54 protein-coding genes, 3 tRNA genes and 1 pseudogene (2 of these 58 cut by a window edge) are annotated in these 56,638 nt (G+C 74.3%); 29 read left to right on the top strand and 29 right to left on the bottom strand.

Annotation, left to right across the window (positions count from 1 at the left end; genetic code table 11):
- Both MTO91_RS03145 and MTO91_RS03140 read left to right on the top strand, forming a co-directional pair.
- Positions 1-134 carry the 3' portion of a hypothetical protein gene (locus tag MTO91_RS03145; RefSeq protein WP_405419728.1) on the top strand. The gene continues 115 nt to the left of window position 1, outside the view, so the window shows 134 of its 249 coding nt (coding positions 116-249); its start codon lies beyond the left edge, outside the window; it ends in the stop codon at positions 132-134.
- A gap of 76 nt (positions 135-210) precedes the next feature.
- The gene (locus tag MTO91_RS03140; RefSeq protein ID WP_405419729.1) at positions 211-1,311 is read left to right on the top strand and encodes a gamma-glutamylcyclotransferase family protein; all 1,101 of its coding nucleotides are present in this window, start codon (positions 211-213) and stop codon (positions 1,309-1,311) included.
- A gap of 58 nt (positions 1,312-1,369) precedes the next feature.
- On the opposite strand, the gene MTO91_RS03135 is transcribed toward MTO91_RS03140, so the two are convergent.
- Entirely contained in the window at positions 1,370-2,695 is a 1,326-nt protein-coding gene (locus MTO91_RS03135) for an MFS transporter (protein WP_476653717.1), read from the bottom strand.
- Positions 2,696-2,920: 225 nt separating this feature from the next.
- On the opposite strand from MTO91_RS03135, the gene MTO91_RS03130 reads away from it, so the two are divergent.
- Together MTO91_RS03130 and MTO91_RS03125 are read left to right on the top strand one after the other, a co-directional pair.
- Positions 2,921-3,832, top strand: a complete 912-nt coding sequence (locus MTO91_RS03130) for an ABC transporter ATP-binding protein (RefSeq protein WP_307799714.1) — start codon at positions 2,921-2,923, stop codon at positions 3,830-3,832.
- Positions 3,829-5,001, top strand: coding sequence for an ABC transporter permease (locus tag MTO91_RS03125; protein WP_476653716.1), 1,173 nt, complete (start codon positions 3,829-3,831; stop codon positions 4,999-5,001). The genes MTO91_RS03130 and MTO91_RS03125 overlap by 4 nt, the downstream gene beginning before the upstream one ends.
- Here the strand turns inward: MTO91_RS03125 and MTO91_RS03120 are convergent.
- From MTO91_RS03120 to pdxH, 4 genes are all read right to left on the bottom strand, one after another.
- Entirely contained in the window at positions 4,982-6,373 is a 1,392-nt protein-coding gene (locus MTO91_RS03120; protein WP_405419736.1) for a cryptochrome/photolyase family protein, read from the bottom strand. The two genes, MTO91_RS03125 and MTO91_RS03120, sit on opposite strands and share 20 nt — an antisense overlap.
- Positions 6,374-6,574: 201 nt before the next feature.
- Entirely contained in the window at positions 6,575-7,885 is a 1,311-nt protein-coding gene (locus MTO91_RS03115) for a citrate synthase (RefSeq protein ID WP_062399893.1), read from the bottom strand.
- Between the two features lie 89 nt (positions 7,886-7,974).
- Positions 7,975-9,369 (bottom strand): MFS transporter, encoded by a 1,395-nt coding sequence (locus MTO91_RS03110; protein ID WP_405419739.1) that lies wholly within the window; start codon positions 9,367-9,369, stop codon positions 7,975-7,977.
- A gap of 49 nt (positions 9,370-9,418) precedes the next feature.
- Positions 9,419-10,072 (bottom strand): pyridoxamine 5'-phosphate oxidase, encoded by a 654-nt coding sequence (pdxH, locus tag MTO91_RS03105; RefSeq protein ID WP_405419741.1) that lies wholly within the window; start codon positions 10,070-10,072, stop codon positions 9,419-9,421.
- Positions 10,073-10,272: 200 nt separating this feature from the next.
- On the opposite strand from pdxH, the gene MTO91_RS03100 reads away from it, so the two are divergent.
- Positions 10,273-11,412: a citrate synthase 2 gene (locus MTO91_RS03100; protein WP_251787219.1), complete on the top strand. Its 1,140-nt coding sequence runs from the start codon at positions 10,273-10,275 to the stop codon at positions 11,410-11,412.
- Between the two features lie 128 nt (positions 11,413-11,540).
- Here MTO91_RS03100 and MTO91_RS03095 read toward each other — a convergent pair whose 3' ends face one another.
- Together MTO91_RS03095 and MTO91_RS03090 are read right to left on the bottom strand one after the other, a co-directional pair.
- Positions 11,541-11,924 (bottom strand): hypothetical protein, encoded by a 384-nt coding sequence (locus MTO91_RS03095; protein ID WP_476653713.1) that lies wholly within the window; start codon positions 11,922-11,924, stop codon positions 11,541-11,543.
- A gap of 88 nt (positions 11,925-12,012) precedes the next feature.
- The gene (locus MTO91_RS03090) at positions 12,013-13,299 is read right to left on the bottom strand and encodes an MFS transporter (protein ID WP_476653711.1); all 1,287 of its coding nucleotides are present in this window, start codon (positions 13,297-13,299) and stop codon (positions 12,013-12,015) included.
- 70 nt (positions 13,300-13,369) lie between these two features.
- Here MTO91_RS03090 and MTO91_RS03085 point away from each other — a divergent pair, with 70 nt between their 5' ends.
- The 3 genes from MTO91_RS03085 (at position 13,370) to sepH (ending at position 18,252) form a co-directional block, all read left to right on the top strand.
- A complete protein-coding gene (locus MTO91_RS03085) occupies positions 13,370-14,335 on the top strand; it encodes a GlxA family transcriptional regulator (protein ID WP_476653709.1) in 966 nt (321 codons plus the stop codon).
- 63 nt (positions 14,336-14,398) lie between these two features.
- Positions 14,399-15,532 carry a phosphoserine transaminase gene (gene serC, locus MTO91_RS03080; protein WP_405419751.1) on the top strand — a complete coding sequence of 378 codons (1,134 nt, stop codon included), beginning with the start codon at positions 14,399-14,401 and terminating at the stop codon, positions 15,530-15,532.
- Between the two features lie 932 nt (positions 15,533-16,464).
- Positions 16,465-18,252: a septation protein SepH gene (sepH, locus tag MTO91_RS03075; protein WP_476653707.1), complete on the top strand. Its 1,788-nt coding sequence runs from the start codon at positions 16,465-16,467 to the stop codon at positions 18,250-18,252.
- Positions 18,253-18,339: 87 nt separating this feature from the next.
- Here sepH and MTO91_RS03070 read toward each other — a convergent pair whose 3' ends face one another.
- Entirely contained in the window at positions 18,340-19,149 is an 810-nt protein-coding gene (locus tag MTO91_RS03070; RefSeq protein ID WP_208827030.1) for a TrmH family RNA methyltransferase, read from the bottom strand.
- 167 nt (positions 19,150-19,316) lie between these two features.
- Between MTO91_RS03070 and MTO91_RS03065 the strand changes: the two genes are divergently transcribed.
- From MTO91_RS03065 to MTO91_RS03035, 7 genes are all read left to right on the top strand, one after another.
- Positions 19,317-20,804 (top strand): glutamate-cysteine ligase family protein, encoded by a 1,488-nt coding sequence (locus tag MTO91_RS03065; RefSeq protein WP_476653704.1) that lies wholly within the window; start codon positions 19,317-19,319, stop codon positions 20,802-20,804.
- A gap of 144 nt (positions 20,805-20,948) precedes the next feature.
- Positions 20,949-22,148, top strand: a complete 1,200-nt coding sequence (locus MTO91_RS03060; RefSeq protein WP_476653703.1) for a hypothetical protein — start codon at positions 20,949-20,951, stop codon at positions 22,146-22,148.
- Positions 22,145-22,660: a hypothetical protein gene (locus tag MTO91_RS03055; protein ID WP_476653701.1), complete on the top strand. Its 516-nt coding sequence runs from the start codon at positions 22,145-22,147 to the stop codon at positions 22,658-22,660. Before MTO91_RS03060 ends, MTO91_RS03055 begins: the two co-directional genes overlap by 4 nt.
- Before the next feature lie 3 nt (positions 22,661-22,663).
- Positions 22,664-23,803, top strand: coding sequence for a VldE C-terminal domain-containing protein (locus MTO91_RS03050; protein ID WP_405419763.1), 1,140 nt, complete (start codon positions 22,664-22,666; stop codon positions 23,801-23,803).
- Positions 23,804-23,807: 4 nt separating this feature from the next.
- Positions 23,808-24,374, top strand: a complete 567-nt coding sequence (locus MTO91_RS03045) for a hypothetical protein (protein ID WP_476653699.1) — start codon at positions 23,808-23,810, stop codon at positions 24,372-24,374.
- A gap of 24 nt (positions 24,375-24,398) precedes the next feature.
- On the top strand, positions 24,399-25,991 hold the full coding sequence (locus tag MTO91_RS03040) for a glycoside hydrolase family 16 protein (protein WP_476653697.1): 1,593 nt from the start codon (positions 24,399-24,401) through the stop codon (positions 25,989-25,991).
- A 184-nt stretch (positions 25,992-26,175) separates the two neighbouring features.
- Positions 26,176-27,090 carry a glycoside hydrolase family 16 protein gene (locus MTO91_RS03035; protein WP_476653696.1) on the top strand — a complete coding sequence of 305 codons (915 nt, stop codon included), beginning with the start codon at positions 26,176-26,178 and terminating at the stop codon, positions 27,088-27,090.
- Positions 27,091-27,250: 160 nt separating this feature from the next.
- On the opposite strand, the gene MTO91_RS03030 is transcribed toward MTO91_RS03035, so the two are convergent.
- Positions 27,251-28,684 carry an NCS2 family permease gene (locus tag MTO91_RS03030; RefSeq protein WP_251787206.1) on the bottom strand — a complete coding sequence of 478 codons (1,434 nt, stop codon included), beginning with the start codon at positions 28,682-28,684 and terminating at the stop codon, positions 27,251-27,253.
- Positions 28,685-28,749: 65 nt separating this feature from the next.
- Here MTO91_RS03030 and MTO91_RS03025 point away from each other — a divergent pair, with 65 nt between their 5' ends.
- A complete protein-coding gene (locus MTO91_RS03025) occupies positions 28,750-29,058 on the top strand; it encodes a DUF2530 domain-containing protein (RefSeq protein ID WP_100879442.1) in 309 nt (102 codons plus the stop codon).
- Between the two features lie 17 nt (positions 29,059-29,075).
- The gene (locus MTO91_RS03020; protein ID WP_251787205.1) at positions 29,076-29,813 is read left to right on the top strand and encodes an SDR family NAD(P)-dependent oxidoreductase; all 738 of its coding nucleotides are present in this window, start codon (positions 29,076-29,078) and stop codon (positions 29,811-29,813) included.
- On the opposite strand, the gene MTO91_RS03015 is transcribed toward MTO91_RS03020, so the two are convergent.
- The 3 genes from MTO91_RS03015 to MTO91_RS03005 all read right to left on the bottom strand — a co-directional run bounded on the left by MTO91_RS03015 (position 29,810) and on the right by MTO91_RS03005 (position 32,360).
- Positions 29,810-29,989 (bottom strand): hypothetical protein, encoded by a 180-nt coding sequence (locus MTO91_RS03015; RefSeq protein ID WP_208827061.1) that lies wholly within the window; start codon positions 29,987-29,989, stop codon positions 29,810-29,812. The genes MTO91_RS03020 and MTO91_RS03015 overlap by 4 nt on opposite strands.
- Positions 29,990-30,005: 16 nt before the next feature.
- The gene (locus tag MTO91_RS03010; protein ID WP_476653694.1) at positions 30,006-31,178 is read right to left on the bottom strand and encodes a L,D-transpeptidase; all 1,173 of its coding nucleotides are present in this window, start codon (positions 31,176-31,178) and stop codon (positions 30,006-30,008) included.
- Positions 31,179-31,310: 132 nt separating this feature from the next.
- Positions 31,311-32,360 carry a UDP-N-acetylmuramate dehydrogenase gene (locus MTO91_RS03005; RefSeq protein WP_476653692.1) on the bottom strand — a complete coding sequence of 350 codons (1,050 nt, stop codon included), beginning with the start codon at positions 32,358-32,360 and terminating at the stop codon, positions 31,311-31,313.
- Positions 32,361-32,383: 23 nt separating this feature from the next.
- On the opposite strand from MTO91_RS03005, the gene MTO91_RS03000 reads away from it, so the two are divergent.
- The 3 genes from MTO91_RS03000 to MTO91_RS02990 all read left to right on the top strand — a co-directional run bounded on the left by MTO91_RS03000 (position 32,384) and on the right by MTO91_RS02990 (position 34,859).
- A complete protein-coding gene (locus MTO91_RS03000; protein WP_062399848.1) occupies positions 32,384-32,881 on the top strand; it encodes a DUF2505 domain-containing protein in 498 nt (165 codons plus the stop codon).
- Entirely contained in the window at positions 32,881-33,753 is an 873-nt protein-coding gene (gene purU / locus MTO91_RS02995) for a formyltetrahydrofolate deformylase (protein ID WP_476653691.1), read from the top strand. Before MTO91_RS03000 ends, purU begins: the two co-directional genes overlap by 1 nt.
- Positions 33,754-33,941: 188 nt before the next feature.
- On the top strand, positions 33,942-34,859 hold the full coding sequence (locus MTO91_RS02990; RefSeq protein WP_476653689.1) for a DUF559 domain-containing protein: 918 nt from the start codon (positions 33,942-33,944) through the stop codon (positions 34,857-34,859).
- A 106-nt stretch (positions 34,860-34,965) separates the two neighbouring features.
- On the opposite strand, the gene lon is transcribed toward MTO91_RS02990, so the two are convergent.
- From lon to MTO91_RS02955, 7 genes and pseudogenes are all read right to left on the bottom strand, one after another.
- The gene (gene lon / locus MTO91_RS02985; RefSeq protein ID WP_476653687.1) at positions 34,966-37,308 is read right to left on the bottom strand and encodes an endopeptidase La; all 2,343 of its coding nucleotides are present in this window, start codon (positions 37,306-37,308) and stop codon (positions 34,966-34,968) included.
- A gap of 245 nt (positions 37,309-37,553) precedes the next feature.
- Positions 37,554-38,092, bottom strand: a pseudogene (locus tag MTO91_RS02980) (YbaK/EbsC family protein).
- On the bottom strand, positions 38,089-38,400 hold the full coding sequence (locus MTO91_RS02975) for a DUF2516 family protein (protein ID WP_373324065.1): 312 nt from the start codon (positions 38,398-38,400) through the stop codon (positions 38,089-38,091). The pseudogene MTO91_RS02980 and the gene MTO91_RS02975 overlap by 4 nt, the downstream one beginning before the upstream one ends.
- Positions 38,401-38,550: 150 nt before the next feature.
- Entirely contained in the window at positions 38,551-39,279 is a 729-nt protein-coding gene (locus MTO91_RS02970) for a hypothetical protein (protein ID WP_476653686.1), read from the bottom strand.
- Between the two features lie 5 nt (positions 39,280-39,284).
- Entirely contained in the window at positions 39,285-39,749 is a 465-nt protein-coding gene (locus tag MTO91_RS02965) for a helix-turn-helix domain-containing protein (RefSeq protein WP_062399838.1), read from the bottom strand.
- A 159-nt stretch (positions 39,750-39,908) separates the two neighbouring features.
- The gene (locus MTO91_RS02960; protein WP_476653683.1) at positions 39,909-41,252 is read right to left on the bottom strand and encodes a DUF445 domain-containing protein; all 1,344 of its coding nucleotides are present in this window, start codon (positions 41,250-41,252) and stop codon (positions 39,909-39,911) included.
- Positions 41,253-41,534: 282 nt separating this feature from the next.
- Positions 41,535-42,227: a bifunctional DNA primase/polymerase gene (locus tag MTO91_RS02955; RefSeq protein ID WP_476653681.1), complete on the bottom strand. Its 693-nt coding sequence runs from the start codon at positions 42,225-42,227 to the stop codon at positions 41,535-41,537.
- A gap of 153 nt (positions 42,228-42,380) precedes the next feature.
- Here MTO91_RS02955 and MTO91_RS02950 point away from each other — a divergent pair, with 153 nt between their 5' ends.
- On the top strand, positions 42,381-43,181 hold the full coding sequence (locus MTO91_RS02950; RefSeq protein ID WP_476653679.1) for a tryptophan-rich sensory protein: 801 nt from the start codon (positions 42,381-42,383) through the stop codon (positions 43,179-43,181).
- A gap of 77 nt (positions 43,182-43,258) precedes the next feature.
- On the opposite strand, the gene MTO91_RS02945 is transcribed toward MTO91_RS02950, so the two are convergent.
- Positions 43,259-43,462, bottom strand: coding sequence for a cold-shock protein (locus MTO91_RS02945; RefSeq protein WP_020627638.1), 204 nt, complete (start codon positions 43,460-43,462; stop codon positions 43,259-43,261).
- A 644-nt stretch (positions 43,463-44,106) separates the two neighbouring features.
- Between MTO91_RS02945 and MTO91_RS02940 the strand changes: the two genes are divergently transcribed.
- Positions 44,107-45,069, top strand: coding sequence for a hypothetical protein (locus MTO91_RS02940; RefSeq protein ID WP_476653677.1), 963 nt, complete (start codon positions 44,107-44,109; stop codon positions 45,067-45,069).
- 61 nt (positions 45,070-45,130) lie between these two features.
- Here the strand turns inward: MTO91_RS02940 and mftR are convergent, their stop codons facing one another.
- On the bottom strand, positions 45,131-45,769 hold the full coding sequence (gene mftR, locus MTO91_RS02935; RefSeq protein WP_208824584.1) for a mycofactocin system transcriptional regulator: 639 nt from the start codon (positions 45,767-45,769) through the stop codon (positions 45,131-45,133).
- 235 nt (positions 45,770-46,004) lie between these two features.
- On the opposite strand from mftR, the gene MTO91_RS02930 reads away from it, so the two are divergent.
- Together MTO91_RS02930 and MTO91_RS02925 are read left to right on the top strand one after the other, a co-directional pair.
- A complete protein-coding gene (locus MTO91_RS02930) occupies positions 46,005-47,045 on the top strand; it encodes a sigma-70 family RNA polymerase sigma factor (protein ID WP_476653675.1) in 1,041 nt (346 codons plus the stop codon).
- Positions 47,024-47,755 (top strand): aminoglycoside phosphotransferase/kinase family protein, encoded by a 732-nt coding sequence (locus MTO91_RS02925; RefSeq protein ID WP_357439184.1) that lies wholly within the window; start codon positions 47,024-47,026, stop codon positions 47,753-47,755. Before MTO91_RS02930 ends, MTO91_RS02925 begins: the two co-directional genes overlap by 22 nt.
- Before the next feature lie 7 nt (positions 47,756-47,762).
- Here the strand turns inward: MTO91_RS02925 and MTO91_RS02920 are convergent, their stop codons facing one another.
- Positions 47,763-48,413: an FMN-dependent NADH-azoreductase gene (locus tag MTO91_RS02920; RefSeq protein WP_346105864.1), complete on the bottom strand. Its 651-nt coding sequence runs from the start codon at positions 48,411-48,413 to the stop codon at positions 47,763-47,765.
- 91 nt (positions 48,414-48,504) lie between these two features.
- Here MTO91_RS02920 and MTO91_RS02915 point away from each other — a divergent pair, with 91 nt between their 5' ends.
- From MTO91_RS02915 to MTO91_RS02905, 3 genes are all read left to right on the top strand, one after another.
- Positions 48,505-48,987 (top strand): MarR family winged helix-turn-helix transcriptional regulator, encoded by a 483-nt coding sequence (locus MTO91_RS02915; protein ID WP_251787193.1) that lies wholly within the window; start codon positions 48,505-48,507, stop codon positions 48,985-48,987.
- 62 nt (positions 48,988-49,049) lie between these two features.
- Positions 49,050-49,604, top strand: a complete 555-nt coding sequence (locus MTO91_RS02910; RefSeq protein WP_357439189.1) for an ATP-dependent Clp protease proteolytic subunit — start codon at positions 49,050-49,052, stop codon at positions 49,602-49,604.
- Positions 49,605-49,614: 10 nt separating this feature from the next.
- Positions 49,615-50,241 carry a MerR family transcriptional regulator gene (locus MTO91_RS02905; RefSeq protein WP_405419809.1) on the top strand — a complete coding sequence of 209 codons (627 nt, stop codon included), beginning with the start codon at positions 49,615-49,617 and terminating at the stop codon, positions 50,239-50,241.
- Here MTO91_RS02905 and MTO91_RS02900 read toward each other — a convergent pair.
- Positions 50,223-51,128 (bottom strand): endonuclease/exonuclease/phosphatase family protein, encoded by a 906-nt coding sequence (locus MTO91_RS02900; RefSeq protein WP_476653673.1) that lies wholly within the window; start codon positions 51,126-51,128, stop codon positions 50,223-50,225. The two genes, MTO91_RS02905 and MTO91_RS02900, sit on opposite strands and share 19 nt — an antisense overlap.
- Before the next feature lie 124 nt (positions 51,129-51,252).
- Here MTO91_RS02900 and MTO91_RS02895 point away from each other — a divergent pair, with 124 nt between their 5' ends.
- Positions 51,253-52,191 (top strand): hypothetical protein, encoded by a 939-nt coding sequence (locus tag MTO91_RS02895; protein WP_476653671.1) that lies wholly within the window; start codon positions 51,253-51,255, stop codon positions 52,189-52,191.
- On the opposite strand, the gene MTO91_RS02890 is transcribed toward MTO91_RS02895, so the two are convergent.
- The 6 genes from MTO91_RS02890 to MTO91_RS02865 all read right to left on the bottom strand — a co-directional run bounded on the left by MTO91_RS02890 (position 52,175) and on the right by MTO91_RS02865 (position 55,385).
- Complete coding sequence (locus MTO91_RS02890; RefSeq protein ID WP_476653669.1) at positions 52,175-53,119, bottom strand: MBL fold metallo-hydrolase; 945 nt, start codon at positions 53,117-53,119, stop codon at positions 52,175-52,177. The two genes, MTO91_RS02895 and MTO91_RS02890, sit on opposite strands and share 17 nt — an antisense overlap.
- Before the next feature lie 83 nt (positions 53,120-53,202).
- A tRNA-Phe gene (locus tag MTO91_RS02885) sits at positions 53,203-53,276 on the bottom strand.
- Between the two features lie 36 nt (positions 53,277-53,312).
- Positions 53,313-53,386: transfer RNA gene (locus MTO91_RS02880), tRNA-Asp, on the bottom strand.
- A 40-nt stretch (positions 53,387-53,426) separates the two neighbouring features.
- Positions 53,427-53,499: transfer RNA gene (locus tag MTO91_RS02875), tRNA-Glu, on the bottom strand.
- A gap of 120 nt (positions 53,500-53,619) precedes the next feature.
- Positions 53,620-53,838, bottom strand: a complete 219-nt coding sequence (locus MTO91_RS02870) for a hypothetical protein (RefSeq protein ID WP_062399816.1) — start codon at positions 53,836-53,838, stop codon at positions 53,620-53,622.
- A gap of 185 nt (positions 53,839-54,023) precedes the next feature.
- The gene (locus MTO91_RS02865; protein ID WP_476653668.1) at positions 54,024-55,385 is read right to left on the bottom strand and encodes a GDSL-type esterase/lipase family protein; all 1,362 of its coding nucleotides are present in this window, start codon (positions 55,383-55,385) and stop codon (positions 54,024-54,026) included.
- A gap of 190 nt (positions 55,386-55,575) precedes the next feature.
- Between MTO91_RS02865 and MTO91_RS02860 the strand changes: the two genes are divergently transcribed.
- Positions 55,576-56,638, top strand: partial view of a propionyl-CoA synthetase gene (locus MTO91_RS02860; protein WP_476653666.1) — the 5' portion only. The gene runs 827 nt beyond the window's last position; the window shows 1,063 of its 1,890 coding nt (coding positions 1-1,063); the start codon lies at positions 55,576-55,578; the stop codon falls past the right edge of the window.

Below are 56,638 nucleotides of genomic sequence, written 5' to 3'. Positions count from 1 at the left end.
TGCTGCTGCCGGACACGGCGTCGACGTGGCTGCGGGTGGTGCTGTCCGCACTCGCGGTGCTGGGCCTGATGCTGCTGACCGCGGCGCTGCTGCGCCGGGCGGCGGCGCAGGGCGGACGTCGGCGGACGGGCTGAGGTCCGCCCGGGGCTGCGTCGGCGCCACCCGGGCGCGTACCGCCGGCCCCGGGTCGTTGATCTACGGTCCGTGCCCATGACGGGATCGGACATCGCCGCCTCGTGGCCGGACTCGGCGTTCCCTGCCGACCCCTACCCGGGTGCCCGGCCGCCGTGCTCGTTCCTGCACGTCGGCGGCCGCACCCGTCCGCTGGCGGCCGCCCCGTCGGCCACCTCCGGCTGGCGCGCTGCGGACCGCTGCCTCGACGACGTGCTCGCCGACCTCGGCGCACCGCCGCTGGCCGCGCGCGTCCCGCTGCTGGCCTACGGCTCGAACGCCTGCCCGTCGAAGGTCTCCTGGATGCGCGGGGAGCGCGGGCTGACCGGTCCGGTCGTCGTGCTGCGGGTCCGGACCGAGGGCCTGGCCGCGGTGTGGTCGGCCGGGCGCCGGGTGGTCGACGACCAGCGCCCCGCGACGCTCGCGGCCGTGCCCGGTGTGACCGAGGAGCACGCGGTCTGGCTGGCGGCTCCGGACCAGTTCGCGGCACTCGACACCGTCGAGGGCCGCGACACCGAACCGCCGCGTTACCGCCTGGCCCGGGTCGCGACCGGACGGGTCACGCTCGTCGACGCCGCCGGGGAGCTCGACCGGCCGTGGGCCTACCTCGCCCCGGAGGTCCCCACCGGCGACCCACGGACGGACCGGCGCCCGCTGCACGTCGACGGGGCACCGGTCCGCTGCGCCGACCTCGACCAGGCCGGAGCCGTCGCGCTCACCGGTACCCCCGGCCCGGACGGTCTGGACGCACGGACCGTCGACGGTGTGCCGGTGCCGGAGCAGTGGCCGTCGCGGGTGTTCGTCTACGGCACCCTCATGCCCGGCCGGCGGGCCTTCGGGATGCTGCGTGAGCACGCCTCGGGGGTGCTGCCGCAGCCGGTGCTGCTGCCGACGGGCGGGGTCGCCGACACCGGTCTCGGGTATCCCGCGCTGACCCTCGACACCGGCGACGGGGTACCCGGCTGGGTCGTCGAGCTGGCCGACCCGGAGACCGCGCTCGCCGCGCTCGACGCCTACGAGGGCCCCGAGTACGCGCGGTCCCGGGTGGTCCTCGGCGACGGCACCGTGTGCTGGGCCTGGGTGTGGACGGCCGCGCGGGACGGGCACGTGCCGCTGCCCCGCGGCTGGCCGGCCCCCTGAGACGCCGACCGGGCCCGCCCCCGACGGGGACGGGCCCGGTGCGGACCGGTGGTGCGGCTCAGGAGCCGGTCTTCGCGGCCTGCCGCGCGCGGTGCTCGGCGAGCCCCGGGACGTCCCGGCCGGCGATCGACACACCCTTCGTCTCGATGACGAAGTAGAGCGCGATCATGCCGACCACGCAGGCGCCCATCATGTAGTAGGCCGGGAACAGGACGTCGCCCGTGCCTTCGATGGCCGCCTCGTTGATCAGCGGCGCGGTGCCGCCGAACGCCGCCGTCGCCACGTTGTAGGAGATCGCCATGCCGGCGAACCGGACGTGGGTCGGGAACATCGCCGGGAACGTCGCGGAGATCGTCCCGAGCTGCAGCAGGTAGATCAGGCCGAGCACGGTGAACCCGAGGATCGCCAGCGGCAGGCTCTGCGCCATCAGCATGTACATCGGGATCGCCAGCACGAAGATGCCGACCAGTGAGATCCACCAGCACGGTTTGCGGCCGATGCGGTCCGACAGCGCACCGGCGAACGGGATCAGCAGCATCATCACGACCTGGCCGATCACGGCGACGGTGTCGGCACTCGCCGAGTCCATCGACAGCGTCGTCTGCAGGTAGGTCGGCATGTAGGTCAGCAGGGTGTAGTTGATGACGTTCAGCGCGATGACCAGTCCGAACAGCGCCAGGATCGGCTGCCAGTAGCGTACGAGGAGGTCCTTGAGCGCTCCGGTCGCGGCGGACTCGGACTCGCCGGCGGCCTCCAGGTCCCGGAACACCGGGGTGTCCTCGAGCTTGGTCCGGATGTAGAGACCGATCATGGCCAGCGGCAGGGCGATCATGAACGGGATGCGCCAGCCGTAGTCGAGCATGGCCTGCTCGCCGATCGCGGTCTCCAGGCCGAAGACGACCAGCACCGCGAGCGTGAAGCCGGCCAGGGTGCCGAACTCCAGGAAGCTGCCCCAGAAGCCGCGCTTGCGGTCCGGCGCGTACTCCGCCATGAACGTGGCGGCGCCGCCGTACTCACCGCCGGTGGAGAAGCCCTGGATGATCCGCAGCAGGAACAGGAGTGCCGGGGCGGCCCAGCCGATCGTCTCGTACGACGGGATGACGCCGATCAGGAACGTCGCGACACCCATCAGGATGATCGTCATCGACAGGACCTTCTGCCTGCCGATGCGGTCACCGAGCGGGCCCCACACGAAGCCGCCGAGCGGCCGCAGGACGAACGAGATCGCGAACCCGAGCAGCGTGCCGAGATAGCCCAGCTCACCCGGGAAGAACGCCTGCGTCAGCTCGACCGTCAGATAGGCGTAGATGCCGTAGTCGAACCATTCCGTCGCATTCCCGATCGCCGACGCTGCGACCGCCCTCCGTAGTACGGAGGGCTCCACGTCGTTCTCGCCACTCTGTTGACCAGCACCTGCCGGAACCGATGACATTCGAGGACCCCCACTCGCGCAATGCGTAAACCGCTACCGGAAGCGCATTTCGTTACACGATCGACATATCCAGCACCATTGCGGTGTGCGGAGCCTACAGAGCCGAAAGAGGGGCTGCCACCCACGCGCGGTGATCGATACCGGTGCGCGACACCCACCCCGTGTAGCGTCGCCGGGGTGCTGGCGATCGACGGCCTCGCCAAGCGGTTCGGCTCCGCGACCGCCCTCGACGGGGTGAGCTTCACGGTCGGCGCGGGCGAGGTGTTCGGCTTCGTCGGCGGCAACGGGGCGGGCAAGACGACGACGATGCGGATCGTGCTCGGCGTCCTCGACGCCGATGCCGGCGCGGTCACCTGGAAGGGCGGCCCGCTCGGTCCCGCGCAACGGCGCCGGATCGGCTACCTGCCCGAGGAACGCGGTCTGTACCCACGGATGCGGGTCGCCGAGCAGCTCGTCTACCTGGCCCGGCTGCACGGGCTGTCCCGGTCGGCCGCGCTCGCCGCCACCGAGACCTGGACCGACCGGGTCGGGCTCGCCGACCGCCGCGGCGACGAGGTGCAGAAGCTGTCGCTGGGGAACCAGCAGCGGGTGCAGCTGTGCGCCGCGCTGGTGCACGACCCCGACCTGCTGGTCCTCGACGAACCGTTCTCCGGGCTGGACCCGGCGGCCGTCGACACCCTGGGGGCGGTGCTGCGCGAACGCGCCGCGGCCGGGGTGCCCGTGGTGTTCTCCTCCCACCAGTTGGAGCTGGTGGAGCGGCTGTGCGACCGGGTCGGGATCATCTCGGCGGGCCGGATGGCCGCGGTCGGGACGGTCGACGGACTGCGGGCCGGGGCCGCCGACCGCTACGACGTGACGGGCCCGCCGCCCGGCTGGGCCGACACCGTCGCCGGGGTGCGGGTCGTCGGCACCGAGGGCGACCGCACCCGCGTCGAGCTGGCGCCGGGCACCGACGACCAGGCGCTGCTCGCCGCGGCACTGGCCGCCGGACCGGTGCACGCGTTCGGTCCGTACCGGCCGCCGCTGACCGAGCTGTACCGCGACGCCGTGCGCGACCGCGCCGTCCCGGCGACCGACGGTGCCCGATGAGGACGGTGCTGCTCGTCGCGCGGCGGGAGATCACCACCCAGCTGCGGTCGCGGACGTTCGTCGTCGGGATCCTGCTGATGCTGCTGGTGTTCGGCGGCTACGGCGCGGTGATCGTGTTCGCCGGGTCGCAGAGCTCGTCGTCGTCGCTGGTGCTCGACGGGCCGGCCCGCGAGCTGCGCGGCGAGCTGCAGGGCACCGCGGACCGGCTGGGCACCGCGCTGCGGCTGACCGAGGCCGGGAACCGGGCCACCGCCGAGTCGATGGTCCGCACCGGCGAGGCCGACGCGATGCTCACCGGGGCGCCGGGGACCTACCAGCTCGTGGGCCTCGACGACGTCGCCCCGGGGCTGCGGTCGCTGGTCGCCGACGTCGTCGAGCAGCAGGCCGTGCGCGAGTCGCTGCTCGCCGCCGGCGCCGACCCGGAGCGGGTGAGCACGCTGTCCGGGGTGGGCGTGCGCACCCTCGAACCGGTCGACACCGAGCTGGGCCAGCGGGTGGGGACCGCGTTCGTCGTGACGTTCCTGCTGTTCTTCTCGGTCACCGCCTACGGCGCGGCGGTCGCGCAGGGGGTGGTCGAGGAGAAGTCCGGACGCGTGGTGGAGCTGCTGCTCGCGACGATCCCGGCCCGGCAGCTGCTCGCCGGGAAGGTGCTCGGCCTCGGTCTGGTCGGGCTGCTGCAGCTGCTGATCCTCGGCGCGGTGGGCGCGGCCGTCGCGGTGGGCACGGGCGCGCTGGCCGTCCCGGCGCTGCTGCTGCCGACGCTGGTGTCGGCGCTGGCCTGGTACCTGGTCGGGTTCTTCCTGTTCGCGACGCTCTACGCGGCGGCGGGGGCGCTCGTGTCCCGCCAGGAGGAGCTCCAGTCGGTGACCGCGCCGATCGCCGTCGTGCTGCTCGTGCCGTTCCTGCTCGCCGTCGCCGTGCTGCCCGTGGACCCGCGCAACCCCGTCACCACGGTGCTGTCGTTCGTGCCCTACCTGTCGCAGACGCTCATGCCGGCCCGCACCGCGCTGGGGGTCACCGCGTGGTGGGAGCCGGTCGTCGCGTTCGTGGTGGCGCTGCTCGCGCTGGCCGGGATGGTGGTGCTGTCGGCCCGCGTCTACCGCAATTCGGTGCTGCGCACCGGGGCGCGGGTCCGCTGGCGGGACGCCCTCAGGACCGGGCGGCCTTGACCTGGTCGTAGCGGGCGAGCGCGTCCTCCCGCTCGGCCTTGTGGTCGACCATCGGCTCCGGGTACCCGTCCGGGATGCCGCCCTTCAGCTTCCACGGCTGGTGCACGGCCTTCCCCTCGACGTCGGCGAGCTCGGGCACCCAGCGGCGCACGTAGTCGCCGTCGGGGTCGAACCTCTCGCCCTGGGTGATCGGGTTGAAGACCCGGAAGTACGGCGACGCGTCCGTCCCCGACCCGGCCGTCCACTGCCAGCCGTGCTGGTTCGAGGCCAGGTCGCCGTCGACGAGCAGTGCCATGAAGTGCCGGGCGCCACGCCACCACGGGATGTGCAGGTCCTTGACCAGGAACGACGCGACGATCATCCGCACCCGGTTGTGCATCCAGGCCTCGCCGCGCAGCTGGCGCATCCCGGCGTCGACGATCGGGAAGCCCGTCCGGCCCTCGCACCAGCGCTCGAAGTCGGCGTCGGCGGCCTTCCCGGTGCGCAGCGGCAGGTGGTCGAAGGCCGTGTCGTAGTTCCCCCGCGCGGAGTCCGGGCGCCGGTACAGCACGTCGGCGTAGAAGTCCCGCCAGGCGATCTCGGTGCGGTAGGTCTTCACCGAGTCACCCTTCCGCTTCGCCAGGTCCGCGAGCAGCGTGCGCGGGTGGACGCAGCCGTACTTCAGGTACGGCGACATGCCCGAGGTGCCGCGCTCGGCCGGCAGGTCGCGGGCGGACCCGTAGTCCTCGACGCCCTCGTCGAGGAAGTCCTTCCAGCGGGCCAGTGCCGCGGACTCCCCCGCCTCGGGCAGCTCGGCCTCGACCGGCTCGTCGTCGGGGACCTTCACCGCGCGGGGCCCGCCGTCCTTGTCCGACGGATCCATCCAGGTGCACGTCGACGCGTCGGTGTCGGCCGGGGCGCGCCAGCCGTGGTCGGCCCAGGCGCGGCTGAACGGGGTGAACACCTTGAACGGCCCGCCGGTGCCCTTCTCCACCCGGCCGGGGGCGACGGCGTAGGGCGAGCCGGTGCGGACGAGTTCGACGTCGTCCTCGGCGAGCGCCTTCTCGACCTGCTCGTCGCGCTCGCGGCCGTAGGGGCCGTAGTCCGCCGCGACGTGCACGGTCTGCGCGCCGACGGCCTTCGCGATCCGCGGGACGACGTCGGCCGGGTCGCCCTTCACGACGAGCAGCTTCCCGCCGAGTGCCTCGTCGAGCTCGCGCAGACACCCGAAGAGGAAGTTCGCGCGGGCCGCACCGGAGGGGGTCAGCAGGGCCGGGTCCAGCACGAACAGCGCGAGCGCGCGGTCGGCGGCGTCGGCCGCGGCGAGGAACGTGGGCTGGTCGGCGACCCGGAGGTCGCGCCGGAACCAGACGACGGCAGTGCTGGGCGCCATGCCGGTCGACGCTAGCGGCGCCACCGCCGCGCCGCCCGCCGAGCCGTCGCACCCCTCCGGTGTGCCCCCAGGGGAACTCTCGTGGCTTAGAGCGCTACGAGGGTTCCCCTGGGAGCGCCGGGGCGGCGGCTCCCCGGAACGAGCGAGCGGGCCGGTCGTGGGACCGGCCCGCTCGGGGGGTGAGGCGGTGGGGCTACGCGGTCAGCGCTGCCCGACGGGCACGTACAGCCGCTCCGCGGAACCGGTGTAGAGCTGGCGCGGGCGCCCGATCTTGTTCTGCGGGTCGTTCATCATCTCGCGCCAGTGCGCGATCCAGCCCGGGAGCCGGCCGAGTGCGAAGAGCACGGTGAACATCTTCACCGGGAAGCCCATCGCCCGGTAGATGACACCGGTGTAGAAGTCGACGTTCGGGTAGAGCTTGCGCTCGACGAAGTAGTCGTCGGCCAGCGCCTTCTCCTCGAGCGTCATGGCGATGTCGAGCAGCGGGTCGTTGACGCCGAGCTTCTTGAGGATCGTCTCGGCCTGCTCCTTGACGATCTTCGCGCGAGGGTCGTAGTTCTTGTAGACCCGGTGCCCGAAGCCCATCAGCTTCGCGCCCTGCTCCTTGTTCTTGACCCGGTTCACGAAGTCGTCGACGTTGCCGCCCTCGACGTCCTTGATGCGGGTCAGCATCTCCAGGACCGCCTGGTTGGCGCCGCCGTGCAGCGGGCCGAACAGCGCGTTGATGCCGGCGGAGATGGAGGCGAACAGGTTCGCCTGGCTGGAGCCGACCAGCCGCACCGTCGAGGTGGAGCAGTTCTGCTCGTGGTCGGCGTGCAGGATCAGCAGGGTGTCGAGAGCGCGGACCATGTCCGGGTCCAGCTCGTAGGGCTCGGCGGGGAACCCGAAGGTCATCCGCAGGAAGTTCTCGACGAGGCCGAGGGAGTTGTCCGGGTACAGGAACGGCTGCCCGACGGACTTCTTGTACGCGTAGGCGGCGATCGTGAAGACCTTCGCCATGAGCCGTACGGTGGAGAGCTCGACGGCCTCCTCGTCGTGCGGGTCCAGCGAGTCCTGGTAGAAGGTCGACAGCGCGCTGACCGCCGACGACAGCACCGGCATCGGGTGCGCGTCCCGCGGGAAGCCCTCGAAGAAGCGCTTCAGGTCCTCGTGCAGCAGGGTGTGCCGGCTGATCCGGTTGGTGAAGGCGTCGAGCTGCTGCTGGCTCGGCAGCTCGCCGTAGATCAGCAGGTAGCTGACCTCGAGGAACGTGGAGTTCCCGGCCAGCTGGTCGATCGGGTAGCCGCGGTAGCGGAGGATGCCGGCGTCACCGTCGATGTAGGTGATCGCGGACGAGCAGGCAGCGGTGCTGGTGAAGCCCGGGTCGAAGGTGACCAGGCCGGTCTTGCCGAGCAGCTTGCTGACGTCGACGGCCTGCGACCCCTCCGTCGGGGTGTGCACCGCGGTCTCGAACTCGCCGCCCGAGTACCGGAGTACGGCGGTGTCGGACTTGGCGGCGGTCTCGTCGGACATGTGGAGGTTCCCTCTCACAGCGGGGATCAATCGGGTCTCGGGCACACGCTAGCCCGCCGGGGCGATTCCGCAGAACGCGGCGACGATTCTCACCCTCCGTCGCGGGGTGCCCGATATCGGAGGAACTCCGGGAAGCGCCACACGCACAGCAGCACGCCGACGATCACGGCGAGGCCGCCGAGCGCCGCGGTGGGGCCGGGCCCGACGAGCGAGGCCACCGACCCGTGCCACATGTCGGCGAGCCGGGGCCCGCCCGCGACGACGACGATGAACACGCCCTGCATCCGGCCGCGCATCTCGTCGGTGGCGACGGTCTGCAGCATCGACGACCGGTAGACCGAGCTGACCAGGTCCCCGGCACCGGCGACGGCGAGCGCGAGCACCGCGAGGAACAGCGACCCGGTGAGCCCGAACACGAGCACCCCGCCGCCCCACACGCACACCGCGACGACGACCGCGACGCCCTGGCGCTGCACCTTCTGCAGCCAGCCCGACAGCACCCCGCCCGCGACCATCCCGATCGGGATCGCGGCGTACAGCAGGCCCTGCTGGACACCACCGTCGACCGTCCCGCCGAAGGTGTCCACCGCCATCTGCGGGAACAGGACCCGGGGCATGCCCAGACCCATCGCGATCACGTCGACCAGGAACGAGACGAGCAGGATGCGCTGCGTCCCGACGTAGCGGAAGCCGTCGACGACCGAGCGCAGCCCCACCTTCGGGCGGGCGCCGTCCACCCGTTGCGCGGAGCTGGGCAGCGCGGGCAGCCGCCAGGTCGCCCACAGCGTCGCCAGCAGGAAGATCGCGTCGATCAGGTAGAGCGTCGAGAGCCCGATGAACGGGATCAGCACCCCGGCCAGCAGCGGCCCGAGCACCGCGCCGACCTGCACGACGGTCATGTTCAGCGCGTTCGCCGCGGGCAGCTGCTCGGCGGGCAGCAGCCGCGGGATGACCGCGCTGCGGGTGGGCTGGTTCATCGCGAGCATCGCCGACTGGAACGCGAACAGCACCAGCACGACCCACACGTTCCCGGCGCCGCTGGCCGACACCACCCACAGCGCCAGCGAGCTCAGCGCGATCCCGGAGCCGGTGAACAGCAGCATGACCCGGCGGTCGACGGCGTCGGCGATCGCGCCGCCCCACAGCCCGAACACCACCAGCGGGACCAGGCCGAACAGCCCCGTGAGTCCGACGTAGGCCGAGGAGCCGGTCAGCTGGAAGATCTGGATCGGCACGGCGACGACAGACAGCTGCGCGCCGATCACCGTCACGATCCCGGCCACCCACAGCCGCCGGTAGGCGGGTGTGCGCAGCGGGGTGGTGTCGGCGAAGGTCGACCGCAGCAGCCCGGTGATCCGCGACGCGCGGGTGCGGACGGTCGGGCCCTGGTCCGCGGCGGCGGGGACCGGGCGGGTCGGGGTGTCCCGTTCCGCACCGGGCACGGGCTGCGTCGGCCCCTCGCCGGGATCGTTGCGCGTGCTCACGACGTCAAGGTGTACACGGACGCCCCGACGACGCGCCTCCGGGATCTCCCTAGGGGGCGAGCCGCCGCACGGACCAGGAGTCGTCGCGGCCGACCTCGAACCGCAGCCGGTCGTGCATCCGGTCGGCGCGGCCCTGCCAGAACTCGACCTGCCACGGCACGATCCGCCAGCCGCCCCAGTGCGGGGGCCGCGGGATCTCCTCCACGCCGTCGAAGCGGCGGGTGACCCCGGCGAGCGCCTGGTCGAGGACGGTGCGCCCCGCGACGATCGTCGACTGCGCCGACGCCCAGGCACCCAGCTGCGACCCGCGCGGGCGCAGCGCCCAGTAGGCGTCGGACTGGGCGTCCGAGCAGCGCTCCACCCGGCCGGAGAGCTGGACCTGCCGCTGGAGGTCGTACCAGGGGAAGGTCACCGAGGCGACGCGCGTGCGGTTCAGGTCGTGGCTCTTGGCCGAGGTGTAGTTGGTGTAGAAGACGATCCCGCCGGCGTCGAGGCCCTTGCACAGGACGGTGCGCGACGACGGCAGCCCGTCCGGGTCCGACGTCGCCAGCACCATCGCGTTCGGCTCGGTCAGCCCGGCCTCACGGGCCTGCTCCAGCCACGCGGTGAGCTGTTCGTGCCAGGTCGGAGCCAGGTCGTCGACGTCGAGCGGGCGGCTCGAGTAGTCCGTCCGCATCCTCTCGAGGGCGGGCGCGTCGGTCATCGGTTCCCCTTCCGGACAGGTGCGTGCGTCTCGCACGGTAAGCGCGCCGGAGCCGCGTGTGCACCCGCCGATCGGAGTGGTCGCGACCGGCGTTCACGGACGGGAATCCGGTTCGTGATCGACACCACCGGCCGGTCGCGTTGCTCCGCTGACCCGTTCGGAGCAGGGTGACGGCGACGATCCGAGCCGAAGGAGACCCGGTGACCGAGACGACCGCGTACGAGGTGCCCCCGCCGCCGCCCGGCTTCACGTCCGGGCTGGAGGGCCACGTCGCGTTCCGGACCGAGATCGCCGAGCCCGACAAGGACGGCGGGTCGCTGCGCTATCGCGGCGTCGACCTGGAGGACCTCGCCGGCACCGTGACCTTCGGCGACGTCTGGGCCCTGCTGGTCGACGGCCGGTTCGGCCAGAGCCTGCCGCCCGCCGAGCCGTTCCCGATCCCGGTGCACACCGGTGACGTCCGGGTCGACGTGCAGGCGGCGCTGGCCATGCTCGCCCCGTACTGGGGCTACCGCCCGCTGCTCGACATCGACGACACCGAGGCCCGCGACAACCTGGCCCGCGCCTCGGTGATGGCGCTGTCCTACGTCGCCCAGTCCGCCCGTGGCATCGGTGTGCCCGCGGTGCCGCAGTCGCGCATCGACGAGTGCTCCACCATCACCGAGCGCTTCATGACCCGCTGGCGTGGCGAGCCCGACCCGCGCCACGTCGCCGCCGTCGACGCCTACTGGGTGTCCGCCGCCGAGCACGGCATGAACGCCTCGACCTTCACCGCCCGGGTGATCGCCTCCACCGGCGCCGACGCCGCCGCGTCGCTGTCCGGCGCGATCGGCGCCATGTCCGGCCCGCTGCACGGTGGCGCCCCGGCCCGGGTGCTCCCGATGATCGACGAGGTGGAGCGCACCGGTGACGCAGGGGCGCTGGTGACGGGCCTGCTGGACCGCAAGGAGAAGCTCATGGGCTTCGGGCACCGGGTCTACCGGGCCGAGGACCCGCGGGCCCGCGTGCTGCGCCGCACCTGTCAGGAGCTGAACGCCCCGCGCTACGAGGTGGCCGCCGAGCTGGAGCGCACGGCGCTGGCGATCCTGCGCGAGCGGCGCCCGGACCGTCCGATCGAGACCAACGTCGAGTTCTGGGCGGCGGTGATCCTCGACTTCGCCGAGGTCCCGCCGCACATGATGCCCGCGATGTTCACCTCGGCCCGGACCGCGGGCTGGTCGGCGCACGTGATGGAGCAGAAGCGCGAGGGCAAGCTCGTGCGTCCGAGCGCGCAGTACATCGGCCCGGGCCCGCGCCGTCCGCAGGAGGTCGAGGGCTGGGACTCGGTCGTCGCCCGCTGACCGGGACCCGCGGCCCGTGCGACGTACGGGGCCCGCTCAGGAGAGGGGGCCGGTGATCCGGGCGACGGCCTCCCCGCCGTCGCGGCGGAGCCACCCGTCCTGGTGCACCAGCCCGTACACGCCGTAGCTCAGGGCCGTACCGGGTACGACGACCGCAGCGTGGGCCGCTGCCCGAGCACCGCGAGGTGCAGGCCCGCCAGCAGCAGCACCGCGAACGGCGGAGTCACCAGGGCCCCCAGCAGTGCGACCAGCAGGCCGCTGCCCAGGGACCCCGCGAACGCCTCCACCAGGTCGGGGGTCGGGGGCGGCGTGGGCTCGACGAGCGTCAGCAGGCCCTCGGCCCCGAGCACGACCACCATCAGCACGAGGGCCGGCACCAGCGTGAGGACGGGGCCGCGGCGCACATGGCGCCACGCCCCACCCACGATCTCTCCGGCGTCGAGCGGTCGTAGCGGCACGATGCCGGGCTGCGGCGGCCCAGGCTCCCCCGGGCCGGGGTGGTCCTCCGTCACGGTCGCCCCCTCTGCTCGCCCGGTTCGTGTCCTACCGGACATCGGGGACGCCCGGGCGGGATCTCCGGCGATCGTGAGCCGATGGTGATCAGCCGGTGGGCAGCGGCGCGGGGACCCGCCGGCGCCGGATCGCCAGCGACAGCCCGGCCGCGACGACGCAGAGGACGGCGCCGCCGTACCAGGCCGCGTCGTAGCTGCCCAGCGCGTCGCGGACCAGCCCCGCGACGAGTGCGGCGAACGCCGCCCCGATCTGGTGCGAGGCGAAGATCCAGCCGAACACCACCGCCGAGCGGGCGCCGAACGCCTCGCGGGCCAGCGCCATCGTCGGTGGGACGGTCGCGACCCAGTCCAGGCCGTAGAACACGACGAACGCGAGCATGCTCGCGTTCAGATCGGTCCCGAACAGCGGCGGGAGCAGGAACAGGGACAGCCCGCGCAGCGCGTAGTAGGCGCCCAGCAGGAGCCGCGGGTCGACGCGGTCGGTCAGCCAGCCGGAGAAGATCGTCCCGAGCAGGTCGAAGATGCCGACCAGGGCGAGCAGGGAGGCCGCCGTCGTCGCGGGCATGCCGTGGTCGTGCGCGGCCGGGACGAAGTGGGACTGGACCAGCCCGGCCGTCGTCGCGCCGCAGATGAAGAACCCGCCGACGAGCAGCCAGAACGTGCCGGTGCGCGAGGCGTCGGCCAGGGCCCGCAGCGCCAGCCGCGCGGCACCCGCGCGCTGCGGCGGGACGACGTCGGCCTCGGTGCCGCCGTAGGGCAGGACCCCGGCGTCGGCGGGGCGGTCCTTCAGGAACAGCAGCACGACCGGCACCACGGCCAGGGCCGCGCCCGCGGTGATCAGCGCCGCGGGCCGCCACCCGCCCGACTCGACGACGGCCGCGACGAGCGGCAGGAACACCAGCTGCCCGGTGGCGGTGGCGGCGGTGAGGACGCCGGAGACGAGGCCGCGACGGGCGACGAACCAGCGGTTCACCACGGTCGCGACCAGCGCCATCGCCATCGACCCGGTACCCAGCCCGACGACGACGCCCCACAGCAGCACCAGCTGCCAGACCGCCGTCATGAACACGGTCGTGCCCGCGCCGACCGCCACCATGACCAGCGCGGTCGCGACCACGCGGCGCACGCCGAAGCGCTCCATCAGCGCCGCCGCGAACGGCGCGGTCACCCCGAACAGGGCGAGGTTCACCGCGAGCGCGAAGGAGATGGACCCGATGCCCCAGCCGAACTCGGCGTGCAGCGGCTCCACCAGCACGCCCGGCGTGGAGCGGAACCCGGCCGCGCCGAGCAGGGCGAGGAACGTCGCCCCGGCCGCCCACCAGGCCGGGTGCACCCGGCGCCGCTGCGTGTCCGCCGTCGCGGGCGCTGTCGTCATGGCTCCATCGTGCGGTGGCGCTGCGATGCGCAACAGTGGCCGCTCGGACGACATGTGCAAGAATTCGGCCATGCACCGGGTCGGAGTGCTCACCGTCGACGGGGTGATCGCCTTCGAGCTGGGCATCCCCGAGCGGATCCTCGGCACCACGACCACGGCGGACGGCACCCCCCTCTACGACGTGCGGGTCGCCACCGTCGACGGCGGCCCGGTCCGCACCAGTGCCGGGTACCGGGTGCTGCCCGAACACGGGATCGAGGCGCTGGAGCGCGCGGACACCCTGGTCGTGCCGGCCGTGCGCGGCCCGAACACCGGCGACCCGGGCCCGGCCGTCCTCGGCCTGGTGCGCCGGGCCGTGGACCGCGGCGCGCGGGTGGTCGCGATCTGCACCGGCGCGTTCACCCTCGCCGCCGCCGGGGTGCTCGACGGCCGCCGCGCCACCACCCACTGGGCGCACGTGGACGACTTCCGCGCGCTGTACCCGCACGTCGAGCTCGACCCCGACGTGCTGTTCGTCGACGACGGCGACGTCCTCACCTCGGCGGGCGTCGCCGCGGGCATCGACCTCTGCCTGCACCTGGTGCGCCGCGACCACGGCGCCGGGACCGCCGCGGCGACGGCCCGGCGCAACGTCGTCGCGCCGTGGCGGGAGGGCGGGCAGGCGCAGTTCGTGGAGTCCCACGTCCCCGACCCCGGCGGCGGCCCCGACACCCGCGCCGTGCGCGAGTGGGCGTTGCAGCACCTCGACCGGCCGCTCGCCGTCGAGGAGCTGGCGGAACGGGCGTCCATGAGCGTGCGGACCTTCACCCGCCGCTTCCGCGCCGAGACCGGCACCAGCCCGGGGCGCTGGCTGTCCGCGCGCCGCCTCGACCTCGTGCGACGCCTGCTGGAGACCACCGACCTCCCCGTCGAGCAGGTCGCGGCCCGCTCCGGCTTCGGCACCACCGCCGCGCTGCGCCAGCGGCTGCACGCCGACATCGGGATGGCCCCGCTCGCCTACCGGCGCTCGCACCGCGCCCCTGCCGTCACCCGGTGACGCCGGCGGGTGGCGCGCAGCACTCGTCGCACGGCACGCCGGTCCGGCTGCGACACTGGTGGGGTGACCTCCCCTGCCGATCTGAAGATCCCCGGCGATCTCCTTCCGCAGGACGGCCGCTTCGGATGCGGTCCGTCCAAGGTGCGCCCCGAACAGCTGTCCGCCCTCGCCGCGACCGGTGACTCCCTGATGGGCACCTCGCACCGGCAGAAGCCGGTGAAGGAGCTCGTCGGACGGGTGCGGTCCGGGCTGGCCGAGCTGTTCTCACTGCCCGACGGCTACGAGGTCGTCCTCGGCAACGGCGGCTCCACCGCCTTCTGGGACGCGGCCGCGTTCGGCCTGGTCCGTGAGCGCTCGCTGCACCTGACCTACGGCGAGTTCTCCCAGAAGTTCGCCGACACCACCACCGGCGCGCCGTTCCTGGCCGACCCGGTGATCGTCAAGGCCGACCCGGGCAGCGCGCCGGAGCCGGTGAGCGACCCGTCGGTCGACGTCATCGCGTGGGCGCACAACGAGACCTCGACCGGCGTCGCGGTGCCCGTCAACCGGCCCGCGGGCACCACCGACGACCAGCTCGTGCTGATCGACGCCACCTCGGGCGCCGGCGGGCTGCCGGTCGACATCACCCAGTCCGACGTCTACTACTTCGCCCCGCAGAAGGGCTTCGCCTCCGACGGCGGCCTGTTCCTCGCGATCATGAGCCCGAAGGCCCTGGAGCGGGTCGCCGAGCTGGCCGCGTCGGACCGCTGGATCCCGCCGTTCCTGTCGCTGGCCACCGCCGTCGACAACTCCGGTAAGGACCAGACCTACAACACGCCGTCGCTGGCGACCCTGTTCCTGCTCGAGGACCAGGTCCGCTGGATGAACGCGCTGGGCGGGCTCGACGGTTGCGTCGCACGCACCCGCGACTCCTCCGACCGGCTCTACACCTGGGCCGACAAGAGCAGCTTCGCGTCGCCGTTCGTCACCGACCCGGCGCACCGCAGCCTGGTGGTCGGCACGATCGACTTCGACGACGCCGTCGACGCCGCCGCGGTGGCGAAGGCGCTGCGCGCGAACGGGATCGTGGACACCGAGCCGTACCGGAAGCTGGGCCGCAACCAGCTGCGGATCGGGATGTTCCCGGCCGTGGAGCCGTCGGACGTCTCGGCCCTGACCGCGTGCATCGACTGGGTCGTGGAGCGGCTGGGTTCCTGACCCCACCTCTTCCCGGGTGGACGAGGACCGTCCGCCGAGGTGGGTCGACCGGCTACGGTCGGCCCACCCGGCGGCGGCCCTCGTCGTGGCGGTGGTGTCCGCCGGCACCCCGACCGTCGTCACCGGGGCGCCGCTCCCCGGCCGCCCGCGGCCGCTCTCCTGCTCGTCGCCGTCGCGCGCTCGGAGTCCGCGCGCTCCCGGCCTGCGGGCGATGTCGTCCCGCGACGCCGCCGACGCCGTGCCGGTGTCGCGAACCCGGCCTCGGGCGGATCCGGCCGGGGTCGGGGCGGGCGGGGATCGCCCACGCCGGCGGCGAACGACCGCGCCGCCCGGGGCGACGCGCGGCGGACAGCGGGCGCCGGCGTGCGCGTCGGCCGGTGATCCACATGGCGCGCGCAGTTCCGTCGTGTGCGCGCGTCCGGACGCGCGCGGGCCGCGGATCACCGCGCGGACCGCGGATCGCCGCGCGGACCGTGGATCGCCGCGCGAACCGTGGATCACCGCGCGGGCGGGGGATCGCCGGGCGGGTCCGGTCACCGCGGCAGGAGCGCGCCGGCAGGTGCCTCGCGTCCACCTGCCACGACGGCCCCGCTGCCGTCCCCGTCCTGATGCCGCGCCGGGGGGATACGTCCCGGCCGTCCTGTTACGGATCGGGGCGGCTCCGGCACCGCACACGCCGGGTTGCGTCGCGGCGCGGCGTCGTTGCGTGATCGATAGCAACTCGTTGTAGTCACACGCGTATCAATCGCCCCAATTACCTCGTGAGCCACGAACTGTGCGACGCTGCGCACGGTGAGTGAGAACGGCTCGGCGGTCCCCCGGGCGAGTAGGTGTTGTCGACCAGGCAGAACTCGCCCGGCGCGCCTCACCCGGCACGGACCCCTCGCCATCTACCGTCACCCGGACGGGGACGACAGCAGGAGGTCAGGTCGATGCGCGCGTTGCGGGTCGTGGGGGTGACCGGGGACGGCTCGGTCGTCCTCGAGGACCCGGGGCGTCGCGAGCGCTACACGGTGCCGGCCGACGAGCAGCTGCGGGCCGCGGCACGGGGTGACGTGACCCGGCTCGGCCAGATCGCGATCGAGTTGGAGAGCCAGTTGCGCCCACGGGAGATCCAGGCCCGAATCCGGGGTGGCGCGTCGGTCGACGAGGTCGCAGCCGCGGCCGGCGTCCCGACCCAGAAGATCGAACGCTTCGCCTATCCCGTCCTGCTCGAACGGTCGCGGACCGCCGAGCTGGCCCAGGGCGCCCACCCGCAGCGCGCCGACGGACCCGACTCGCGCACGCTCGGTGAGACCGTCGCGCACACCTTCGGCCTGCGCGGACAGGACTACGGCGGAGCCGGCTGGGACTCCTGGAAGGGCGAGGACGGCAAGTGGGTCGTCGTCCTGACGTGGCAGACCGGCCGCTCGGACAACGCCGCGCACTGGGCGTTCCAGCCCGGCGCGCACGGCGGCACCGTCGTTGCGCTGGACGAGCACGCCTCCGACCTCGTGGAGGGTCTGCCCGCACGCCCGCTGCGTCCGCTCGGCGCGGTGGTCGACATGGCCCGCGACGAGGACCACACCCCCCAGGCCCCGACGACCGCCGCTCCGGCGCGCGCCGTCGCGGCCGCCGGTGGGCAGCAGCCCGAGGCCTGGGCCGGGCGCGGGATCGCGCCCGAGCAGCGCCGGGCGAGCCCCCCGCCGCCCCGGACCCGCGTCGAGACGCCCGGTCGCACCGCGGGCGCCCGCCCGGACGACACCCGGGCCCCGGCCGCCGCGGCGCCCGTGGTCCCCCGGCGCGCCGAGCAGGTCGAGGACGCCGGGTCCTCCGCTGCGGCCGGCACCTCGCAGGTCGACTCCGCGACCACCGACGGCACGGTTGCCTCGACCGCGGACGCTCCCGGCGCCGACACGACCGCGGCGGCCGGCACGGGTGCAGGCACGACCGGCGCGGCCCCGAACGGCTCCGCCTCGACCGGTACCTCGCCGGACGACGTCTCCTCGGACGGCGTCTCCTCGAACGTCCCGGCCCCGGCCGCCGCGGCACCGGTCGGCGCGGGCCCGACCGGCCGGGAGTCGACGGCCTCGGACACCACCGACGCGGACCCGGGCGCCCCGGTGCCGGCAGGCACCGGCTCCGCCGCCCCCCACGGGACCGGCACGGACGCGGCCGCCACGGACGCGGTGGCCCCGGACGCAGGCGACACGACCGCGTCCGGTGCGGAGACGTCCGCCACGGACTCCGGGTCCGCGGGCGACGCGGCGGGCCCGGCCGCGTCGTCGGCGACGACCTCGCCGGAAGCGGCCACGGCCACCCCCGCGTCGGACGCCGCACCGACCACGACGAACCCGGGCTCGGCCACGGCGGCCCCGGCGCAGGACACCGGGACCGCCGCGTCGACCACCGTGGCACCGACCACCCCGGCGTCCGCGGGCACCGCCGCGGGCTCCACGAGCACCTCGGCCGAGAACGGCGAGGCCTCCCCGGCCGCGTCGGGCGACGCCCCCGACGAGGGCACCGACGCACCCACCGGGACCGCCGCGGCCGCCACCGGGGCACCGGGCACGTCGTCGTCGAACGGCTCGGACCCGGAGACGGACCCCTCTCCGGCACAGGACACCGAGAGCGCGGCCCCGCGCCGCCCGTCCACCGCCGGGTCGCGGCGGACGAAGAAGGGCAAGCCGGTCATGCCGTCGTGGGACGAGGTCCTGCTCGGCGTCCGCGGCCAGCGCTGACACGTTCCCGCACGGGTTCCGTGCTCCCGCACCGGATCCGGTCCCGTGTGGGAGCACGGATCCGGTGTGGGACCGCGCCGCTCGCGGTCAGCCCCCGCCGGTGACGGCGTGGAAGGCGACGGCGGCGGCCGTCGCGACGTTGAGCGAGTCCACGCCGCTCGCCATCGGGATCCGGACCCGGCGGTCGGCGGCGGCCAGTGCCTCGTCGGTGAGGCCGGGACCCTCCGCACCCAGCAGCAGCGCGACCTTCCGGCCGCCCAGGCCCGCCGTGGCGAGGGGCTCGGCGTCGGCGGACGGGGTGAGGGCGGCGACGGTGAACCCCGCCTCCCGCAGCCGGTCCAACGAGGCGGGCCACGCGCCGTCGAGGGTCGTGAACGGGACCCGCAGCACGTGCCCCATCGAGACGCGGACGCTGCGCCGGTACAGCGGGTCCGAGCAGCCGGGGCCGAGCAGGATCGCGTCGACGCCGAGGGCGGCGGCGTTGCGGAACAACGACCCCAGGTTCTCGTGGTCCCCCACCCCCTCGCAGACGGCCAGCGTGCGGGCGCGGGCCAGGACGTCGTCGAGGGACGGCGCGGGAGCCCGGTCGGCGACGGCGAGCACCCCCCGGTTCAGGTGGAACCCGACCGCTCGGGCCATGGTGTCGGCGTCGGTCGCGTAGGCCGGGACGTCGACGCCGGCGAGATCGTCGGAGAGCTCGTCGAGGCGACGCGGGACCCCCAGCAGGGAGCGCACCGGATACGGCGAGTCGAGCAGCCGACGCACGACGACGACACCCTCCGCGATCACCAGCCCGCGCCCACCGGGCCGATCCGGGCGCCGATCGGCGGTCGTGAGGTCGCGGTAGTCGTCGATTCGGGGGTCGTCGGAGTGCTCGACCGTGGTGAGTATGGCCACGACGCCCGATCGTCCCACGTCACGGACCGTTCGCCGCGCCTGGTCGCCCGGTCAGCCGGTACCGCCCGGTCCGGCGATATGACACGGTGTAGTGCCGCCTCCTTCGGCACGGTCCTCCGCCGTGTGAGTGAGAAGGCGCTCCCCGTTCGATGGAGGTCGGTTCGCGCATGGGTCAGGTGGTCGACCGGACGACGTTCAGCCGGCGCGACCGCCAGCGGTACCGGATCAAGGTGCAGCGCTGTCTGGACACTCTCGGTGACCTGCTCAGCAGCTACCCGTTCTCCGACACGGAGCCGATGACCGGCGTCGAGATCGAGTTCAACCTGGTGGATACGGAGCTGGCGCCGTCGCTCAACGGGGGCGACGTGCTGGACACGATCAACTCGGGCGAGTGGCAGACCGAGCTCGGCCGCTGGAACCTCGAGCTGAACCTGCCGCCCCGGCCGCTGCCCGGCGACCAGTGGCGCCAGCTGGAGCACGAGCTGCTCGACCTGCTCGCGGGCGCCGGGGCGAAGGCCGGCGACCTGCGCACCCAGCTCGTCATGATCGGGATCCTGCCGACGCTGGACCCGGCACACATGACCGCCGAGGCGATCTCCCCCGAGGACCGCTACGAGGCGCTCAACGACCAGATGCTCAACGCCCGGGGCGAGCCGATCCGGATCGACATCGCCGGCTGCTCGCCGGAGGAGCGGGTCAACGCCGACTTCGACACGATCATTCCCGAGGCGGCCTGCACCTCGATGCAGCTGCACCTGCAGGTGTCCCCCGCCAACTTCGGGCGCTACTGGAACGCCGCGCAGTGCCTGGCCGGTGTCCAGCTGGGGCTCGGGTCGAACTCGCCGTTCCTGCTCGGGTCACAGCTGTGGTCGGAGACCCGGATCCCGCTGTTCGAGCAGTCCTGCGACGTCCGGACCCCCGAGTTCCACAACCAGGGGGTACGGCCGCGGGTGTGGTTCGGTGAACGCTGGATCGACTCGGTGCTGGACCTGTTCTCCGAGAACGCCCGCTACTTCCCGGCGCTGATGCCGCTGACGTCCGATGTGGACCCGGCGACGCAGATGCGCGACAAGGGCTTCCCGGACCTGCCCGAGCTGACCCTGCACAACGGCACGATCTGGCGCTGGAACCGGCCGATCTACGACAGTACGGGCGACACCCCGCACGTCCGGCTCGAGAACCGGGTGCTCCCCGCGGGGCCGACGACCGTCGACATGGTCGCCAACGCGCTGTTCTTCTACGGCCTGCTGCGCACCCTGGTCGAGGCCGACCAGCAGCTGTGGCGGTCGGTGTCGTTCGAGGCGGCGCGGGAGAACTTCCAGACGGCGGCCAAGCACGGCATGCACGCTCCCCTGTACTGGCCCGGCACCGGCTGGGTGCTCCCCGACGAGCTCGCCCTGCGCAAGCTGCTCCCCCTGGCCCACGAGGGTCTCGCCCGCTGGGGCGTCTCCGGCGCGGTCTGCGACCGGTACCTGACGGTGCTGGAGCGGCGCTGCGTCACGCGTCAGACCGGGTCGTCGTGGCAGATCGACACCGTCGCCGCGCTGGAGGCGCGGGGCGCGGACCGGATGACCGCGCTGCGCGGCATGCTCGAGCGCTACCTGGCGCACTCGACCGCGAACCAGCCCGTCCACACCTGGGAGATCCCCGGCTGACCGGCTTCGCCATCGCGAAGCATTCTCCGCGACCGGGCCCGCTCACCGCCCGCACGTTCCTACCGTCCCCCTCCGCACACCCGCCCCGGGTGCGCGTACGGGACGGAGGGACATGTCCATCCAGCACCACCCCGACCGGCGTCGATGACCCGGGCGACGACGATGTCCCCGTTCCGGCTGTTCGGCCGCACCGCCCGCGACGGGCGCCCCCTCGACGACGGCCCCGACCCGTGGCTCGACGACCCGGCCCCCGCCCCGGCTCCGCGGCCCGCCGCGCCCCGGGCCCGGGAGGCCGCCCCGGCTCCGCCGACCCGTGGGACACCCGACGCTCCGGTGGCCGAGGGCCCCGCGACCGCGGCGGCGCGACCGGCGGTCTGGACGCCGCGGCGGCCGCCACAGGAACCGGTCGCGGAGCCGGAGCCGGTCACCGATCCCTTCGGCTTCCCGCCGGTGCCGCCGGCCGGGCCGCCCCCTGCCGTCGCCCCGGTCCCCGCCACCGCCACCGCCCCCATCTCCGACGAGGTCGCCGCGGCCTGGGCGGCGTGGGCGCCCGCCGCGACGCCGCGGGCCGACGGCTCGCAGGTCGGCGCGGATCCCGGTGTGCCGCCCTCCGCGTCCGACACCGCGGCCGTTGCGTCCGGTCCGGCACCCGCTGACCCGGACTCGTCCGGCTCGGCGGCGCCGTCCGGACGGGCGACGCCCGCTGTGCACTCCGGCCCGGCGTCCTCGGGATCGGCGCCCGCCACGCAGGCGCTGTCCGGCCCGGCACCGTCCGGCCCGGCACCGTCCGGCCCGACGCCGTCCGATCACGGTCCGGTGTCCCGCTCGGCCGGAGCGCCGGTCGGGACCCCGTCGCCGCCCGTCGACCCCGCCGAGGCGTCCGCGCTGGCCGGGGCCTTCGCCGCGGACCTGCTGTCCTGGGACGAGGACGACGTCGTCCGCCGCGGCCGCGTCCTCTCCGCCTACCTGCCCACGACCGCGGCCGACGGGCTGCTCGGCTGGACCGGGACCGGACGCCAGCGGGCCGACCTCGTGCTGCCGGGCCGCGTCCGCACCGACGGCGACCGCGCCGTCGTCGACGTCCGGGTGCGGGTCGTGCCCTACCGCCGCGTCGACGCCCGCGGGACGGCCGCGCCGGAACCCGAACCCGACGACCCGATCGGGGCGCCCGCCGGTGCCCCGGCCCCGGCCGCGCGCGGCTGGCGCGGGCTGGCCGCGCGATGGGTCCGGCTGGAGGTGGGCGTGGTCCTCACCGGCGACGGGCTCGTCGTCGACGCGGGACCCGAGGCCGAGCCGGCCCGGCGACCGTCGCCGGTCGACCTCGCCCGGGGCGGTGCGCGGTGAGCGGGCGGATACCGGTCGTCGGGGGGCTGGCCGGCGGGGTCGGGACGACGACCGTCGCCCGGGCCCTGCACGGCCGTGACCTGGGACGGGTGTGCGGGCCGGATCTGCTGCCCGACGTCGTCGTCACCCGGGACACCGTGGCCGGGCTGGCCGCCGCGGCCCTCCTCGCCCCGGCGCCCGGGCCGGGCGCACCGGTCCTCGTCCTGCACCCCGGCACCGCCGACCCCGACGGCATCGACGCCGACGCCGCGGGTCCCGGCTGGGCGGCCGTCGTCGCGCTGCCCGCGGTGCCGGGCTGGGCCCGCTCGGCCGACCCGTGGTCGGACGCGGCCGGGGTGCTCACCCGGCCCGGGCCCTCGGCCGCGGTCCGCCGCTACGCCGACGCGATCGGCCGGATCGTCACCGCGCTGACGACGTCCGGCCGGCTCGACCGGCCGCTCACCCCGGCCGGCGTCGGTGGGCTGCGACCCCTGCGCGGGGTGCTGGCGGTCCCGACCGGGCCGGTCCGGTGAGCCGTGCGAGCGCTGCTGATCGTGCCGGTCGTCGTCGCACTCCTGCTGGGGGCGGCGGGGCAGGTCCTGGCCGCACCGGCCGCGGAACCGGTCACCTCGGGCGTCGACGCGGCTCGCGTGCCGGAGGCGGCGCGGCCGTACCTCGACCTGGTCACGGACCTGACCTCGCAGGGCTGCCCGGAGCTGCCACCGGCCTGGGTGGTCGCCCAGGTGCAGGCGGAGTCGGGATGGGATCCGGAGCTGCGCACCGGCACCGCCGCCGGGCTGCTTCAGGTCTCGGAACGGACCTGGGTCGCGGCCGGGGGCGCACCGTGGCCGGACGCGGCGCTGACCGAGCCGGAGGGGCACCTGCGCGTCGTCGTGCCGTGGCTCTGCTCGACGCTGCGCGCCGCCGCCGGGTACCTGGCGACGACCCCGAAGGACGTGCCGGTGCTCGACGCGATGCTGGTCTGCCACATCGCGGGCTGCAGCCGGGTCACCGGCTCGGCGTCGGGGGTCCCGACGGGCGGGGAGGCGGACTGCTCGCAGGCCTGCGCGTCGGCGATCCGGCGCTACCTCGACGCGGTGCACGGCTTCGTCGCGGACTACTCCGGCACGACGGCCGTCGACGACCGCGAGTCGTCCCCGCCGCCGCCGCAGAAGGCCGCCCCGGCGAAGGCACCGGCGGCGAAGGACGCCGCGTCGGCACCGGCACCCGCCTGGACCGGCGGCGCGACGGGCTGCCACGAACCCGATCCGGTGCGCTCCGACGGCTGCCTGACCGGCGCGACGAAGCACGGTCTCGACGCGGTCCGGGCGGTCTTCGGCCCGACCATCGAGACGGTCGGCTGCTGGGACGAGCACCTGCAGAACCCGCGGTCGGACCATCCGAAGGGCAGGGCCTGCGACGTGTTCACCGGGGAGGCCGGGGCGTTCGCGAAGGGCGCCGACCTCGACGAGGGCTGGGCGATCGCGCACTGGCTGGAACGCAACGCGGCCCCGCTGAAGGTCGAGTACCTGATCTGGCAGGGCCGCTACTGGGACCCCTCGGTGCGCGCCGACGGCTCCGGCTGGGGCCGTCGCTACACCGGCGGCGGGGTCTACGACACCTCCGACGCGACCGGCGGCCACTACGACCATGTCCACATCAGCTTCGCGGAGTGATCCCGTGCGACGTTCCCTGCCGCTGCTCGTGCTCGCCGCGGTCCTCGCGGTGCCCCTGGCCCTGCTGGTGCCGGCGCTGCTGCCCGGACCGCCGTCGCAGGCCGTGCTGACCTCGGCCGACCGGGACGCCCTCGGTGATCCCGGTCCCGTCCGCGGAGCGGAGCCACCCGTGCCGGCGACGCGGCCGTCGTCGCCCGGGGCGGTGGCACGCGCCTACCTCGTCGCCGCGCACGGCACCCGGGCCGGCGCGGCCGCGGGCACCACCCTCGACGGCACCCCGTACGCACTGCCCGGCAGCCCGGCCGCGGCCGGAGCGCCCGTCCTCGACCCGCCGCCGCCCGGCACGGGACGGACCGCCGAGGTCGAGGACCTCGACGAGGGCGCCACCGACTGGGCCCGCGGGCGCACCGCGCTCGTCGCAACCGTCCGCACGACGACGGCCGGCCCCGGCGCGGCCCCCGAGGTCCGGCGCTGGCGTACCCGCGTGGTCATGGCGCTCGATGCGGCGGGCCACTGGCTGGTCACCGCCGACACCCCCATCACCACCGACACCCCCGACGTGGACGACTGACGTGACCGAACCTTGGAGTGGGCGATGACCGCCGACGAGCTCGAGCAGCTGCTCAAGTCCCTGCTGGCCAAGGGGGTCACGGTCGTCCTGCTGGCGCTGGGCCCTGCCGGGGAGCTGGTGGGGGTGGAACCCGGGGGGTCCGCGACACCGTCGGTGAGCTCCGGGCAGGACGCCGCCGGTGCGCCGCGTCCGGACCTGGAGCTGGGGGCCAACGGCGAGGTGTGCGTCGGGTCGGGCGGGTCCTCCGGGGCCGGGTCGGGCTCCGGAGGGTCCGGGTCGGGCTCCGGCTCCGGGTCGGGTTCCGACAGCTCGGGCGGCGGGGATCGCGAGCGCGGGTCCGGTGCCGACGGGTCCACCGCCGGGTCCGGGTCCGCCGGGGCCGGCGGCGACCCGTCCGGCGAGCCGGAGGACGGCGGGGCCGGCGGCGCCGACAGCTCCGACGGGTCGGACGACTCCGACGACCGGCGCCGAGCCGGCGGGTCGGACGACTCCGGGAGCGGCAGCGGATCGGACGACAGCGGCTCCGGGGACAGCGGCTCCGGAGGCTCCGGTTCGGACGACAACGGCCCCGGCGACAGCGACGCGGGCAGCGGCTCGGGCAGCGGCAGCTCGGGCAGCGGCGACTCGGGCAGCGGCGACTCGGACAGCGGCGACTCGGGCAGCGGCGACTCGGGCAGCGGCGGCACCGCCTCCGGCGCCCCCGACGAGTCCGGTGCCACCGCCTACGGCACCAGCGACGACGCCGCCGCGGGCCTCCTCACCGGTGGCACCGCCGGCCGGACCACCCCCGCCCCCTGCCCCACCGGCTCGGGTGGCGCGACCGATCCCGCGCCCGCCACCGGGAGCACCCCGGAGGCCGGCGGTGCGACCACCGGCGGTGCGACGGCGGCCGAGGGCACCACCGCGGCGGCGAAGCTGGGCTGGGGCCGGCCGGTCCGCGCCGACGAGTTCGACAACGGCACCGACGGCTGGAGCATCTACGACGGCGCCGGGCACGCGGGCAACGGCCGTCGCACCCCGGACGCGGCCGCGGTGGCCGACGGCGTCCTGACGATCACCGGCGACAGCCAGGGCAACACCGCGGGCATGGCGTGGAAGGAGGGCTCCCAGCAGTACGGACGCTGGGAGGGGCGGGTGCGCGCGCCGGTCGGGGACCCGTCGTACAACGCCCTGCTGCTGCTCTGGCCCACCGCGGAGAACTGGCCCGAGGGCGGCGAGCTCGACTTCATGGAGATGATGGACCCCGAGCGGCAGAAGACCAACGCGTTCTTCCACTACGGCGCGGACAACTCCCAGGTCGAGGGCTCGGTCGAGATCGACGCGACGCAGTGGCACAACTGGGCCCTGGAGTGGACGCCGGACCGGATCACCGCCTACGTCGACGGCGAGAAGTGGTTCGAGACCACCGAGCAGAAGGTGCAGCCGCCGGGGCCGATGCACCTCTGCATCCAGCTCGACTGGTTCCCCAAGGGCGGGTCGGGGAAGGAGACGCAGATGCAGGTCGACTGGGTCCGCCAGTACACCCTCGACGGGGGCGCAGCCGGCGGAGCGAACGGCGGAGCGGCGGACGGCAGCAGCGCCACCGGCAGCGGGGGGACCACGGGCTCGACCGGCTGAGCCCGGCCATGATCACCGGTTGTGGAGTACGGAGGTACGCGAAGCGCACCCTGCGCTCCACAACCGTCGATCATGGAGCCCCGACCGGCCCCGCCGCGGGAGGTGGCCCGGACTTCTCAGCTCCCCCACAGCCGTCCCCTCCTAGGCTGCCGCCGACCCGCCGTCGACGAGTGAGGAGGGGGTCGTGCCGGAACAGACGGAGCAGGAGCCCGAGCACGACCCCGAGGCACCGTCGCGACGCCGCTGGCCCGCCGTCGTCGGCGTCGTGGCGGGTCTGGCCGTGCTGGCCGGTGTCGTCACCGTCGCCACCGACCCGTCGCTGCTCACCGGCTCCTCGACCCCGACGCCCGCGCCGTCGGCCCCGGCGACGCCGCCGGGCGGGATGCACGACCAGGAACGCCCGACCGAGGTCGGCGAGCTCGACCCCGCGGCGCGCTCGGACACCGAGGCGGCGGTGCGCAACGGCTGGCGTCTCACCGACCACGACGAGTTCGACGGCGCCGCGCTCGACCGCACGCGCTGGAGCCCGTACACCGGGGAGACCACCGGCGGCAACGGTCGGCACCTCGCGGAGAACATCTCCGTGCGCGACGGCGAGCTCGTCCTGACCAGCCGGGGGCGCACGTCCGCCGGTCTGGCCTGGCGCGGCGGCCAGCAGTACGGCCGCTGGGAGATCCGGGCGAAGACCAACCCCGCCGTCGGCTACGGCGACGTGGCGCTGCTCTGGCCGGACGCCGAGGACTGGCCCGAGGGCGGCGAGCTCAACTTCATGGAGATCCCGAAGCCGCAGCGCGACGAGACGCACACGATCGTCCACTACGGCGAGGACAACAGCCAGGTCGGCAAGACCGTCCGCGGCGGCTTCACGCAGTGGCACACCTACGCCGTCGAGTGGCTGCCCGACCGGGTCGTGTTCTACATCGACGGCGCCGAGGTCTTCCGCACCACCGATCCGGAGCAGATCCCGCCGCGGTCGATGCACCTGGCGATGCAGCAGGACATCGGCCCCTACGGCGACGACTGGATCCCCGCTCCGGACGCGACCACGCCGGACTCGCTCGACTTCCAGGTCGACTGGGTCCGCATCTACGCGCCCTGACCCGCTCGGCGGCGGGTCGGGTGTGACTGGGGAAAGAAGGAGGCCCCGGACCCTGTGGGGTCCGGGGCCTTCTCCTGTCCCGAACTGACGCGCCGCTCCCACCACGAAGCGACGAGATTGAGGTTAGCCTAACCTTCGTCGCGGGCGCAAGGGTAGGTTCTCAGCCGAGCAGCTCCCGCAACGGTCCCACGCCGAAGTACCCCACGAACAGCACCGCCACGACCCACATCAGCGGGTGGACCTGCCGGGCGCGACCGGTGGCCGCGGCGAGCGCGACGTAGCTGATGAAACCGGCGCCGATGCCGTTCGCGATCGAGTAGGTGAACGGCATGACCGTGATCGTCAGGAACACCGGGATCGCGGTGCGCAGGTCGTCGAGCGAGACCGAGGTGATCTGGCGGAACATCAGCGCGCCGACGACCACCAGCGCCGGGGCCGCCGCCTCCACCGGGACGATCGCGTACAGCGGCGTGAAGAACATCGCCAGCAGGAACAGGACACCGGTCAGCACGTTGGCCAGACCGGTCCGTGCGCCCTCGGCGATGCCGGCCGCGGACTCCACGAAGATCGTGTTCGACGACGCCGACCCCACACCACCGGCGACCGCGCCCGCGCCCTCGACGACCAGCGCCTTCCCGACGTCCGGGAGCTTGTCGTCGGAGTCGGTCAGGCCCGCCTGGCGGCCGAGACCGGTGAGCGTGCCCATCGCGTCGAAGAAGTTCGCCAGCACCAGGGTGAAGATCAGCAGGACGACGGTGATGATGTCGAGCCGGGTGAACGCCCCGAGCGAGACCTGCCCGACCAGCGACAGGTCCGGCAGCCCGACGATCCGGTCCGGGATGGCGGGCACGGCCAGCGACCAGCCGCCGGGGTTGGTCGGGCCGCCCGGGCCGACCCGGACGATCGCCTCGACGACGATCGCGATGATCGTGTTCACCACGACGCCGATGAGGATGCCCGCACGGACACCGCGGGCGACGAGCACCCCGACGATGATCAGTCCGACGACGAACACGAACGTCGGCCAGGAGGCGATGGAGCCGCCGGTGCCCAGTCCGACCGGGACCGTGGTGTTGGCCGCGTCGGGCAGCCGGCGCACGAAGCCGGAGTCGACCAGGCCGATCAGCGCGATGAACGCGCCGATGCCGACCGCGATCGCCGTCTTGAGCTCGGTGGGGACGGCGTTGAACACCGCCGTCCGGAAGCCGGTCAGGGCGAGGATCACGATGATGACGCCGTTGATGACGACCAGGCCCATCGCCTCGGGCCAGGTCATCAGCGGCGCGATGGTCACCGCCAGCAGGGTGTTGATCCCCAGGCCGGTGGCGATCGCGAACGGGTAGTTCGCGACGACGCCGAAGATGATGGTCATCACGCCCGCGACCAGGGCTGTCACTGCGGCGACCTGCGCGACCGGGAGGATCCCGCCCAGCGCGTCGGCCTTGGCCGACGGGTCGCCCGGCGTGACGCTGCCGAGGATCAGCGGGTTCAGGACGATGATGTAGGCCATCGCCATGAACGTGACGAGACCCCCGCGGAGCTCGCGGGAGACGGTGGAGCCGCGCTCGGACACGCGGAACAGGCGCTCGATCACGGCGACACCCTAGACGCGGTGCAACGCTGCGGGTTCCGTACGTGCACCGTTTAGGCTACGGCCCCGTGACGGCCCACGACAGCGAGCGCGCGAGCGACCCCCCGCCCCCGCCGCCGTTGCCGGCGCGCTTCTACGAGTCCCCTCCGGTGATCCTCGGCGGGATGCTGCTATGGGCGGTCGGCGCGGGCGTCGCCGCCGCGTTCGTGATGGTCACCGGCTCCGGGTTCGATCCCGCGAGCGGCGCCGGCGCCTGGTTCTGGACCTGCATCGCCGGGGTCGGGGTGGGCCTGTTCGGCGCCGCGGTGTTCTCGGCGCAGCGGGCCGCGGCCCGGCGCGGGGACCGGTCGGCGCAGCGCGGCGTCGAGCCGAGGTAGGTCATAGGCTCAGCGGCATGACCGCGAACGACCGTCCGACCGCCGTCGTCACCGGGGCCTCCTCCGGGATCGGCGCCGCCACCGCCCGAGCGCTCGGCGCCGCCGGCTTCCACGTCGTGCTGGGGGCCCGCCGGGTGGAGCGCTGCGAGGAGATCGCGAAGGAGATCGACGGCACGGCGCTGTCCCTCGACGTCACCGACCGGGAGTCCGTCCGCGCGTTCGCCGACGCCGTGCCCGAGGCGAAGCTGCTGGTCAACAACGCCGGCGGCGCGAAGGGCCTGGAGCCCGTCGCCGACGCCGACGAGGACGACTGGCGCTGGATGTGGGAGACCAACGTCGCCGGCACGCTGCGTCTGACGCAGGCGTTCCTGCCGAAGCTGCGGGCGTCGGGCGACGGGCACATCGTCACCGTGACCTCGATCGCCGCGCTGGACTTCTACGACAACGGCGCCGGCTACACCGGTGCCAAGCACGCCCAGGCGATGCTGCACCGCACCCTGCGCGGGGAGCTGCTCGGCGAGCCGATCCGGATCACCGAGATCTGCCCCGGCATGGTGGAGACCGAGTTCTCCGAGGTGCGGCTGGGCGACGCCGAGAAGGCGGCGAAGGTCTACGAGGGCCTGACCCCGCTGACCGCCGACGACGTCGCCGACACGATCGTCTTCGCCGCGACCCGGCCGTCGCACGTCAACCTGGACCAGATCGTGCTCAAGCCGCGTGACCAGGCGTCGGGTACGCGGCGGCACCGGCGCTAGAGCGTCTCCTCCGACCGGCGGTTCTGGTCGGCGTCGTCACCGGGGCTCTCGCTCCGGGCGGCGCCGGCGATCCGTTCCTCGGACTCGCGCAGGATCTGTTCGGCACCGGGTTCGGTGCCCTCCTCCTCCGGGAGTGGGGTGGAACGGCTGGCGGCGCGGTCGTCGGGAACGCTCATGGCGGGCGGGTACCCGCTAGGACAGCGCCGACAACCCCTTCCACTTCTCCCAGGACAGCGTCCAGTCCCACAGGTCGCCGTCGCGGGCGGAGAGCTGCACGGGAGTGCCGGTGACCTCGACCGGGTCGCCGTAGAGCACGGTGTCGTAGTACGCCTTGGCGTTCTCGATCGACAGGTTCACGCAGCCGTGGGTGACGTTCGCGGCCCCCTGCGCGGCGGCCGACACCGGGTTGGCGTGGATGAACTCGCCGTTGTTGCTCATCCGGACGGCCCACTTCTCGACGACGTCGTAGCCGTACTGCTGCGAGACCATCCGCTTGTCGGTGAACTTCTCGGTGACGACGTGGATGCCCGAGCGCGTGTTGCGGTTCGGGTCGTCGGCCAGACCGTAGGACGCCGGGTAGTCCGCGATCTGCCTGCCGTCGCGGATCACGATCATCCGGAACGATCGGGCGTCGGCCTTGACGATCTGGGCGCGGCCGATTGCGAACGACGTGGTCAGGTCCTCGGCGCCGTAGCTGCCGCCGCCGTAGTCGACGCCCTTGAGCGGCGCGTCCACGGTGACCTTCGTGCCCGACGGCCAGTACTCCTTCGGCCGCCAGTGCACGCGCGAGCCGCCGTTCTCGTCGGGCAGCCAGCCCCATGCGCCCTCGACCTTCTTCGAGGTCGTGACCTCGAGGACCTTCTCGATCGCGGCGCGGTCCTCGACGTGCCGGTCGAACTGGATCTCGATCGGCGCCGCGATGCCGACGGTGCGGTCGTCGCCGATGTTCAGGGTGCCGCGCACGGTGTGGGCGGGTTCCAGTGTCGCGACGGTGCCCTGCACGGGGGTCGCCGTGCCGTCCGGGGCGACGGCGCGCCCGTGCCAGGTGTAGGTGGTCGCGAAGTCCAGGTCACCGCTGCTGGTCCAGGTGGTGCGGTCCGGGGACAGCGCGCCGTCGACGGCGTCGCCGTCCGGGCCGGTCAGCGACACCCCGTCCAGCGTGCTGCCCGCCGCGCGGACCGAGACCGGCTGCGCCGGGTTCGCCGACGACGCCGAGGCGGCCGGCTGGTAGCTCACCTGTGGTCCGGCCGGGGCCGGGGCGGCCTGCGGCACCGCCGGGTCCTGCGGCGGGGCCGCGAGGGCCACCGCCCCGACGACGCCCAGCGCGCCGATCAGCGCCACCACGACGATCAGTACCCGTCGCAACCGTTCCCCCGCGTACTCGATCTCCTGCGTTGCGCACCGACCGTACGCCGGGATCCGGTCCACGTGATCGGCAGGAGGACGGTGCTCCCCCGTGCGGCGCAACGTGAACCGGACGTCGATGTACAGAGGGTGTCAGACGGCGCAGTTCACCAGCACCGGTTCGGGATGCAGGGTGACGCCGAACCGCTCGGCGACGCCGCCCTGCACCTCACGGGCCAGGGCCAGCAGGTCGGCCGTCGTCCCGCCGCCGCGGTGGGTCAGGGCCAGCACGTGCCGCGTCGACAGCGACACCCGGCCGCCGGGGCCGGCGTGCCCGCGGCCGAACCCGGCGTTCTGGATCAGCCCGGCGGCGCTGAGCTTGACCCGGCCCTCTCCCGCGGGCCACGCGGCCAGGCCGTCGACCTGCGGCGCCCGCTCGGTGGGCAGGATCGGGTTGGTGAAGAACGAGCCGGCCGACCAGGTGTCGTGGTCCTCGGCGTCGAGGACCATGCCCTTGCCGCGACGCAGCCCGAGCACCGCCTCGCGGACGGCGGCCGGGTCGGTCCGCGTCTCCGGGTCGACGCCGAGGGTGCGGGCGAGCTCGCCGTAGCGGATCGGGGCGGAGCGGCCGTCGGCGTGCAGCGCGAAGCGCACCCGCAGGACGATCGCGTCGTCGCTGCCCTTGAGGACGCTGGTGCGGTAGGCGAGCCCCAGGTCGGAGGCGGGCACGTGCGCGCGGACGGTGCCGGTGCGCCGGTCGTAGAGGTCGACGTCGACGAGCAGGTCGGCGACCTCGACGCCGTAGGCACCCACGTTCTGCACCGGGGTCGCGCCGGTCCGCCCGGGGATCCCGGACAGGCACTCCAGCCCGCCGAGCCCGTCGGCGACGGTCGCGGCGACGACGTCGTCCCAGTCCTCACCGGCCTCGACGGTCAGCAGCACCCGGTCGCCGTCGCGCTCGTGGCCGATCCCGCGCCCCGCCAGCAGCACGGCGGTGCCGTCGAACCCGGCGTCGGCGACGACGAGGTTCGACCCGCCGCCCACCAGCAGCACCCGTTCCCCGGCCCGGTCGGCCGCGGCGACGGCGTCGACCACCTCGGCCGCGCCCTCGGCGCGCACGATGCGGGAGGCCGGTCCGCCGAGGCGCAGTGTGGTGTGCGCACTGAGCATCGGGTCGACCGTTGTCGGAGCGGGGGAACTCACGACCGCAACGGTAGCCTTCGCCCATGCCGCGCTCGATCGACTACCGCGCAACGTCCGCGCATCCGGCCTCGAAGGTCTACGCGGCGATGGTCGACCGCGATCTCCTGGAGGAGCAGCTGCGTCACATCGGCGGCCCCGGGGCCGGGGTGACCGCGTACGAGACCACCGCCGACGGCGTCCGCTACACGCTGCGGCACGGGATCCCGGGCGAGCACCTGCCGTCGATCGTGTCGTCGTTCGTGCCCGGCGGGGACCTGCAGATCGACCGCAGCGAGCAGTGGCGGGCCGGCGACTCGGGCGTCTACGACGGCACCGGCTCCGTGAAGGTCATCGGCACCCCCGCCACCGCACGGTCGGTGATGCGGATCGCCGACGTCGACGGCGGCAGCGAGGTCCGGATCCGGGCCGAGGTCACGGTCAAGGTCCCGCTGGTGGGTGCGAAGATCGAGCAGGCGGTCGCCGGGCAGATCGAGCAGCTGCTCGCCGCCGAGACCCAGTTCACCCTCTCCCGGATCTCCTGATGCCCCACTACGTGATCACCCTGTCCTGTCCGGACCGCACCGGCATCGTCGCGCGGATCAGCACGTTCCTCGCCGAGCTCGGCGCCTCGATCACCGAGGCCGCGTACCACGCCGACGTCGAGGCCGGGGTGTTCTGCACCCGCCAGGTCGTCGACGCCGCGTCGGTCCCCTTCGGCGTCGACGAGCTCCGCGCCCGGTTCGCCCCGGTCGCCGCCGAGCTGGGCGGTGAGCACCGCATCTCCGACACCGGCGTCCGCAAGCGCGCCGTGCTGCTGGTGACCCGCGACCAGCACTGCCTACACGACATCCTCGGCCGGGTGTGGGCGGGCGAGCTGCCGGTGGAGATCACCCGCGTGATCGGCAACCACACGTCGCTGGAGCCGGTCGTCGCCGCGCACGGCGTGCCGTTCCACCACGTGCCCTTCCCCGCGCCCGGCGACCCGACCCGCGAGCAGGGCAAGGTCACCGCGTTCGAGGAGATCCGCAAGCTCGTCGACGACGACTCCCCCGACGCGATCGTCCTCGCCCGCTTCATGCAGGTCCTGCCCGCGCACCTGTGCGAGGCCTGGGCCGGGCGGGCGATCAACATCCACCACAGCTTCCTGCCGTCCTTCGCCGGGGCGCGGCCCTACCACCAGGCGCACCGGCGCGGGGTCAAGCTGATCGGCGCGACCTGCCACTACGCGACCGCCGACCTCGACGCCGGCCCGATCATCGAGCAGGACGTCGCCCGCGTCGACCACGGGGACACCGCGACCGACATGGTGCGCCGGGGACGCGACATCGAACGCCTGGTGCTGGCCCGGGGGCTGCGGTGGCACCTGGAGGACCGGGTGCTGATCCAGGGCAACCGGACCGTCGTCTTCCGCTGAGCCCGCAGCCCTGCGGCCCGGCCCTGCCGGGTCGCGCGCAGCAAAGTGTCGTCGAGATGCAGCTCAGCGGGAATTGTGGATCTCCGTGGCCCGCTGAGCTGCATCTCGGCGTACGTCCTCGTTCGCGATGGCGATGGCGTCCGGCCGATCCGGTCCGTCGGCCGGGGCAGCCGGCGCACGATCAGCGCGTGACGATCCCCGGATGGCCCGAGGTGTTCCGCGGGACCGCGGCCGTGGCGGCGGGTCTCGTCACGCCCGACCTTCTACGAGGGCCCCGTTACCGCAGGCTGCTCCCGGACACCTACGCGCCGGCCGACCTGCGCCCCGACCTACGGCTCCGCTCGCTCGCGGCGCACCGCTGGGCCGGATCGGACGCCGTGCTCAGCGGATACTCGGCCGCCGAGCTGCTCGGCGCGTCGTGCGCACCGTGGGCCGCACCGGCCGAGGTGACCGTCGGTGCGGCGCACCCCGGAGCCCGCTCCCGTGACGGTGTGCTCGTCCGCCGCGACGTCCTGCACCCCGACGAGGTGACCGAGGTCCGCGGCGTTCGGGTCACCACGCGTGTCCGCACCGCGTTCGACCTCGCGCGGCGTCTGTCCCCGACCGAGGGTGTCGTCGCCGTCGACGCACTGTCCCGCGGGTCGTTCGCCCCGGACGTGCTGCTGAACCTCGCGGTCCGGCACGCCCACGCCCGGGGTGTCCGACGGGTGGTCGACGCGACGGCGTGGGCCGACCCGCGCGCCGGCTCCCCGCCCGAGACCCGGCTCCGGCTGATCCTCGTCCGGGGTGGCCTCCCGCGGCCGGTGCCCCAGCACCCGGTCCTCGACGACGCCCGGCGCACGGCGCTGTGGCTGGACCTGGCCTACCCGGACCACCACCTCGGCGTCGAGTACGACGGCGGCGGCCACTTCGCGACGCCCGAGGCGGCCCGCGCCGACGCCGGGCGGCACACCCGACTCGTCGCGGCGGGGTGGCGGGTGCTGCGCTACACCGCACCGGACATGCATCGACGGCCCGACGAGATCGTCGCCGAGGTGGGCCGGGCCCTCGACCGCACTCGCCGAGATGCAGCTCAGCGGGTCGTGGAGATCGACAAATCCCGCTGAGCTGCATCTCGGCGAACTCCCCCCGGGGGGCACGCGACGGCGCCCGCCCCGCGTGCTGCGGGACGGGCGCCGGGTCGTGCGGCTCGGGCCGCGGGTCGGACGGAGGTCAGGCCGCGGACTGCTCGGCCGTCGCCGCGTCGTGGGCGGGCTCCAGGGCGATCGCCAGGACCTCGGAGACGTCGGCGACCGGGTGCACCCGCAGCTCCTCGCGGACCGAGGCCGGGACGTCGTCCAGGTCCGGCTCGTTGCGCTTCGGGATGATCACGTCGGTCAGTCCGGCCCGGTGCGCGGCGAGCAGCTTCTGCTTCACCCCGCCGATGGGCAGGACCTTGCCCTGCAGCGTCACCTCGCCGGTCATGCCGACCGAGCTGCGGACGGGACGTCCGGAGGCCAGCGACGCCAGCGCCGTCGTCATCGTGACGCCGGCGGACGGGCCGTCCTTCGGGACCGCACCGGCCGGGACGTGCACGTGCAGCTTGCGCGACGCGAGGTCACCGGCCAGCCCGCGCGAGCGCAGGTAGGACAGCGCGATCGAGACGGACTCGGTCATCACCTCGCCCAGCTGCCCGGTGATCTGCAGGCCCGGCTCGCCGTCCATCGAGGTGGCCTCGATGAACAGCACGTCACCACCGGCGCCGGTCACCGCCAGCCCGGTCGCGACGCCCGGCACCGAGGTCCGCTCGGCGGACTCCGGCGTGAACCGCGGACGGCCGAGGTAGGTGACGAGCGCGTCGGCGTCGACGTGCACCGGGCGCTCGGTCTCCGACGCGTCCAGCTGGACGGCCACCTTCCGCAGCACCTTCGCCAGGCCCCGCTCCAGCTGCCGGACCCCGGCCTCCCGGGTGTACTCGGCGGCGATCATCGACAGCGCGACGTCGGTGAACTCGACGTCGCCGTCGTCGAGACCGGCCTTGGCGACCTGGCGCGGCAGCAGGTGGTCACGGGCGATCGCGACCTTCTCCGGCTCGGTGTAGCCGTCGAGCGTCACGATCTCCATGCGGTCGGCCAGCGGGCCGGGGATCGCGGAGCCGTCGTTCGCCGTCGCCAGGAACAGGACGTTCGACAGGTCGAGGTCGACCTCCAGGTAGTGGTCGCGGAACGTGTGGTTCTGCGCCGGGTCGAGGACCTCCAGCAGCGCCGCGGTCGGGTCACCGCGGAAGTCGCTGCCGACCTTGTCGATCTCGTCGAGCAGCACGACGGGGTTCATCGAGCCGGCCTCGCGGATGGCGCGGACGATCCGGCCGGGCAGCGCGCCGACGTAGGTGCGCCGGTGACCGCGGATCTCCGCCTCGTCCCGAACGCCGCCGAGCGCGACGCGGACGAAGTTCCGGCCGAGCGCGCGGGCGACCGACTCCCCCAGTGACGTCTTGCCGACGCCGGGCGGACCGACCAGCGAGAGCACCGCGCCCGAGCCGCGGCCGCCGACGGTGTCGAGACCCTTGCGCTCGCGACGGGCGCGGACGGCGAGGAACTCGACGAGGCGCTCCTTCACGTCGTCGAGCCCGGCGTGGTCGGCGTCGAGGATGCGGCGGGCCTCCACCAGGTCCGACGAGTCGGTGGTCGTGGTGCTCCACGGGATGTCGAGGACGGTGTCGAGCCAGGTCCGGATCCAGCCGGACTCCGGGCTCTGGTCCGAGGAGCGCTCCAGCTTGCCGACCTCGGTCAGCGCGGCCTTGCGGACGTCGTCGGGCAGATCGGCGGCCTCCACGCGGGCGCGGTAGTCGTCGGAGCCCTCCGGGTCGTCCTCGCCGAGCTCCTTGCGGATCGCGGCGAGCTGCTGGCGGAGCAAGAACTCGCGCTGCTGCTTCTCCATGCCCTCGCGGACGTCGTTCGAGATCTTCTCGGTGACCTCCTGCTCGGCGACGTGCTCCTTGGTCCAGCCCAGGAGCTTCTCGAGCCGGGCGTCGAGGTCGGTCTCGGCGAGCAGCTCGGCCTTGTGCGCGACGTCCAGCCACGACGCCCACCCGGCGAGGTCGGCGAGCGCGCCCGGGTCGTTCGTCTGCTGCACGGAGTCGATGACCTGCCAGGCTCCCCGCTGCTGCAGGATGCCGATCACCAGGGCCTTGTACTCGCGGGCGAGCTCGTGGGTGCGACCGGTGGGCTCGCCGGCGTCGACCGGCTCGGCCTCGACCCAGAGCGCCGCGCCGGGGCCGGAGACCCCCGACCCGATGCGGGCGCGGCGCTCACCCCGCACGACGGCGGCCCGGTCCCCGTTGGGGAGCCTGCCGATCTGCTCGAGCACGGCGACGACGCCGATGGCGCCGTAGCGGCCGTCGATGCGGGGCACGACGAGCACCCGTCTCCCGTCGTCGCGGTCCTGGGCCGCGGCGGTGGCCGCATCGACCGCAGCACGGGTGTCGGAGTCGTCGAGACGGACGGGGACGACCATGCCGGGCAGGACCACGGCGTCGTCGAGGGGCAGGACCGGGAGCGTCAGCACGTCACTCATGTCCTGCCCAACCACACGGAGGGTCCTCCGCTTCCCGGAGTTGAGTCGTGTCCGCTCAGGGCGAACGCGACCACCGGAGCACGTCACGGCGACCGTGGGCACACCGGGTTCCGCGGGCGGCCAGTTCCTGCCGCTGCCCGCGGGCTGGACCTCGGCCGACGGGCCCGCCGTCCCGCTCCCCCGCGGGGGTGGCCACCGGCTGGGGTGCACCGCCGCGGAGGCGGCCCGCAGCACGGGCTGCCGACTCAGCGCGCGAGGTCCGGCACGACCTCGGCGCCGGGAAGCGACGCCAGCAGGTCGCCGGGCACCGCCGGCTTCCCGCCCGCGTCCCGCTCCCGACGACGACGGCGTCGGCCCCGGCGACCCCGGGCGACAGCCGGAGCGGCCAGTCCGCGGGGAGCCCGATCGGGGTGATGCCGCCGTAGGCCATCCCGGTCAGGGCGACGGCGTCGTCCATCGGCGCGAACGACGCCGTGCGCACGTCGAGGCGGCGCTTCACCGCGCCGTCGACGTCGACCCGGGTCGTCGCGAGGACCACGCAGGCGACGTACCGGGTCTCGCCGCCACGCCTCCCGGCGACGACCACGCAGTTCGCGGCCCGTTCGACCGGGGAGGAGTAGGCGGCACAGAACGCGGCGGTGTCGGCCAGGTCGGGATCGATCTCGGCGACGGCGATCCGGCCCGCGTCGAGCCCCGCCAGCGCGACGGCGACGGGCTCCGCGAGCAGGTCGGGCCGGGCCGGCGCCGGGACGGCCGTGAGCGCCCCGAGGACCGGGGGGTTCACCAGCGCGGTCCGCCGCCCTGGACCTCCATCACCGCGGGCTTGACGTCGACCAGGTAGACCAGCGTCGCGACGGTGGCGGCCAGCCAGAACATGGCACCGCCGAACATCGGGCCGTTCGTGATGATCAGGAGCAGCAGCGCGACGCCGGTGATGCCCAGCCATGCGTTCTTGGTGAGCTTGCCCGCCGCGGTGAAGGCGTCCGCACGTTGCATCAGTGCGTGCCCGAACGAGAACCCGCCGACCACGACCATGATCCACTTGATCACGAAGATGATCAGTTCATCGGGAGCACCTGGCAGTGACAGCACTCGGCCAGGGTACGGACAACCCGGGCGTCGGTCACGTCCGGCGCCGGATCCGGGCAGGACGATCCGCATCCGCACACGACGGCGCCCCCGGCCGATCGGGATCGGCCGGGGGCGCGGGTCGTGCTCACCGGGCGCGGGGCCCGGCGGGTGTCACTTCTTGGCCGACGCCGTCGAGGTACCGCGGCGGGTGGTCGGCTTGCGGGCCGGGACCTTCGCGCCGGTGGCGGTCTTCGGGTCGGTCTTGGCGGCGGTGCGGCGCGCGGTCGAACGCGTGGTCGTCGCGACCTCGTCGCCGGCCTCCTCGATCGCCTCGGCGGCCTCCTTCGAGACCTCGGTGACGACCTCGGCGGCCTCGCTCGCGGCGGTCTGGGCGCGGCGGGCGGCCTTCTCACCGACCGAGCGGGTCTGCGTGGTGACCGCACCCAGGGTCTTGACGGCGACGTCGTGGGTCTCGTCCACGAACTCGTCGACGCGGGTGTCGAACTTCTCGGTCAGACCCTCGACGGTCGCGATGGCCTGCTTGACCTGCGGCTGCTTGCGGATCCGGCCCCAGGCCTTCTCACCGCGCTGGGCGAATCCGACGTAGACGCCCTCGACCTCGGAGCGGAACTCCTCGACCTGCTTGCGGATGTTGTCCGAGGACAGCTTGCCGCGGAGCTCCTTGAGCTCGTCGGGGAGCTCCTGGACGCGGGTCTGCACCTCCTCGGCGCGCTTGGTGGCGGTGGAGCGGGCGTCGGTGACGGCCTTGCTCACGGTGGTGACGGCGAAGTCGCCGGCGCCGAGCACGGCGAGCAGCGGGGTGCGGACGACCTCGGCCTGCTCGGCGGTCTGCTCACGCAGCTTCTGCACGTCGGCGCTGGTGGGGAGGTTCACGGCCATGGTGATCACTTCCTCGTATCGGTGGGGGTGTCGGTGGTGCCGGCAGAGAGGCCGTTCTCCCTGCGAAAGGACTCGTAGACATCGAGCAGCACACGTTTCTGCCGCTCGTTGAGAGTCGGATCGGTGAGCACCGCGTCGGTCACCTGACCGGCGGGCCGCTCCTCGAGGATCCCGGCGCGGACGTACAGCGCCTCGGCGGAGATCCGCAGCCCCTTGGCGATCTGCTGCAGTATCTCGGCGGACGGCTTGCGCAGCCCGCGCTCGACCTGGCTGAGATACGGGTTGCTGACGCCCGCGGTGCGGGCCAGCTGCCGCATGGAGACCTGGGCGGCCTCGCGCTGGGCGCGGATGTAGGACCCGATGTCCTCCACCGCGTGCCCCACGGTCTGACCGACGCTCTCGACGGCCTGCGCGACGCGCTCGACGGGTTCGACGGACTCACGCTCTCCGTGCTTGCGCTCGGTGGCCATCCATCTCACCTCCGCCTCGATCCGTTCCTCACTGACGGAACCGACCGTACGCGGCGCCGCTAGCTCCTGCAAGCACAGTGCTAGCGCTGGTCACGTGGCGTGCGCCACGTCGGTGACGGCCCGGTGACGGTGCGATGTCATCCGGGGACACCCGACCGATCACCCGATGACGAGCTCCCCCACGGTGTGGATGACCAGGCCGGCGAGCGCCCCCACGACGGTGCCGTTGATCCGGATCCACTGCAGGTCCCGCCCCACCTGGAGCTCGATCTTGCGCGAGGTCTCCTCCGCGTCCCAGCGGGCGACGGTCTCGGTGATCAGGGTGGTGATCTGGTGCCGGTAGTGCCGCACGACGTACGACGCGGCGTCCGCCAGCCAGCCGTCGAGCTTCGCGCGCAGCTCGGCGTCGCGGCCCAGCCGCCGCCCGAAGGCCATGAGGCCGTCGCGCACGCGCAGGCGCAGCTCGTTCGACGGGTCGTCGGCGGCGTCGAGGACCATGGACTTCACGACCGTCCAGGCGCGGCCGATGAAGTGCTGCACCTCCGGGTGCTCGACGACCTGGCGCTTGACCTGCTCGGCGCGCTCCATCGTCGTCGCGTCGTGCTGCAGGTCGCGGGCGAACTCGGCGAGGTAGCGGTCCACGGCGTGCCGCAGCGGGTGCTCGGGGTCGGTCTTGACCGCCCAGGCGTACCCGCGGATCTCGGCGAACAACTTGTCGGCCACGAGGTCGTCGACGAAGCGCGGCGTCCAGGACGGTGCGCGATCGTGCACGACCCGCAGGACCATCTCCTGGTTGTCGGCGACCCAGTCGTAGGCGCGGTCGCAGACGAGGTCGACCAGCCTGCGGTGGGCGCCGTCGGCCAGGACGCCCTCCAGCGCCTTGCCCATCGGCGGACCGACCGGGATCTCCATCAGCTTGCGCACCGCGACGGTCTCGATGACGTTCTGCACGTCCTCGTCGCGCAGCACGGTCACGAGGGCCCGCGCGGCGGTGACCAGCTCGGTGGTGATCCGGTCGGCGTTGTGCTGCTCGGCGATCCACCGCCCGACCGACTCGCTGACCCCGATCCGCTCGAGCTTGTCGCGGACGACGGACTCGGACAGGAAGTTCTCCCCGACGAAGTCCCCGAGGCTGTCACCGATCATGTCCTTCTTGCGCGGGATGATCGCGGTGTGCGGGATCGGGATCCGCAACGGGTGCCGGAACAGCGCGGTCACCGCGAACCAGTCGGCGAGCGCACCGACCATGCCGGCCTCGGCGGCGGCCCGGACGTAGTCCGCCCCGGGGACACCGCGGACGACCTCGAAGTACTTCGCGACGAAGAACACGACCGTCGCGCCGAGAAGGAACCCGGTGGCGACGGCCTTCATGCGCCGCAGGTCGCGCCGCTTCTGCTCGTCACCGGGGCCGAAGCCGCCGAGAGGGACACTGGGAACGGATCCGACGGTGCGGTCCCGCTGCGGGACGGGGGTCGGGCGCTCCGGCGCGCGGGAGGTCTGCACACACCCATAGTGCCCGGGGACACCGACATCGGGCGGCGGGGGCACGCGCCGTGGGTCCCGGCCGGGCCCGGGGGATGTCCCGCCGGACCCGGCCGTGGCCGGTGGAGCGGCTGCGCGGCGAGGGAGAAGTGCCCCCTCGGGCGCCGCTTCCGGGCGTACCGCCCGGCCGGTCCCGGCGTCCCCCGCGGGTGATCGGCGGGGACGGCAACGGGACGGAACCCGGGCGGGCGGTAGCGGTCGCGCGGGCCGGATCCTCGGTTCCGTCCGGGCCGCGCGGGAGGGTCAGCGCCGCAGGGCGCCCGGGACGCCGGACTGCTCGGCCCGCGCCTCCTGCTCGTCGGGCAGGGCCTGCTCGCTGTTGCGACGGCGCACCGCGTCGCAGATCGCCTCGACGACGACAGCGGCCTCGGGCACCCGGTAGCCGACCCGCGCCGGGGCCACGCGCCACTGCACCCAGCCCTCGGGACGCTCGGTCGGCGGGGCGACGACGCCGATGCCGTCGGTGTGCAGCACCACGTCGGTGTGCAGGCTCAGCTCGGCCGGGAGCGCGTGCCGCGGGCTCATCGGGAACCACCAGGTGCCCTCGGGCGTCGCGGCGACCGGCACGACCTCGCCGGCCTCACGCAGCGTCCGGCAGACCTGGCGACCGATGACCGCCGGGACCTCGACCACGTCGAGCACGTCGCCCGTCGCGAGCATGACCTCCGCGCCCGGCCCCGGCACGAGCGGCCAACCGTGGTCGGCGTACTCGCGAGCGGCCGCTCGCAGCTCCGCGCCGTAGACGGCTCGGTAGCTGTCCCACCAGGACATGGAGGTCACTTCCTTCCGCTTGCGCGACAACCCCTGTGGTGCCGCTTTCCCTGTGAAGTACAACACCAGGATCGGGCTCCGGGCACGAGTTCGCGAGGGGTACGCGGCGAGGGTGCGCAGCGGCGAGACGAGCGGGGAACGCCGACCGCACGGCGTCGCGACCACCGGTGAACGGCGGGTGACCGGGCGCAGCGGACCGACGACCGGTGGCAACCCCGCCGCCGTCCGGCGCAGTGCCGGTCGTCGTACCGCTCGACATGCCTCGTGCGTCGATTGTCTTTATCATCGAGATGGTTGCGACGATCGGAAGGACTGGACATGGCGTCGACGACGGCGAGGGCGGGCCGCACGGCAGGCCCGGCCACCGGGATGGACACGGCACGCACCTGGGCGGTGCTCGCCGCGGCGGTGCTGCAGGCGGTGGCGGGCTCGCTCGGCGGCAGCGGGACGTTCGGGGAGTCGCAGCGGGTGCTCAGCGACCGCTACCCCTCACTGGTCACCCCGGCGACGGTGGCGTTCTCCGTGTGGGGCCTCATCTACCTGGCCCTGCTCGTGTACGCGGTGTACCAGTCGCTGCCCGGGCAGCGGTCGCGCCCGGTGCACCGGGCGACCGGCTGGCTGTTCGTGGCGACGGCGGCGCTCAACGCGGGCTGGATCGTCGTGTTCTCCCAGGAGCTCCTGGGCACCGCGCAGCTGCTGATCGTGGCACTGCTGGTGACCCTGGCCGTGGTGGTGCACCGGCTCGCCGCGTTCCCCGCCGAGGGAGTGGCCGACCGGGCACTCCTGCACGGCCCGCTGGCCTTCTACACGGGCTGGGTGTCACTCGCGACCGTGGCCGGGTTCTCGGTGACGCTGACCTACTGGGGCGCGCCGCTCGGCCCGGTGACGGCCGCGGCACTCCTCGGCGCCGGCGTGCTGGCCGCGGGCGTCGCGACCCGGCGGACGACGGCGGCGCTGCCCTACGCGGCGACGGCCGTCTGGGCGCTGGTCTGGGTCGCGGTGGAGTCCGCGGCGGCCGGGACGGTGCCGGTGACCGTGGTCGCGGCGCTCGGCGTCGTGGCGGTGGTCGTCGCGGCGGCACTGCGGGCGCGGGAGGGTCTGCGGCCGGCCTTCGGCTGACCCCGGGAACGACGACGGCGCCGGTCCCCGAGGGGAGCCGGCGCCGTCGCGGTGCGCGGGTCGTGCCCGCGCAGAAGTCAGATCACGCGGACCGAGTCGGCCTGCGGGCCCTTCTTGCCCTGGCTGGCCTGGAAGTCGACGCGCTGGTTCTCCTCCAGCGTGCGGAATCCGTTCGACTCGATGGCGGAGTAGTGGACGAAGACGTCCGGTCCCTCGTCGTCGGTGGCGATGAAGCCGAAGCCCTTCTCGGCGTTGAACCACTTGACGGTGCCCTGCGGCATAGCGTGTGTCCTTCTCAGATGGAGCGGTTCCGGCCCTCACAGCAAGAGCCGGAGGTCGCGTGGACACCGCCGTGGCACCTCAGCACCGATCGACGACGCCCACCGTCACAACTTCACACGGACGCTTCGCGGCGATCGGAGAAGAACGACTGCAACCGACGCGGACGCTACCACGGCTCTCCGGCACGTCGACCGTCCTCACTCGACGCCCCCGCACGGGCCCGTTCCGCGACGCCGACCGCCCGTCGCACCACTCCGGCGCGATCACGGAACGTGAGATCCGATCCGCCGATCGGCGACGGGCGGTCATCACCGTCCCGAACGGGTGAGCGCAGGACGTGTTCCACGCCGTCGGGTGAGCGCCGGGCGCCCGTCCTCCCCGATTCGGGTGGTGACGGCGGTCCGGGCCCGTCCAACGGCCCCCTCCGTCCCCGGACGGGGTCGCCCGTTCCGGGTGCGTTGCGGTGCGATCCGCTCACAGCGTGACCGATGGGGCCCCTGTGACTCGTGTGGCCACGATCGGGCCACTGGTGGACGACGCCCGGTGACCGCAAGCTCAGCGCCGTCCGTCACCCCGTGCAGCAGCACAGCGAACTGGAGAGACCGTGCGATCCCGAGTCACCACTTCCGTCGCCCTGACCCTCATGATCGGCACCCTGGGTGTGTACGGCGCCGGCGTGGCCGGCGCGGCCGAGCCCGTTCGTGCCTCCACCCCGGTCACGACCGTCACCCACGCGCCCGCCGCGGTGTCCGACGGCCCGCTGGACCGGTTGTTCGACACGCTCTTCGGGAACGGCGCGGCGACCGCCCCGGCGACGCCCACCGACACCACCGTCCCCGTCCAGGACGTGCCGACCCCGGCCGCACCGGGCGTTCCCGCGGCTCCGGGCGTCCCGGCCGCTCCGGCCGTCCCCGGCGCGCCGGCCGCGCCGCAGGTTCCCGCCGCCCCGGCCGTTCCGGGTGCGCCGGCGGCACCGGCCGTGCCCGCCGTCCCGGCTGCGCCCGCCGCTCCGGCCGTGCCCGCGGCCCCCGCCGCTCCCGCGGTGCCGGCCACCCCCGCCGTCCCGGGGACGCCGGCCGCGCCCGCCGTGCCCGCGGCCCCGGCGGCTCCGGTGGCGCAGGTCGCCCCCGCGGCGCCCGCCGCCCCGGTCGCCCCCGCGGCGCCGGCCGCCTCGGTGACCCCGGCCGTCGCCGTCACCTCGGACACCGCGGGCCGGCAGGCCCCCGAGCCCCCGGCCGTCCCGGGCGCTCCGGGCGTTCCGCAGGCGCCGGCCGCCCCGCAGGCCCCGGCGGCCCCCCAGACCCCGGCCCTCCCGCAGGCGCCGGCCGCCCCGGGCGCTCCCGCGGCCCCGGCGGTACCCGCCGTCCCGGGTGCGCCCACCGCTCCGGCGGCCCCGGCCGTCCCGGCCGCTCCGGCGGCCCCTGCAGCTCCGGGTGCCCCGGCCGCTCCCGCCGTGCCCGCGGCCCCGGCAGCACCGGGCGCCCCGGCCGTCGCCACCGCCCCGGACGGCACCGCCGCTCCGCAGGCCCCGGCCGACGCCCGGACCCAGGACACCGCCCCGACCCGCCCGAGTCTGTGGGAGCGACTGTTCGGCACCACCCGCTGACCTGCGACGCAGGCACCACCACGCGACGGCGTCCCGCACCGGGGCGCCGTCGCGGTGCGTCTCAGGGGAGCTCGGTCGCCCAGCCCCGCTGCAGCGCCCGCAGCACCTCGTCGAGCAGGTCGGCGAGCTCGGAGCCGTCGTCGGCCAGCCAGCGCTCGTAGGCCGCGATGCACACGCCCAGGCAGGCGTGTCCGACGCTCTGCGGGACGAGCTCCGAGGCGTCCTCGCCACGACGCTCGGCCACGTAGTCGGCCACGACCTCCCGCCACGAGGCGTAGCGCAGCGTCGAGTGCGCCTGCAGCGCCGGGGTCTGCAGGATCAGTCGCAGCCGGCGCCGGTGCCAGGGCTGCTCGTCCGGCTCGACGTGGTTGAACTCCAGCACCGCCCGCCGGACCCCCTCCAGCGTCGGCAGGTCCGACGGCTGGGCCGCGAGCACCGCGCGCATCCGCACCAGCTGCTCCTCGAAGGCGCCCCAGGCGATGTCGTTCTTGGAGGCGAAGTACCGGAAGAACGTGCGACGCCCGATCCCCGCGGCGTGCGCGACGTCGTCGACGGTCGTGTGCTCGAACCCCTGGTCGCTGAACATCTCCAGCGCGATGTGCTCGATCTCCGAGCGGGACGTGACCGGGCGACGACCGGCGCGGCGCGCCCCGCCCCCGCCGGTACTCCCGATCCCGTCGTTCTCGGTCACCGCTGACATCGTCGCCCCGCCGTGCTCCCCGACTCCTCCGTCGTGCCTGCGACCGGCGGACCGGGAGGGTCGAGCGGAACGCCGTCGGCCTCGATCATCCCACGTCGCGGCCGGCCCGTCGGCGCACGTCGCCCCTGTTCGGCGGCCGTTCGTCGCGCGGGCCCTCCACTTTGTCGGTGTGGCGCGGCACACTCGCGGCCAGACGGACCGGGACCCACCCGGACGGGTACGTCGAGGGGGAACCATGAGCGCACCCGCACGGGCCGCCGACACCACCGTGGACGAGCGGCCACCCGAGGAACGCCTCGAGGACCACCGGCGTGAGCTGACCGGTTACTGCTACCGGATGCTCGGCTCGGCCTTCGAGGCCGAGGACGCGGTGCAGGACACGATGGTCCGGGCCTGGAAGGGCGTCGCGAAGTTCGACGGTCGCTCCTCGCTGCGGTCCTGGCTGTACCGCATCGCCACCAACGTCTGCATCGACGCGTTGAACGGGCGCAAGCGCCGCGCCGTCCCGATGGACATCGGAGGCCCCGGCGCGCCGGTCGCCGAGTCGCTGCGCGAGCCGCTGCCCGACGCCGAGTGGCTCGAACCGATGCCCGACGCCCGGATGTCGACGCCGGCCGGGGACCCGGCGGACAAGGCCGTCGCGAAGGAGACGATCCGGCTCGCGTTCATCGCGGCGCTGCAGCACCTGCCGGCCCGCCAGCGCGCCGTCCTGATCCTGCGCGAGGTCCTGTGCTGGAAGGCCGCCGAGGTCGCCGAGCTGCTGGACACCTCGGTCGCGTCGGTCAACAGCGCCCTGCAGCGCGCCCGCGCCACCCTGGGCGAACAGGGCATCTCCGAGGCGGCGCCGCAGACCTCCCCGGCGATGGACCCGGCGCAGACCGCGCTGCTGATGCGCTACATGGCAGCGTTCGAGGCGTTCGACATGGAGGCGCTGACGGCGCTGCTCCACGAGGACGTCGAGCAGAACATGCCCCCGCTGGAGCTCTGGTTCCGCGGCCGGGACGACGTCATCGCCTGGATGGCGACCGGCCCCGGGCAGGGCTGCCGCGGGTCGCGGGTGGCTCCGGTGGAGATCAACGGGACGGTCGGCTTCGCCCAGTGGAAGCCGTCCGGGCCGAACGGCGAGTTCGAGGCCTGGGGCATCACGGCCCTGCGGATCGAGGACGGGGCGGTCACCGGGCTGAGCATCTTCCTCAACACCGAGCTGTTCGGCTACTTCGGGCTGCCGCTGAAGCTGGCCGACCGGCCGGAGCTGTGGGAGCCGAAGGCCGGCTGACGCCGCCCGGGCTCGCCGCCTGGCCGGGGCTGCGCATCACGGCCCGGCTCGGCGGCGGGCACCGCGGCGCGGTCTGGGCGGCGACGGACGGGAGCCGACGGCTGGTGGTCCACCGGAGCGGGCGGACGCCCGCGGCGCTGGACTGGGAGCTCGACCTGACCGGCGAGCTGCGGGCCCACGGTTTCCGCGTACCCGACGTCGTCCCGACCGGTGACGGACGGCGGCGGTGCGGGGCGGTCGTCGTCCGGACCTGGCTCGACGGCGACCCACCCGGGCCGGGCGACGAGGCCGCCGTCGCTGCCGAGCTGCACCGGCTGCACGCCCTCACCTCGGGGCGGAGCCAGCGGCCGGGGTTCGTGGGCACGGTCGAGCTGCTCGCGGGCGCCGTCCGGGGCGGGGACGTGGACCTGACCGCGATGCCGTCCGACGTCGTCGCGGAGTGCCGGGCCGCGTGGGCCGTGGTGGGCGGTCCGGTCGCCGTCGTCCACGGCGACCCCGGCCTGGGCAACATCCGGGTCCTGGACGGACGTCCGGGCCTGCTCGACTGGGACGAGTGCCGGGTGGACCGGACGGCGCTCGACCTCGACGGTGGGCCCGGGGCTGCCCGCGAGGCCCGCCGCGCCGTCGACGCGTGGGAGGTCGCCGTCTGCTGGACCGTCGAGCCCGGCTACGCCCGGGAGCGGCTCGCCGCGCTGCGCGCCGCCCCCTGACCGGGCCTCACGCGGCCGGCGTCACCGCGGCGACCCGCTCCCCGGCCGTCCGGGCGTCGATGCGGGCGCGCTCGCGCTTCTCCGCGGCCAGCGGGCGCAGCTCGCTCATCGCGGGCACCACGTCGGCCAGGGTCAGCTCCGTCTCCACGACGGTCACGTCGGCACCCCACACGTCGCGCAGGATGCGGGTGATCCAGCCGGAGCCGTGGTCCCAGCCCTCGCGCGGGGTGCCCGGCCCGTAGCCGCCTCCCCGGGAGACGACGAGCACGACCGGGCGGCCGGCGAGGGGCGTGCTGCCCGGCGCGAACCGGGGGTCGGTGATCAGGGCGTCGACCCAGGTCTTCAGGTGCGCCGCGATGCCGAAGTTGTAGAGCGGCGATCCGATGACGACGGCGTCCGCGGCCAGCACCTCGTCGGCCAGCTCCGCGATGCGCGCGAGGGCCCCGCGCTGCTCCGGGGTGCGGTCGGCCTCGGCCACGTACCCGGCCGCGACCGCGGTGGTCCACAGGTCGGCGGGCAGCGGGGCGGTGCCCAGGTCACGGCGGACGACCTCGGCGCCCGGTCGCGCGTCGAGGTAGGCGCGCTCGACCTCGTCGGCGATCTCGCGGCTGACGGAGCCCTCGGTGCGGATGCTCGCGTCGAGTCGGAACAGGGACATGACGACCTCCCGGTGGATCTGGGGCGAAGATGTTCTGTTGAACAGAGTATCTGCGCGAGAGACGACCTTGGCAAGCGCGTACCCTGTGACCATGTCCGGTCCGTCCGCCCCGCAGAGCGTCGAGTGCGACCTGGCGTGGGCGTTGGCCCGGGTCGCCCGCGACCACGCCACGGCGGTGCAGTGCGTCGTCGGCACGCTGCCCGGCGGTCAGCGCGGCTTCCAGGTGCTCGCCGCCGCGGCCGGGGACGATCCGCCCACCCAGCTCGCACTCGCCCGCAAGCTCGGCGTGGACCGCACCGTGATGACCTACCTGCTGGACAAGGTCCAGGAGGCGGGACTGATCGAGCGGCACCCCGACCCGAACGACCGACGGGCCCGCCGGATCGTGCTGACCACGGCCGGCCGGGCGCTGCTCTGCGAGACCGAGACGCGACTGCGCGCCGCCGAGGCCCACATCCTGGCGCCGCTCTCCCCGGACGAGCAGGGCGCGCTCCGCACGCTGCTGCGCCGGGTCGCGACCGCGGGCACCGACCCGACCTCCGCCGAGGGCGAACCCCGTCCGCCGTCGGCGTAACCGCAGCTCAGGTGGCCCGACCCGGCCCTAGTGTCGGGCGGCACCCGAGGAGCGGAGATCCGATGCCCGTCCTGTCCACCCCGTCCGACCCCGCCGACCGTCTGCTCGGCGAGCGGATCGTGCTGCTCGCCCGCGAGATCGACGACGACGTCGCCGCCGAGACCTGCGCGCGCCTGCTCCTGCTGGCCGCCCAGGACGCGCGCCGCGACATCACCCTGCACGTCCTGGCGCCCGGCGGCTCCCCGGTCGCCGCGATGGCGGTGCACGACACGATCCGCACGCTCGGTGTCGACGTCGCGACCGTCGCCGTGGGATCGCTCGCGGGCCCGGTGCCGTTCCTCGTCGCGTCGGGGACGCCGGGCAAACGGCTCGCCCGCGCACACGCCGCGTTCCTGCCCACCGCCGACGGGCCGGTCCGCGGCTCGCACCCCGGCGACGTGCGGGTCCGGGCCGACCACCTCGCCGGACGCCGCCGCGAGATCGAGTCGCTGACCGCGGCGTACTGCGGCGCCCCGTTGCCCGACGACGCCCGGGACCGCTGGCTGTCGGCGGCGGAGGCGGTGACCTTCGGCCTCGTCGACGGGCTGTCGGAACCCCGGACCGAAACGGATAGCTAGAGTCTCCGATGTGCGAGTCTCGGATCTGTCCCGGTCGTCCGGTGTCCCCGTCGCGACGATCAAGTACTACCTGCGCGAGGGCCTGCTGCCCCGCGGCGAGACGACGTCACCGAACCAGGCCCGCTACGACGACGCGCACGTCCGCCGGCTGCGCCTGATCCGGGCGCTCGTCGAGGTCGGCGGGCTGCCGATCGCGACCGTCCGCGAGGTGCTGTCGGCCGTCGACGACCCCGCGGTCGGCCTGCACGACATGCTCGGCCGGACGGTCTACGCGATCACCGGCGACGTGGGCGCATCCGGCTCGCTCGACGAGGCGGAGGCCGACCTGGCCGGAGCCGTCGCCCACGTGGGCTGGCAGGTCGGGAAGGACGCGCCCGCGCTGGCCGGGGCCCGGTCGGTGCTGGCCCGGATGCACGAGCTGGGCTGGGGCCCCGGCGAGGAGACCCTGCGGGCGTGGGCCGAGGCCGCCGACCGCGCCGCGGAGGGCGACCTGGCCGCGATCGGGCGGACCACCGACCGCGAGGAGGCCGCGGAGACCGCACTGGTCGGCACCGTCCTCGGCGACGCCCTGCTCGCGGCCCTGCGCCGGATCGCCCAGGAGAGCCGCTCCGCGCAGCGCTACCGCGCCGGGTCCTGAGTCCCGGGCAGCCGCACCGTCACCAGCACCGCGCGGTGGTCGCTGCCTGGGGTCTCGAGGACGACGTGGCGGCGGGTCACCGACCCGCGGGGCACGAGCACGTGGTCGATGCGGATCCCGGCCCAGCGCGGCAGCGACGACGGGAAGGTCCCCACGAGCCCCCGCCCGGTGCCGTCGGTGGCGTCGACGCAGTCGCCGGACGCGTCGCGCAGCCGCCGGTGGTCGACGACGGCGTTGAGGTCCCCGGCCACGACCGGCGCCGGTCGGGTGCGGGTCCACTCCCCGATCAGCGCGAGCTCACCGGCCCACAGCTCGGTCCACCGCGGGTTCGTGGGCGCGGAGGTGTGCACCGCGTACAGCGTCCGGGCACCGAGCAGCCCACCGGTGACCTCCAGGTACGGCAGCCGCATCCCCTGCCCGGGCCGCACGTCGACCTCCCCGGCCCGCGGCGCGACCAGCACCACCGTGCCGCGCTGATCCGGGACGCCGGGCGGGACCGATGACCAGCCGCGGTAGCCGCCGAGCAGGGGCAGGAGCCGGTCGAGGTAGGCGACGCCCGCCTCGGGCAGCACGACGACGTCCGGCCGCTCCCGGGTCACCGTCGCGGCGAGCGCGCCGGTGTCGGCCCGCCCCAGCAGCACATTCGCGACGAGCACGGTCAGCTCGGGCCCGTCCGGCAGCGGACCGTCGGGGCGCGGCAGCACCCGTCGCAGTGCGGGAGCGGCGGCCGCGGCGCCGGCCAGGCCCACCGCCGTCGCGGTGCGGCGCAGCCCGGTGAGCCGCAGGAGACCCGCGACCCCCAGTCCGGCGACGCCGAGGTGCGGACGCAGCGCGGTCAGCCCGACCAGGGCCGAGCGCCGGTCGGTCCGCCACCGTCGCGGCAACACGGTGACGGCGGTACGCAGGGCTCGGTCGACGATCACGGACACGGGTGGACAACGGACGCGGGCCGCGCACGGTTCCACGAGAATCACATGGACAGTCCAGCTATCCGATAGTTACAGTATCCACATGCGGAACATCCTCGCGTGGCACCGTCCGTTGATGGTCGTCGGTCTCGTCTGCGCCGCGGCCGTCCCGCTCGGCCTGCTGGGCACCCTCGTCGACCCGCGCGAGGTGCTCGGCGCGCCGGTGTGGCTCAAGCCCACCAAGTTCGCCGTCTCCATCGCGATCTTCTGCGTGACCTGGGCCTGGCTGTACGACCAGCTGCGCTCCCGGCGCGGCCGGACCCGTGGCGCGTTCCTCGCGGGCACGGTCGCGGCGGTGGCCCTGGTGGTGGAGATGGTCGTCATCGCCGTCCAGGCCGGGCGGGGCACGACCAGCCACTTCAACTACACCTCCCGGCTCGACGCGGGCCTGTGGACCACCATGGGGATCTCGATCGTCCTCGTCTGGCTGGCGACGTCGTGGGTCGCCGCCGGGCTGTTCGCGGTGCGCGACCTCGACCCCGCCCGCACGGTCGCGATCCGCGCCGGCGCGGTGCTCGCGCTGGCCGGTATGGCGCTCGGCTTCCTGATGACGTCACCGACCCCGGACCAGCTCGCCGACTTCCGCGGGATCGCCGGGGCGCACACCGTCGGCGTCCCGGACGGCGGCCCGGGACTGCCGCTGGTCGGGTGGAGCACGCTGGGCGGCGACCTGCGCGTCCCGCACTTCGTCGGGATGCACGCGCTGCAGCTGCTGCCGCTGCTGCTGATCGTGTTCGAGCTGGCCGCAGGGCGGGTGGCACGGCTGGCCGACCCACGGGTGCGTCGCGACCTGATGACGACGGCCGCCGCCGGCTACACCGGCGTGCTCGCCCTGCTGACCTGGCAGGCGCTGCGCGGACAGCCGCTCGTCGAGCCGGACACGCCCACCGTCGCCGCAGCCGGGGTGCTGACGGTCCTGGTGGTGGCCGGCGCCGTCGTCGCGCTGCGGGAGCGGCGACCGGTGCTCACGCCAGACAGGTGAGCGGGCGTCCGCCGTTGTACTCGACCATCTCGGCGAGCGCGGCCGTGCTGTCGATCGGGGCGCCGCGCTCGGCGCCGTCGAGCTCGGCGTAGGCGCGGTGCAGGTTCCCGACGATGCGCTCGGCGTCCGGCCAGTCGCCGAACCGGCCGAGGTCGGTGTCGCGGGCGGCCTCCAGCGGGCGGATGCCGGCGTCGCGGGCGCGCTCGGCCAGGTCGAGGACGAACCGCAGGTAGTCGACCGTGTCCCGGAGCGGCCCGTCGCCCCGGAACACCGGCCCGTGGCCGGGCACCGTCGTCGCGGCCCCGAGCGGGAGCACCACCTGCTCCAGGACGTCGATCGCGCCGGTCACCGAGCCCATCAGCAGGAACGGCGTACCGCCGTTGAACACCAGGTCCCCGCAGTAGAGGACCGACCGGTCGGGTACGTGCACGAGGACGTCGTTGGTGGTGTGGGCGGGCGTCCCGACGTGGAGGACATCGGCCCGCAGGTCCCCCAGGTGCAGCGCGATGCGGTCGATGAAGGTGAGGAACGGCGGGTCCAGCGGGAGCGAGCCCCAGTCGCCGTGGTCCCAGAACGGCAGGTCCCGGGGCGGGCCGAAGGCGATCATCTCCGCGCGTGCCCGCTCGTGCGCGACGACCGTCGCGCCGGAGAACAGGGCGTTGCCCCAGGTGTGGTCGCCGTGGTGGTGGGTGTTGACCAGCGTGCGGACCGGCCGGTCGGTGACCTCGCCGATCGCGGCCGCGAAGGCCCGCGTCCGGCGCTCAGTGGAACAGGAGTCGACGGCGACGGCCCCCTGCGGCCCGACGAGCAGGCCCGTGTTGTTGATCCACCAGGTGCCGTCCGGCTGGACGTAGGCGAAGAGCCCGTCGGAGACCTCCTCCAGCCGGGGCGGGCCGGGGACGGTGATGTCGTGCGGGTAGGAGCTCATCGGCCGATCGTGACCGAACCGACCCCGGAACGCACGAGAGCCGGTCGGTGGCTACCGACCGGCTCTGCGGGGGATCAGGACTGTGGCCAGGGGCGGGGTCGAACCGCCGACCTTCCGCTTTTCAGGCGGACGCTCGTACCAACTGAGCTACCTGGCCCCGGCCTCCGGTGAACCGGAGATCCAGAGAGTGGAGCGACCCAGACGGGACTCGAACCCGCGACCTTCGCCGTGACAGGGCGACGCGCTAACCAACTGCGCCACTGGGCCTTGCTCTCGCGAGACGCATCGTAGCCGATGTGTCTCGCGGTACCCCCAACGGGATTCGAACCCGCGCTGCCGCCTTGAAAGGGCGGAGTCCTAGGCCGCTAGACGATGGGGGCTGGGACCAGGCCCGAGGGCCTCGACCTTCCCTCAACGGCTGTCCGTTGGGAGTGAGGAAACCTTACGACACCGCTCCGAGGGGCCCTGCAACCACCCCCCGGTTCCGGCGTCGCCGCAGGTCAGCGAGCCACGGGTGGCGGCTGTTCCGGGTTGCCGGAGATCAGCCCCAGCATGTCGAGCAGCTCGCGCAGATCCTCGGAGTCGTCCGAGTTCCGGGCGACGACGAGCCGGGCGCGCTGCACCTGGTCGTCGGAGACCTTGAAGGCGTCGGCCGCGTTCCGCGGCGCCGGAATGGAACTGGTGTCGTCGTCGATGCCGCGCTTCGCGCCGATGGTCACGAGGCCTCCCCGTAGGCCGCCAGGACCTGCTCCGGGCCCGTCCGTGGGACGCGCCGCGTGCCGGTGTCCGTCGGTACCGCCACGTGCTGTGGCCGTGACCAAGACGTTACCCATCGTGCGGGGACCCCGCACGCCCCTTCCCGGGTGACGGCCGGTCACCCAGCGCTGTGCGGGACGGGTGCGGCTCAGCGATCCGGCGAGACCCGGCAGGGGCTGCCGGACAGCTCCCCGACCGGCACGGATGCGGCCAGCGCCCGGTACCCGGCGGGCGACGGGTGGAGCCCGTCGCCGGAGTCCAGATCCGGACGGAGCCGGTGCGGGTCACCCGGGTCGCCCAGTGCGGCGGCCGCGTCGATCACCCCGTCGGCCCAGCGACGACCGTCCGAACGGAGCCAACCGTTCACCTCGTCCCGGGCCGCGACGGCCGTCGGGGTGGCGCGACCGCCACTGGCCGACGGCGGGATGGTGGTGAGGAACACGCGCAGCCCCGCGGCGCGGGCCCGCTGGGCGAAGCCCTGCAGCCCGGCGACGAGGTCACCGGCGGCCGCGCCGGCGGCGAGGTCGTTGGTGCCGACGAGCAGCACCACGTCGCGCACGCCGGGGACGGCGGCCACGTCGTCGTCCCAGCGGGTCGACGGCGCGTCACCGCCGGCCGGCGGGTCGTCCTGCAGCAGCTGGTTGCGCGACAGTCCCGCGTTCAGCACGGTCATCGGCCGGTCGCCGCCCGCCGCGGCCAGCCGGGCGGCGAGCTGGTCGGGGAAGCGGTCGTCGCCGCCGGGGGTGGAGCCCACGCCGTCGACGAGGGAGTCCCCGATCACGAGGACGGCGCCGTCCGGGCGGGCCGCCAGGACCTCCATACCGGTCAGCACCGGCCAGGACTGCAGGGTCGTGCCGAAGCCCGCCGCGTCCGGGGCCGCGGTGCGGTCCCCCGGCCCGGACAGCCACGCGGTGCGCATCGCGACCGGGTGCGAGCCGATCGTGCGCGGCACCTCGGCCAGGAACAGGCTCACCGTCAGCGGCACGCCCGCCGCGGCGGCGACCGGTGCGGGATCGGTCAGCACCTCGGCACCCGCCGGGATGTCGGCCACGGGGGCCCCGCCGACGGTCAGCGGGACCGGCCGGGTCACCGCGGCGCCCGGGCCGGTGGCGCCGACGGTCATCGCCGCGATCCGCAGCGGCCCGTCGCCGTGCCGGTTGGACAGCCGCAGCCGCAGCTCCTCCCCCGCCGCGCCGGGCCGCACCACCATCCGCAGCGTCCGGCCGGCGAGACTGTCGCCGGGGACGGCCTGCTGCGCGGCGTGCCAGGCGGCCGTCCAGCCGGGGGTGCACGTCGTCGCCGCGGCCGCCGCCGGGACGACCGACGGGACCGGGGCACAGCCCGCGGCCACGAACCCGGCGAGCAGCGTCCCGAGCACCGCCGCACCGGCGGCACCCCGCCTGCCACGCCACCGGACCGCACCGTCGTCGGGCCGCACCGGCACCGCCTCCCGTCCGTGGGCCCGCCCGCGGATCGGACGGGTCCCCCACGCGCTGTGTCGGGCCGTCACCCGATCACGTTACGGATCCGCCCGGTCACACTGCGACGATCGGCGCGTCGTCGTCGCCGAACGGCCCGTCCCTCCGGAGCGGTCCGCCCACTAGAGGGCTGCGCGTTGTCGGTGTCACCTCCTAGGGTCGTCGGCGACACGAGGGGCGGCCACCGTGGGCCGCCGGGATCGCCAGGGGAAGAGGACGACGGTGACCGCCTACGAGGAGATCTTCCGTTCCAGTGTGGACGACCGTGAGGGCTTCTGGCTCCGCGCGGCCGGCGGGATCGACTGGGACGTCACCCCGACCCGCGCGCTCGACGAGTCGAACCCGCCGTTCTACCGCTGGTTCCCCGACGGCGAGCTGAACGTCGCGTACAACGCGCTCGACCGGCACGTCGACGCCGGGAACGGCGACCGCACGGCCCTGGTGTACGACTCGCCGGTCACCGGGTCGCGGCGCTCCTACACCTATGCGGAGCTGCGCGACGAGGTCGCGCTGTTCGCGGGCGTGCTGCGCGACCAGGGCATCGGCCACGGCGACCGGGTCGTCGTCTACATGCCGATGGTCCCCGAGGCCGCGATCGCGATGCTCGCCTGCGCCCGCCTCGGCGCCGTCCACTCGGTGGTCTTCGGCGGGTTCGCCGCCAAGGAGCTCGCCGTCCGGATCGACGACGCCGGGCCCAAGGTCGTCGTCTCGGCGTCCTGCGGCATCGAGGGCAAGCGCGTCATCGAGTACAAGCCGCTGCTCGACCGGGCGATCGAGCTGTCGGACCGCAAGCCCACGTCCACGGTGATCCTGCAGCGCGAGCAGGCCACCGCGCAGCTGGGCCCGACCGACGTCGACTGGGCCGAGGCCGTCGCCCACGCCACGCCCGCCGACCCGGTTCCGGTGAAGGCCACCGACCCGCTCTACGTGCTCTACACCTCCGGCACCACCGGCAAGCCGAAGGGCGTGGTGCGCGACTCGGGCGGCTACGCCGTCGCCCTGGCCTGGTCGATGCCCAACATCTACGACGTCGGCCCCGGCGAGACGATCTTCACCGCGTCCGACGTCGGCTGGGTCGTCGGCCACTCCTACATCGTCTACGCGCCGCTGCTGGCCGGAGCGACGACCGTGCTCTACGAGGGCAAGCCCGTCGGCACGCCGGACGCCGGACAGTTCTGGCGGGTCGTCCAGGAGAACGGGGTGAAGTCCGTCTTCACCGCGCCCACGGCGTTCCGGGCGATCAAGAAGGAGGACCCGGAGGGCACGTTCCTCGGGCAGTACGACG

This window comes from Pseudonocardia sp. 2-7 (assembly GCF_056341085.1).
Note: the sequence above shows the minus strand (reverse complement) of the source record. Positions and strands in the feature narration are given on the sequence as shown.

Coding starts and splice junctions, on each gene's coding strand:
- MTO91_RS03140 (WP_405419729.1), top strand. CDS start 211: ATGACGGGATCGGACATCGCCGCCTCGTGGCCGGACTCGGCGTTCCCT.
- MTO91_RS03125 (WP_476653716.1), top strand. CDS start 3,829: ATGAGGACGGTGCTGCTCGTCGCGCGGCGGGAGATCACCACCCAGCTG.
- MTO91_RS03120 (WP_405419736.1), bottom strand. CDS start 6,373: ATGGCGCCCAGCACTGCCGTCGTCTGGTTCCGGCGCGACCTCCGGGTC.
- MTO91_RS03115 (WP_062399893.1), bottom strand. CDS start 7,885: ATGTCCGACGAGACCGCCGCCAAGTCCGACACCGCCGTACTCCGGTAC.
- pdxH (WP_405419741.1), bottom strand. CDS start 10,072: ATGACCGACGCGCCCGCCCTCGAGAGGATGCGGACGGACTACTCGAGC.
- MTO91_RS03090 (WP_476653711.1), bottom strand. CDS start 13,299: ATGACGACAGCGCCCGCGACGGCGGACACGCAGCGGCGCCGGGTGCAC.
- MTO91_RS03085 (WP_476653709.1), top strand. CDS start 13,370: ATGCACCGGGTCGGAGTGCTCACCGTCGACGGGGTGATCGCCTTCGAG.
- sepH (WP_476653707.1), top strand. CDS start 16,465: ATGCGCGCGTTGCGGGTCGTGGGGGTGACCGGGGACGGCTCGGTCGTC.
- MTO91_RS03065 (WP_476653704.1), top strand. CDS start 19,317: ATGGGTCAGGTGGTCGACCGGACGACGTTCAGCCGGCGCGACCGCCAG.
- MTO91_RS03060 (WP_476653703.1), top strand. CDS start 20,949: ATGACCCGGGCGACGACGATGTCCCCGTTCCGGCTGTTCGGCCGCACC.
- MTO91_RS03040 (WP_476653697.1), top strand. CDS start 24,399: ATGACCGCCGACGAGCTCGAGCAGCTGCTCAAGTCCCTGCTGGCCAAG.
- MTO91_RS03020 (WP_251787205.1), top strand. CDS start 29,076: ATGACCGCGAACGACCGTCCGACCGCCGTCGTCACCGGGGCCTCCTCC.
- MTO91_RS03015 (WP_208827061.1), bottom strand. CDS start 29,989: ATGAGCGTTCCCGACGACCGCGCCGCCAGCCGTTCCACCCCACTCCCG.
- MTO91_RS03000 (WP_062399848.1), top strand. CDS start 32,384: ATGCCGCGCTCGATCGACTACCGCGCAACGTCCGCGCATCCGGCCTCG.
- purU (WP_476653691.1), top strand. CDS start 32,881: ATGCCCCACTACGTGATCACCCTGTCCTGTCCGGACCGCACCGGCATC.
- lon (WP_476653687.1), bottom strand. CDS start 37,308: ATGAGTGACGTGCTGACGCTCCCGGTCCTGCCCCTCGACGACGCCGTG.
- MTO91_RS02970 (WP_476653686.1), bottom strand. CDS start 39,279: ATGGCCGTGAACCTCCCCACCAGCGCCGACGTGCAGAAGCTGCGTGAG.
- MTO91_RS02965 (WP_062399838.1), bottom strand. CDS start 39,749: ATGGCCACCGAGCGCAAGCACGGAGAGCGTGAGTCCGTCGAACCCGTC.
- MTO91_RS02950 (WP_476653679.1), top strand. CDS start 42,381: ATGGCGTCGACGACGGCGAGGGCGGGCCGCACGGCAGGCCCGGCCACC.
- MTO91_RS02945 (WP_020627638.1), bottom strand. CDS start 43,462: ATGCCGCAGGGCACCGTCAAGTGGTTCAACGCCGAGAAGGGCTTCGGC.
- MTO91_RS02940 (WP_476653677.1), top strand. CDS start 44,107: ATGATCGGCACCCTGGGTGTGTACGGCGCCGGCGTGGCCGGCGCGGCC.
- mftR (WP_208824584.1), bottom strand. CDS start 45,769: ATGTCAGCGGTGACCGAGAACGACGGGATCGGGAGTACCGGCGGGGGC.
- MTO91_RS02930 (WP_476653675.1), top strand. CDS start 46,005: ATGAGCGCACCCGCACGGGCCGCCGACACCACCGTGGACGAGCGGCCA.
- MTO91_RS02920 (WP_346105864.1), bottom strand. CDS start 48,413: ATGTCCCTGTTCCGACTCGACGCGAGCATCCGCACCGAGGGCTCCGTC.
- MTO91_RS02915 (WP_251787193.1), top strand. CDS start 48,505: ATGTCCGGTCCGTCCGCCCCGCAGAGCGTCGAGTGCGACCTGGCGTGG.
- MTO91_RS02910 (WP_357439189.1), top strand. CDS start 49,050: ATGCCCGTCCTGTCCACCCCGTCCGACCCCGCCGACCGTCTGCTCGGC.
- MTO91_RS02895 (WP_476653671.1), top strand. CDS start 51,253: ATGCGGAACATCCTCGCGTGGCACCGTCCGTTGATGGTCGTCGGTCTC.
- MTO91_RS02890 (WP_476653669.1), bottom strand. CDS start 53,119: ATGAGCTCCTACCCGCACGACATCACCGTCCCCGGCCCGCCCCGGCTG.